The organism is Nocardia sp. NPDC005366 (genome assembly GCF_040606855.1).
Lineage (GTDB): Bacteria > Actinomycetota > Actinomycetes > Mycobacteriales > Mycobacteriaceae > Nocardia.
This window is the reverse complement of the sequence record NZ_JBEXFQ010000001.1, coordinates 228,888-286,558: the sequence shown is the minus strand read 5'-3', so window position 1 is coordinate 286,558 and position 57,671 is coordinate 228,888. Positions and strand designations below refer to the sequence as shown.

The window sequence follows — 57,671 nt, the reverse complement described above, 5'->3', positions numbered from 1 at the left end:
CCCGACCCACACCGGGCACCGCCTTCGGGTCCGCACCGGGGTCTGCGGCGGCGTGCGCGACGAATCGCGATATTTCGGGTGCGATCCGCATCAATCGGACACGGGAACACTGCTAGGCTCCGAACTAGAACAGGTTTCAATTCAGCAGGAGTTCCGATGGCACAGCAGGTCCGCGATGTGGTCGAGCAGTACGTGAAGCTGGTCGGCTCTGGTCCGACCGAGGATATCGTGGCGCTCTACGCGCCCGACGCCGTCATCGAGGACCCCATCGGCACCGAGCCCAAACAGGGGCACGCGGCCATTCGGGAGTTCTACGAGGTGATCGCGAACCTCGATCGCGAGACCGAACTGCACACCGATACCGTGCGCGTCGTCGGAAACCATGCCGCATTCATTTTCACGCTCGTCACCAGATTCGGCGATCAGCGTCTCACCCTGAACCCTATCGACGTCATGGAATTCGACGACGACGGGAAGATCACGCGGATGCGCGCCTACTGGGGCCAGGACGACATGATCAGCGATACCGTCTGACTGGAAGCACCTGGGCGAGTACGGAATTCGAGGCGGCTACGCGGGATCGAGTACCGCGGCCGCGAGATCGGGCACCCGTTCGAAAGCCGCCACGTCGCCCGCGGCCTCCAGGAGCCGGTCGACGCATCGCGGACCGGCCACCAGGCGCAGTCGACGTCCGGTGTGCCCCACCCAGGCACGCGCCTCGATGAGGATGTGCAGGCCCGCGATGCCGAAGAACGTCACCTTCGACAGATCGACGGCCACGATCGGCGCGGCGGTGTTCAACGCGCCGATCAGCGGTGTCCGCAATACGTCGGCGGTGTAGAAGTCGACCTCCCCGGCAGCCGCGCAGAGGGTCACCGCGTCACCGGGCGCGGTAATGGAAACCTGTAGCCGGTCGTCGGGACCGGATCGTCGCGATCTCGTCGCGGGAAATCGGGTCGAGGTGATTACGGTCGACATGAGCACCGGTCCTGTCGCGCGCGACAACAGAGAAATTGCCTGCGAAGAAGGTATGCCTCGGCCGTCATGACACCCGAGGACCGGGCTGGTTACTCAACCCCTCCTCTTCGAATACCCAGAACGACCGGGTCCCACACCTATCCGCGCGCACCGAATCTCGTCGGCTCGCCGAACGGAAAGTCCTCGATCGCCGACCCGAGGTAGGTCGAACGGCCACCCGGTCTCGAGCCCCGGCGCCCCATCGACGCGAACGGCCCGGGTGTCCACGAGGACACACCGGGCCGAACGAACCTGTTCGGGGGTTACGAAGAAATCAGGCCGACTTCTCGCGACGCTCCGTGCGCTGCGCCTTGCGCGGCACGATGGTGGGGAGCACGTTCTCGGTCACCGTATCGGCGTTGACGACCACCTTGGCGACATCGTCGCGGCTGGGGATGTCGTACATCACCGGCAGCAGGACTTCCTCCATGATGGCGCGCAGGCCACGGGCGCCGGTGCCGCGCAGGATCGCCTGATCCGCGATGGCCTCCAGGGCGTCCTGGGTGAACTCGAGTTCGACGCCGTCCATCTCGAAAAGCCTGATGTACTGCTTCACCAGGGCGTTCTTCGGCTCGGACAGGATCTTGACCAGCGATTCCTTGTCCAGGTTCGTCACCGAGGCGACGACAGGCAGGCGGCCGATGAACTCGGGAATCAGACCGAATTTGATCAGATCCTCCGGCATCACCTCGGCGAAGTGATCGGTGGTGTCGATCTCCGCCTTGGAGCGCACCTCCGCGCCGAAGCCGATCCCGCGGTGGCCGATGCGGTCGGAGATGATCTTCTCCAGGCCCGCGAACGCGCCCGCCACGATGAACAGCACGTTGGTGGTGTCGATCTGGATGAACTCCTGGTGCGGGTGCTTGCGCCCGCCCTGCGGCGGCACACTCGCCTGGGTGCCCTCGAGAATTTTCAGCAGCGCCTGCTGCACGCCCTCGCCGGAGACGTCACGGGTGATGGACGGGTTCTCGCTCTTGCGCGCGATCTTGTCGACCTCATCGATATAGATGATGCCGGTCTCGGCCCGCTTGACGTCGTAATCCGCGGCCTGGATCAGCTTGAGCAGGATGTTCTCGACATCCTCGCCGACGTACCCCGCCTCGGTCAGCGCGGTCGCGTCCGCGATGGCGAACGGCACGTTCAGCATTTTCGCCAGGGTCTGCGCCAGATACGTCTTACCGCAGCCGGTGGGGCCGAGCATCAGGATGTTCGACTTCGTCAGCTCGACGGTCTCGCCGCGGCTGTCGCGCCCCTTGTCACCCGCCTGGATGCGCTTGTAGTGGTTGTAGACGGCCACTGCGAGCGTGCGCTTGGCGGTGTCCTGCCCGATGACGTAGTTCTCCAGGAAATCCCGGATCTCGGCAGGTTTGGGCAACTCATCGAGTTTGACCTCGCTGGACTCGGCCAGCTCCTCCTCGATGATCTCGTTGCATAGATCGATGCACTCGTCGCAGATGTACACCCCTGGTCCCGCAATGAGCTTCTTGACCTGCTTCTGGCTCTTTCCACAGAACGAGCACTTGAGCAGATCGCCGCCATCTCCGATGCGCGCCATCTCCTGGGTCCCTACTTCCTTGTCCGCGTGCAACCGTCCGTCCAGGTTGCCAGCAATCCGCCGAACTCGGGTGTAATCACGAACACTTCGAGCGTGTAGGGCGGGTCGTGCGATGCCGTCAACCGGGAGCAAAGGTCCCTAGGTCGACCGTACCCGGTGTGGTGGAAGGAGGTCGACAACTCGAGCATGTTTCTCGCCGGTGTTGTGCGAGTAATCACGGCGTTGGAACGTGTTCCACCGTGAATACGCCGGTTCCGGCGGCCGGCCGACCGCTTCGCGACCTATCCCGGACCGGAGCCATCCCGATCGGTCGGTTTCCTCGAAGCGGACCGGCCGGACAGTCTGCCACCTGGCGTACTGCCCGGCCGGATTTCCCTGCAACATAGCAACTTACGAGCATTCTCCCGTCGCGGGGCGACGAAATCACCGCCCGCGAAGAAGATCGCGTTCTACTTTTGCGCGCTCAGCTTGCGGTAGCCGAACACCTGATCGACGATCCCGTATTCCTTGGCATCCTCGGCCGTCAGGATCTTGTCACGGTCGGTGTCCTTGCGGATGGTCTCCGGGTCCTTGCCGGTGTGATTGGCGAGCGTGGTCTCCATGAGCCTACGCATACGCTCGATCTCGGCCGCCTGGATCTCCAGATCCGACACCTGCCCCTGGATACCGCCCTCGAGCGCGGGCTGATGGATGAGCACGCGCGCGTTGGGCAGGCAGGCCCGCTTACCGGGCGCACCCGCCGCGAGCAGCACAGCGGCGGCGGAAGCCGCCTGGCCCAGGCAGACGGTGACGACGTCGGCGCGGACATACTGCATCGTGTCGTAGATCGCCATCAGCGCGGTGAACGAACCACCGGGCGAGTTGATGTACATGGTGATGTCGCGATCGGGATCCTGCGACTCCAGCACCAGCAGCTGCGCCATGATGTCGTTCGCCGAGACGTCGTCGACCTGCGCGCCGAGGAAGATGATGCGCTCCTCGAACAGTTTGTTGTACGGATCCGAGGTCTTCACACCGTAGGTGGTCTGCTCGGTGAACTGCGGCAGAATGTACCGCGAATGCGGACCCTGCGGAGCCATGCCGGAAACGCCGGCGCGCGGGTCGATCAGATTGGCCATCTTCGTCTCCAAAGTCTGTGTGAGTGAACGGGTCTGCGCGTCCGTAGTGACTACGAAGTCGGCTAGTTGTTCGCGCCGGTGCCGTTCGTCTGGTTCGCGTGACTGACCACGTGGTCGATGAAGCCGTACTCCAGGGCGTCCTTCGCGGTGAACCAGCGGTCACGATCGGCGTCGGCGGTGACCTGCTCCACAGATTTCCCGGTGTGCAGGGCCTGGAGTTCGTTCAACTCACGCTTGGTGTGCACGAATTGCTCGGCCATGATCGCGATATCGGCAGCCGAACCACCGATACCGGCCGAAGGCTGGTGCATCATGATCCGCGCGTGCGGCAGTGCGAAGCGCTTGCCCTTGGTACCCGCGGTGAGCAGGAACTGCCCCATCGACGCGGCCAGGCCCATGCCGACAGTACGGATATCGCACTCCGCGAACTGCATCGTGTCGTAGATCGCCATACCGGCGGTCACCGAACCACCCGGCGAGTTGATGTAGAGCGAAATGTCCTTGGTGGGGTCTTCGGCGGCAAGCAGGAGGATCTGCGCGCACAGCTTGTTGGCGATGTCGTCATCGACCTGGGTACCGAGGAAGATGATCCGCTCACGCAGCAGGCGCTCGTATACCGAATCACTGAGGTTGAGTCCAGCAGTGGGGGAACTCATGACGACCCCTGCCTTGTTCATTGTCACGGATACCTGCCTTCTCTTCTCACCGGCTTGTCATTGAAAGCTACACAGCGCTCATTGCCACACAGCCATCACTCTTCGCTGTCACAAACACTAACGAAGCAGGGCGGCGCCGAACTCCCGGCACCGCCCTACTTCGCTCACAGCGCAACTTCGCTGGCGCTCGGCCGCACTGTTCGCGAGGACGCGCTGTGTTCATCGTTCACTCGCAACGCTCCCTCACCCACAACCCCGCTGACGCTCGGTCGCGTTGTTTCGCGAGGCGCGCCGCGGTGATCGCTATCTGCCGATCGCTCGCGTCGCGCGCTCACATTCGATCGATCTACTCGGCGGTCACGGCTTCGGTCTCGGTTTCGTCCGAGGAGTCCACAGCCTCAAGCGCATCGACCTCGTCCACGGAATCATCCGGGGCGCCGAACATTTCGGCGGTGTCGACCGCGTTACCCGCGGAATCGGTGACCTTGACCTGACCGACGACACCGGCAAGCGCCTTGCCGCGGCGCACATCGGCGAAGATCGCGCCGAGCTGACCCGCCTGCTGCACCTGCTGGATGAACTGCTCGGGCGAGAGGCCGTAGCGCTGCGACTGGAACAGGATCCGCTCGGTGAGCTCCTCCTGGCCGACCTGGGTGTTCTCGGCCTCGGCGATGGCGTCGAGCAGAAGCTGGGTCTTGACCGACTTCTCGGCCGCTTCCTTGGTGTCCTTGTCGAACTCCTCGCGGCTGCTGCCCTGGGCCTCGAGCGCCTCGGCCAACTTGGCCTCGTCGTGGTCGAAGCCGTGCACGGCGTCGTGGGTCACGGCCTCGATCTCGGCCTGCACCACGGCCTCGGGCAGCGGCACCTCGACCTTGTCGAGCAGGGTCTCGAGCACCTTGTCCCGGATCTCGCCCGCCTGCTCGACCTTCTTGGTCCGCTCGACGCGGCTCTTCAGGTCTTCCTTCAGCTCGTCCAGGGTGTCGAATTCGGAAGCCAGCTGGGCGAATTCGTCATCGGCCTCGGGCAGCTCGCGTTCCTTGACGCTCTGCACGGTGACCGTGATGACCGATTCCTTGCCCGCGTGCTCACCCGCGACGAGCGTCGAGGTGAATTCGGCCGACTCGCCCGCGGACAGGCCGACGACGGCCTCGTCAAGGCCCTCGATGAGCTGACCGGAACCGACCTCGTGGGACAGGCCGGAGGTGGTGGCGTCGGCCACTTCCTCGCCGTCGACGGTGGCCGAGAGGTCGATGGAGATGAAGTCACCGTTCTGCACGGCGCGCTCGACGCCGGTCAGGGTGCCGAAACGCTGACGCAGCGACTGGAGCTGCTCGTCGATATCGGAATCCTCGACGGTGAACGCGTCGACGGTGACCTCGATATCGTCGTAGGACGGCAGCGCGATCTCCGGACGCACGTCGACCTCGGCGGTGAAGGCGAGCTCCTGGCCGTCCTCGATCTTGGTGATCTCGATTTCGGGCTGGCCGATGACCTTCACCTCGGAGGTGGTGACGGCCTCGCTGTAGCGGCCGGGCAGGACGTCGTTGACGACCTGCTCCAGGATGGCGCCACGGCCGAGACGGGCCTCGAGGAGCTTGGCCGGGGCCTTGCCCGGACGGAAGCCGGGAATGCGGACCTGCTTGGCGAGAGCCTTGTAGGCGCGATCGAAGTCCGGCTTCAGTTCCTCGAAGGGCACCTCGACATTGATCCGGACCCGGGTCGGGCTCAGCTGCTCGACGGTGCTCTTCACGGACATGCTCCTTGTTCGTTGTTCGGTTCGGTGTTCGTGCTGGTCGTCATGCTGATCGTCGTCGGGACGCGGGCCCCACCGTGCACCCCGAGATCCGGAATGAGAGGCGAAGCGACGCTACGCGCCGACCGGGCCACGGACGTTTCTCACCCGCGCGCCCTGATGTACGCATCCCGACCAGGGTAGTTGACCGGTCGGCGGGCCATGCAATCGGTCACGGCATGCCACGCGAGCGGCTACCACGCCGAGGACGCGGGGTCCGGATCAGTTCCCGACCTTGACGGCGTCGGTCACGAAGACCAGCGTCTCATTGGGCTTGATACCGTTGCCGCCTTTGCCGTAGCCCAGTTCCGGCGGAATGATCAGCAGTCGGCGTGCGCCCTGCTGCACACCTTCCAGGCCCTGCTCCCAGCCGGGGATGACCTGTCCGGAGCCGAGCGTCAACTGGAACGGCTTGCCGCGGTCGAAGGAACTGTCCAGCTTCTTCTTGTCCGACCACGTGATCAGGGTGTAGTTCATGGTGAGCGGCTGGCCCGCGGCCGCGCCGGGACCGCTGCCGGCGACGAGATCCTTCACCACGAGCTGCTTGGGCGGATCGCAATTGTCCGGGAGCGTGATCTTCGGGTTCTCGCCGTAGCCGCCGGCCACCTTGATGTCGTCGGCGGTGCACTCGCGACCGAGGGTCGCCGTGGCGGACGCCACCGCGGACGAGGCGGTTCTGGCGGAGGTCGTGGCCGTGGTCGAGGTCGCCGCTGAACTCGTATCGTCGTCCGATCCGCACGCGGTGAGCGCGACCGCGGCCGCGGCGACGACGCCGACTCCGATGATCCTGCCGAGTTTTCGCATGCGGCGGACCTTAGGCCACCCGGCCGCGCCACGCCCATCCACCCTTGCCGATTCGTCGCACTGCCCGCCCCCACCCCGGTCGGTACAGTTGCCGTGCATCTCCATCCGGTGTCGTCGCTCATGACCATCGACACTCGCGATCGACCCGGCGACCACGAGCGAACCGCGAATATCGTCCCCGATGTCCGCAATGAGGAGAGTCGGCAGAATGACCCAGAAGACCGTTGGCGGGAACGACACCTCGGCCGACAATATCGACAGTGGCGGCGGCGGGACCATCCCGCCGCGGCCCTACGCGCTGGCCGATGTCGCCGGTCCGCTGGACCGAGCCGAACTCGCGTCGATGGACGCGTGGTGGCGGGCGGCGAATTACCTCGCGGTCGGCCAGATCTATCTGATGACCAATCCCCTCCTGCGCGAACCGCTTCGGCCCGAGCACATCAAACCGCGACTGCTGGGGCATTTCGGCACCGTCCCCGGTTTGAATATGGTGTGGGTGCACGCCAACCGGGCGATCCGGCAGCGCGGGCTGAACGCGGTATTCGTCGCCGGGCCGGGACACGGCGGCCCCGGCCCCAACGCGTGCGCGTGGCTGGAGGGCACCTATTCCGAGCTGTACAGCCATATCTCACGCGACAGCGTCGGGATGGGAGCGCTGTTCGCGCAGTTCTCGTTCCCCGGCGGGGTGCCGAGCCACTGCGCGCCGGAGACTCCGGGTTCCTTCCACGAGGGTGGCGAATTGGGATACTCGCTGCTGCACGCCTTCGGCGCGGCACTGGACAATCCCGATCTGACCGTCTTCTGCGTGGTCGGCGACGGCGAGGCCGAAACCGGTCCGCTCGCGGGCAGCTGGCATGCCGCCAAATTCCTCAACCCGCGCCGCGACGGCACGGTGCTGCCGATTCTGGCGCTGAACCAGTACAAGATCGCCAACCCGACCCTGCTCGCCCGCATCCCGGAGTCCGAACTCCTCTCGCTGATGCGCGGATACGGCTACGACCCGATCATCGTGGCGGGCGAGGATCCCGCGCGCGTCCATCAGGCCATGGCGAGCGCGATCGATACCTGCCTGGAACGAATCGAGCGGATCAAGGCGACCGCGCGCGCGGGCGAGGACTACGAGCGACCGTACTGGCCGATGATCGTGCTGCGCACGCCGAAGGGCTGGACCTGTCCCCCGGTCGTCGACGGCGAACCGGTCGAGGGCACGTTCCGCGCCCATCAGGTGCCGCTGCCCGCCGCACGGACCGACGACACCCATCGCGAGGTGCTCGAACAGTGGCTGCGCGCCTACCGCCCCGAGGAACTCTTCGACGACGCGGGCCGACCGGTCGCCGAACTGCTCGATCTCGTACCGGTCGGCGCGCGCAGGATGAGCGCCAATCCGGTCGCCAACGGCGGAACCCTCGTCCGCGATCTGCGACTGCCGGATTGGCGCGAGTACGGCGTCGAGGTCGACGCGCCTGGCGCGACCGACCACGAGGCCACCCGGGTGCTCGGCGCATGGCTGCGCGATGTCACCAGCGCCAATCCTGACAACTTCCTGACCTTCGCGCCCGACGAACTGGCCAGCAATCGGCTCCAGGACATCCTCGAAGTCACCGGCCGCGACTGGCAGGCCGAGATCGACCCGCTCGACGTGAAGCTCGACCGCCAGGGCCGGGTCATCGAAGTGCTCTCCGAGCACATGTGCCAGGGACTGCTGGAGGGCTATCTGCTCACCGGCAGACACGGCGTCTTCACCTGTTACGAGGCATTCATCCACATCGTCGACGCGATGTTCAATCAGCACGCCAAATGGCTCGACGCCAGCGCCGCGGTGCCATGGCGACGTCCGGTTCCTAGCCTCAATTACCTGCTCTCGTCCCATGTCTGGCGGCAGGACCACAACGGTTTCACCCATCAGGATCCCGGCTTCCTCGATGTGGTGCTCAACAAGAAACCCGAGATCGTGCGCGTCTACCTGCCGCCGGACGCGAATACGCTGCTGTCGACCTACGACCACTGCCTGCGCTCGCGGCATTACGTCAACGTCGTGGTCGCGGGCAAACAGCCGCAACCGGATTGGCTCTCGGTGGCCGACGCCGCGGTGCACTGCGCGCGCGGAGCCGGGATCTGGGAATGGGCGGGTAACAACGACATCGGGGGCACCACCCCGGATGTCGTGCTTGCCTGCGCCGGTGACGTACCGACGCTGGAAACTCTCGCGGCCGCGACGATCCTGCGGGACCGACTGCCCGATCTCCGCGTTCGCGTGGTCAATGTGGTCGACCTGATGCGACTGCTGCCGTCCGAAGAACATCCGCACGGGCTGCCCGACAAGGAATTCGACACACTCTTCACCCGGGACCGGCCGGTGATCTTCGCCTTCCACGGCTATCCCTGGCTGATACACCGGCTCACCTACCGCCGCACCAACCACGGCGAGATGCACGTGCGCGGATACAAGGAAGAGGGAACGACCACAACACCTTTCGATATGGTGATGCTCAACGACCTAGACCGCTACCACCTGGTCATGGACGTCATCGATCGGGTTCCCACATTGCGGGAGAAGGCCGCGGGATTGCGTCAGGAAATGGTGGACGCGCGCTGGAACGCGCGGGCGTGGACCCGCGAATACGGCGAGGACATCCCCGTGGTGGCGCAGTGGCGCTGGCCCGAGCCCGCGCACTGACCCGACTGTCGCGGTCGGCGCCGCCGATCCCGCGGACGCACCGGCGTGACGCGCCGACCGAAGCCGCGCGGCCGGAAAACCTCCTTGCGACCGCGTGACCCAGCGGCGACGATCGCAGGATGCTCTTGACGATCACCTGCACCCGACCGGAGGACGCGGCATGGCCCGCGACCGATCTGGGCTTCTTGCTGCACAAGAATCCCGGCCGGGTGCAGGCGTTCGAGCAGTCCTACGGCACGGCGCACGTGCTCTACCCGGAGGCCACCGAGCGCCGCTGCACCGCGGCGCTGGTACTGGAGGTCGACCCGATCCGTTTGGTGCGCGGACGTGCCCGCAGCACACCGGATTTCAGTCTCGGCCAGTACGTGAACGACCGGCCGTACGCGGCGTCGTCCCTGCTGTCGGTCGCGCTGGGAGCGGTGTTCCGCACCGCCCTGCGCGGCCGCTGCGAACACCGCCCGGAACTGGCGCGCACCGCCGTGCCGTTGCGCCTCGAACTGCCGTCGGTGCCCTGCAAGGGCGGCGCGGAGATCGCGCGGCGGATCTTCACACCGCTTGGCTGGACCGTCACGGCGACCCCGCTGCCCCTCGATCCGGCATTTCCCGCGTGGGGCGACTCGCATTACCTGCGACTGGAACTGACGGGCACGGTCCGGCTCGCCGACGCGCTGTCCCACCTCTACGTCCTGTTGCCGGTGCTCGACGGCGCCAAACACTACTGGGTGGCCGCCGACGAGGTCGACAAACTGATCCGCGCCGGAGCGGGCTGGCTCGGCGATCATCCCGACCGCGCCTGGATCACCCGCCGGTACCTGGCCCGCCGCCAGTCGCTGGTGCGGACAGCGTTGGCCCGGCTCGCCGACATCGATGAGGTCGACCCGGAGCGACTCGACGCGGTCGAAGAGGTCGACGCGGTGGTGGAAGGCGAAGACGAGGCGGCCCCCGGCATCCCGGCACCGTCCGAACCCGCACCCTCGCTGGCCGTGGCCCGGCGAACCGCCGTGCTCGACGCCTTGCACGCGGCCGGCGCGCGCCGGGTCCTCGACCTCGGCTGTGGTGAAGGCGCGCTGCTGCGAGAACTGCTGGCGGACACATCATTCACCGATATCGTCGGCGTCGATGTCTCGGTGCGGGCACTGAATATCGCCGCCCGCCGACTACGGCTCGATCGGCTACCGGAACGGGTAGCACAGCGGATGACCCTGCTCCAGGGGTCGCTCACCTATACCGACGCCAGGTTGGCCGGCTACGACGCGGCGGTGCTCATGGAGGTGATCGAACATGTCGATCCGCCCCGGCTCGGCGCGCTCGAACGCGCGGTATTCGCCTCGGCGGCGCCGGCGACGATTCTGGTCACCACCCCGAACGCGGAGATCAACGTCCGGTTCGAGGATTTGGCGCCCGGCGATTTCCGGCATCACGATCACCGATTCGAGTGGACGCGAACGCAATTCGAGGACTGGGCGCGCGCGGTCGCGATCCGCAACGGCTACGCCGTGCGCTTCGTCGCGATCGGCGTTCCCGATCCGGAATTCGGATCCGCCACGCAGATGGCGGTATTCACCAGGACCGCGGCCGACGAGCGCTCCGCCGAAACCGACCACGTCGGCGCGGACAACACGGAAGGAGACGACCGGTGACCGACCTGCCCGTTCCGGAACTCTGCCTCGTCGTCCTCGTCGGCAGCACCGGCTCCGGTAAATCGACCTTCGCCCGCAAGCATTTCCGCACCACCGCCGTCGTTTCCTCCGATACCTGCCGCGGCGTCGTCAGCGACGACGAGAACGATCAGAGCGCCACCCCCGATGCCTTCGCGCTGCTGCATCACATCGTCGGCGTCCGGCTACGACGCGGTCTGCGCACCGTGGTCGACGCCACCAATGTGCAGCCGAAAGCGCGCCGGGAGTTGGTCGCGGTGGCTCGGGCGCACGATGTGCTCCCGGTCGCGATCGTGCTCGACGTCCCGGAATCGGTATGCCGGGAACGCAACGCGGCCCGCGCCGAACGCTCGGGGCTGAGCCCGCACGTGGTGGCGCGCCAGCAGCGCGAACTGCGCCGCGGTCTGCGCGGGCTGGAGCGCGAGGGCTTCCGGAAGGTCCACGTGCTGCGCGGGGTGGACGAGATCGAGGCCGCGAGGGTCGTCGACGAGAAATCGTGGAACGACAGGCGGGAACTCAGCGGCCCATTCGACGTCATCGGCGATGTGCACGGCTGTCGCGCCGAATTGGAGACCCTGCTCGGCGAACTCGGTTACGTCATCGATCGCGACACCGGAGGTCGCGCGATCGACGCCGGGCATCCGGACGGACGTACCGCGGTCTTCGTGGGCGATCTGGTCGACCGCGGCCCCGACACCCCGGGCGTGCTGCGATTGGTGATGGGCATGGTCGCGGCGGGAAACGCTCTGTGCGTCACCGGAAATCACGAGAACAAGCTGGTGCGGGCACTGGAGGGCAAGAAGGTCCGCCTCGCGCACGGGCTCGCCGAATCACTCGCGCAACTGGAGTACGAGGACGACGATTTCCGCAAGGCCGCCCTGGAATTCTGCCGGGGCCTGATCAGTCACTACGTGCTCGACGGCGGCAGGCTGGTGGTCGCGCACGCCGGGTTGAAGGAGCAATACCACGGCCGCGCCTCCGGCCGGGTCCGCGCCTTCGCCATGTACGGCGAATCCACCGGGGAGACCGACGAATACGGTCTGCCGGTGCGCTACCCGTGGGCCGAGGACTATCGCGGGCGCGCCACCGTCCTGTACGGGCACACACCGGTGACCGAACTGCGGTGGGTGAACAACACGCTGTGCCTGGACACCGGCGTCGTCTTCGGCGGCAGGCTCTCGGCGCTGCGTTACCCGGAACGGGAGCCGGTTTCGGTTCCCGCCGAACAGGTCTGGTACGAACCCGTGCGTCCGCTCGAGGCCACCACCATCGCGACCGCGGACGGTGTCGTCCGCCGCGATCCCGGCGTCCTCGATCTCGAGGACGTGCTCGGCAGACGGGTGGTGGAGACCCGCCACCACGGCCGCGTCGGCGTGCAGGAGGAGAACGCGGGTGCGGCCCTCGAGGTCATGAGCCGCTTCGCCATCGATCCGCGGTGGCTGATCTACCTGCCGCCGACCATGGCACCGTGTGCGACCTCCCGGCTCGACGGCTATCTGGAACATCCCGCGGAAGCCTTCTCCTACTTCCGCGCCGAGGGCGTCGATCGCGTGGTGTGCGAGGAGAAACATATGGGCTCGCGCGCGGTCGTCGTGGTGACGCGGTCGGCGCGGACCGCTCGCGATCGCTTCGGTATCGATGACGGCGGTACCGGTGCGATCTACACGCGGACCGGTCGCCCGTTCTTCGATGATCCCGCCGTCACCGCGGCGATCCTGACCCGGCTGCGCGCGGCCGCGGAGAAGGCGGGACTCTTCGAGGAAACGCATTCCGACTGGCTGTTACTGGACACCGAGCTCATGCCGTGGTCGGCCAAGGCCACGGGATTGCTGCGCACCCAGTACGCGGCGGTGGGCGCCGCCGCCCGCGCGGCGCTCGGATCGACCGCCGAAGTGTTGGCATCGGCCGCCGCGCGCGGTCTCGACGTCGCGGATCTGGCCGCGCGAACCGAGGCGCGCACGGCTGACGCGCACGCGTTCACCGCCGCATACGGCCGCTACTGCTGGCCGGTGGACAGTCTGTCCGGGTTGCGCGTCGCACCGTTCCAGATCCTGGCCGCTGACGGCGCGGTCTACGCGCGCCGCGATCACGAATGGCATCTCGCGCGGATCGATCGCCTCGTCGAGGCCGACCCGGAGCTGCTGGCCGGGACCGGGCGGGTATTCGTCGACCTGGCCTCGCCGGACAGCGAGGCCGCCGCCGTCGCCTGGTGGACGGCCCTCACCGCCGCTGGCGGCGAGGGCATGGTGGTGAAACCGTTCGACTCGATGGTCCATGGCGCGGCGAAGGCCGAGGAGGGACAGGACCCGACGGCGGCGTCGAGGTCCGGCCGCCTGGTGCAACCGGGGGTGAAATGCCGAGGTCAGGAGTACCTGCGCATCATCTACGGCCCGGAATACTCGCGCGAGCCGAATCTGGAGCGCCTGCGCAACCGTGGCCTCGGACGCAAACGATCCATGGCGCTGCGCGAGTACGCCCTGGGCCTGGAGGCACTGGATCGCTTCGTCGCGGGCGAACCGCTGTGGCGCGTGCACGAAGCCGTATTCGCGGTTCTCGCACTGGAATCCGAGCCCGTCGACCCGCGCCTGTAGTACGGAGCGGCCGGCGCGTGACCGCCGGACCCATCGTGTTCGACCACAATCGTCCGACCGGTATCTCGGAGCCCGCAACACGTGCGGCACATCCCGCTCCCGGACGATGTCCGCACTGATAAACTGCCGTGCTTCAAGGACTTTGGTGTCGACCGAGATCGAGGGGGCCGAACCCAGTGCGACCGGACGAGGCGCGCGGTGCGGGAGCCGGGGTATACGACGCCGCGGCGGCGGGTGAGTTCGGGATGCCGGAAGGCGCGGCACGACGACTCGAGGCCGCGTGCGACGTATTGATCGAAGGATTGCGGCAGGCCAGGGCCGCGGGGAGCGAACTGACCGAGGTTGCCGGCTTCTCGGAGCTGCCTTCGGGGAAGGCGCTGGCGCGCGGATTCGAGGAAAAGGGCGCGCAGTACCGCGAGGTACTTGCCGGATTGCAGGAGGCGGCATTGCGTTTGAAGGCGGGATACCTCGCGGCGGCGAATCTGTTCGAGGAGGCCGACGCGGCCAACCGAGCCGCGCTGCAGGTCGCGGCCGAGGAATTGGACGAGCGGCTATGACGCCGCCGGGCTGGCGGGAGGGCACCGACCCGCCGTACGTGCCGGATCGCGAAGCCTTCGACGCGTACACCCACGCGGAGATCTGGCACCTGGTGCGCGAGGCGTTGGACCCGGCCGCACTCGGGCGGACCGCCGACAGCTGGGCGAACGGCGCGACCGCACTCGAGTACCTGTTCGAGGCATTCGCCTCGGCGGTGCGGCAGGAGTTCGCGGACTGGAGCGGGCAGGCGGCGACGGCCGCTCGGGACTCCACCGAGGCCTTCGTCCGAGCCGGAGCCGCCGCGCAGGAGGTCTGCGCGGCGGTGCACCGGCTGATGGAGTTGAATTCCTCAGCGGCGCAGACAGTCCGGGATGCGATACCGGTGCCGGTCGCCCCGTACGCACCCGACCCGGACCCGGTACGCGAGGCCATCGATGGCGGACCGCGCAAGATGGCGCACGATATCGCCGCGGCGAGCGCGCTGGCCGACGCGCAGGACACGTTGACCTTCCTGTACAACTCGACACTGGTGGCTTCCGGTGATGCCGTGCCCGCGTTCGATGTGCCCGTTCGTGGAGAGATCGCGCGGTGAGGTGGGTTTTCACCCCGGACGAGTTCACCTATATCTGGTCTGTCGAGACCGGGCTCGATCGTCGCCCCTACCCGATCGACATGGCCCACCGCGGCACCGTCCGCAGCGAGAACGACTGGGAGAAGCTCAAACTCGCCGACCGTTTCCGGCGCAACGGCGATCCCGACCTGACCGGCGCACTCACGCTGTGCGCCCGCGGTGATGTCACGACGCTCACCCTCTCCGGTGACCGCTACGGCGCCGACGGCCGGGCCGAGGAGCCGATCCTCGCCTTCGGCGCCACCCATCTGACGTGGGGAACCGTGCTTGTCGCCGGTCCGTGCGACGTGACGGTCATCGCCTGTCATGCCCGCCGGGTGCCCCAGCACCTCGTCGCGGCGATGGGAGCGGCCCCGGCGGGCAGGCTCGCCCCCATGCGGGAACCGCGCGAGGCCGTGCTCTACGACGATCCCAACAACTGGGGGCAGTCCGAGGAGGCGGAACGCGCCGCCGCCTTCCGCCGGACCCTGCATCGGCCGATCGATGCCCGCGGCTTCATCACCGTGACGGTTGCGCCCGAGGAGCCGATGTCCCCGCCGACTCGGCACCGCACCTGGCTCGACTTCACCGACGACGGCCGGTATCTGCTCACCACGAGCGCCGATCTGAGCCTCACCCCCGTCACCGACAGCGCCCTGCACACGCAACTCACACGTCTTGCGGTCATCCGCTGACCCGCGAGCCAACACCACCGATACGTTGTTACCGGTCGGTTTCGGGTCACGAATAGGAGCGAATGATTCTCGGTCCGGATTTCCCGGCCGATCCCCCACATCGAACCCGATCTGCCACGAGCCATCCCGCGCCGCCCCGCGTTCACACCTCGGCCGGACAGGCACTGAGCTGGCCCGGAGTGCGTCGCACGAGTACGCGGGAGCATGGTCGGCATGAACGTCGGCATGAACATGGAATCACCGCGAATCGAATTTGCTCGGGGCGTGTCGCTCGCGGCACGCCGAGTTCTCCCCACATCACGGCTAATCCACAGTTTCGCTGGCGCCGGTACATCGACTATTAATGGCATGTGCCGTTCTCACGTGTGATCACTTGCCAGGCCTCGAATCTCCCCCGGCTGGAGTCGAGGTGACGATAGAGCATCCCATTGAGGACGAAGTCGGTCAGCTGGCGAGGCGGGTCGAAAAGGCCCGAGGCCGACTGGCATACCAGTTCGACCCGGCGCTGACCCAGGCGCTCTCCGAGGACGAACTGCACGAAGAACGTGATCTCGCCGAGAAGATTCGCGGCCAGGATCGTGCACAGCGCTGGAAACAGGCGCAGGCCGCCGCCGCTGCCGCCGACCGTGCCCGACAGACCACCGAAGAGATCGAGAAGGCCGACATCAGAGATCTACTGGTCGCCCGTAAGGCGATAGCCGCCCAACGGCGGGAATCGAGTCCACACGCCAAACTGGCGTCGCTGTACCGGCATCGGTCGTGGTCACTGCGCGCACTGGCAGGCGTGGTCGGCGCGGGCATGCTCTGGTCCGCGGTCAACGTTCAGCACAACATCGCCCCCGGCGGGCCTACCGATCCGCTCTACTGGTTCAGCTACCTCATCGAGGCGATGATCAGCGTCTGCTTGATCATCATCATGATCGGCACCAACAAGGTCTCCGAATGGGGCGTCGTCGACAACCGCGGCCAGGTCGTCACGGCCGAGGTCGCCCTGCTCACCCTGACCGTCGGCCTGAACACCTACCCCTATGTGCGCGGCGGACAGTGGTTCGACGCGGGAGTGCACGCGGTCGCGCCGGTGATGATCGGTGTCGCCCTGCTCATCCACGACGCCGCGAGCGCGCGGTACGGGCTCGCCATCGCGCGCGCTACCGACCAGGTGCGCGACCTGCCCGATCCGGCCGAAGTGATCCGAAACAGGCTGCCCGATCTCGCCACCTATCGTCCGATGGCGATGGAACTCGGTCCGCAGCCCGTCGTGATCGAGGCCGAGCCGGAACCCGATCCCGAGCCCGCCGTCGAATTGTCCGAGGCGGAAGAGGAACAGCCGACCGACGAGGTCGAAGAGGTCGCCGCCGAGCAGGACGACGCGCCGACCGAGCAACTGCGGGTGGAGTCCTCCCCGGCGCAGGCCAAACCCGCCGCCCCGGCACCGGCACTTGCCGCCAAGGAACCCGCAGCCGCCGAAGCACCCGTCGCGCAGCCCGAGAAGCGCCGCGCCCCCGCCGCTTCCGACAAGGCTCCGGCACGTGAGATCAACGGCGCGGTCCCCAAGATCCTCGAGGGCCGTCCGATCGCCACGACCAAGCCCGAGGTACCCCAGCCGCCGAAACGGCCTTCGACGTCGCCGACACCGGCCCAAAAGCCCGCCGTCGCATCGGTTGCCGAGACCGAGCCGGTCAAGGCCGTTCCGCCGCCCGTCGAAAAGCCCGCTGTCAAAGCGACCGCACCCGCGAGCCCTGCCAAGGGCATCCGCAAGGTGGCCCCGGCGAAATCGCGCGCAAACGGCACCGCGTCCAACGGCACCGCGTCCAACGGCACCGTGTCGAAAAGCGATTCCCGTCCCGCCGCCGCGACGGCCAAGAACGGCAAGGAAACCCCCGCCGTTCCCGCCAAGCCGGATCTGCAGGTCGTCCCCGCTCCCGACCCGATCCACGACACCGGCCAATTCCGCATCGCCGAACTCCTCGAACAGGAACTCGCCGAACTCCAGGCGGAGCGACGCCGCGCCCGCACCAGCAGGCAGCGCTGACGGTTCGGCACCAGCGCCGGTGAGCATCGAAGACCACCGGCGCGCGAAACCGCTGTCGAAGACCACGACCTCGTCGCGCCACGATACTCAGGTGGACGCCCTCGCGACCTCCGGTCGAACTGCCGAAATATGAGCAGGGCCACTGAGCAGGGCCACTGTGAGCACGGCCACTGAGCAGGGCCGGAAGAATCGAATCTGTGTCGGGGTGACAGGATTTGAACCTGCGACCCTCCGCTCCCAAAGCGGATGCGCTACCAAGCTGCGCTACACCCCGTGACCTCGTCGCGGATCGGCCGACGTCGAGGATGAATTCTTGCGTGGAGCGGGTGACGGGAATCGAACCCGCACCATCAGCTTGGAAGGCTGAGGTTCTACCATTGAACTACACCCGCAGGCATACGACATCGATGGGATCGCCACGATGTCGTGTGCGCACCGACTGTACCGAATCATCCCCGGAAAATGCCAATCGCCCCCGAGTCCGGGGCTGTGCCGCAGGTCATGGTGGGCCGTGCCGGCGGAACGGGTCACTCACTCCCGTGATCGGGTGCTGGTGTGTAACGTCGTTCCATGGTGAATTCACGGGGTAGCCGCCGGTCCGCGGGCGGGAACAGCGTCCGTCCCCGCGCACATCCGGCGTGTCCCCGCGCACATCCGGCGTGTCACAGCGCGACTCTCCAGCGAACCGAAATTCATGTGTAACAACCGGGCGGCCGAAACGATCACACATCCGATCGCCACTCGCCAAGGACCGAAAACTCGTTGTTAAACGCCGTTTTTCAGGCCCGAGTGGCTTGCTAGGATCCTTTTTGCCGGACGGGGGTATCTGGAAAGGGGGCGGTGAACGTGCACCGAGCTAGGTGGACCCAACCGCATAGCAGTAGTGATCGGGGTGAAGCCGGCACCTGTGCTCGCACAGTGCACCCGGGTACCGACGTCACCCGCGCCGGGTGAGTGCGATGGCAGCGGACATCGAACCACCCGTCGGCGCGATGGCGCGCGCCTGGGCACGTGCGGTCTGCGCGGAGCCCGGCTCACACACGTCACCACAGCATTTGGAACCCGTCCTGATCCAGATCGTGCAACGGCTGCTCGAGCTGGCCAGGTCCGAGCCGTTTCCGGTACCGGAGGCCAGGCAACTCGGCGCGCTGCTGGCCGAGCCGCCCTTCGAGCGGACCCGAATGCTTGCCCAGGCCAGCCGCTGGCTGCTCGGTTTCCCGTCGGGCAGGCCGGGGTCGCTTGTCGCCACCCGCTGGCCGTTCATCGCCAGCCAGGCCATCGACAGCTACGCCCAGGCCCTCCAGGAACGTGCTCTCGACCAGCAGAAACAGAATATCTCGGCGCAGGTGTCGCAGCGGGTCCAGGAGATCGCCGCGCTCCAACATCGGCTGCGACACGAAGCCACCCACGACGCGCTCACCGACCTCGCGAACCGCACCCTCCTGCAGGACAAGGTCCGGCGCATGGCCGCCGACCCGAACAGCAATGTCGGTCTGCTGCTGATCGACCTGGACCGGTTCAAGCAGATCAACGACGGTTACGGGCACGCGGTCGGCGACGAGGTACTCGTCGAGCTGGCGAATCGGCTGCGCGAGACCTGTCCGCCGGACACGGTGATCTGTCGCTACGGCGGCGACGAATTCGTGTTGGCGGTCAACCGGGATTACCACACGGTGGCCGAAATCGCGCACCGGATCGTCCTCGCACTGCGTGATCCGGTGTGGTCGACGGCAGGTCCGGTCCCGGTGTCGGCCAGTGTCGGCACGGCCCACAACCCGCCGGGCATGCCGTGCGATTTCACGGATCTGTTGCGCCGGGCCGATCGCGCGATGTACTCGGCCAAAACCGCGGGTGGCCGCCGCTTCGCTTTCTCGGATTCCGACGAACCGGAGATCGACGCCGCTGTCGCGGGCTGAGATCTCCGGTAACAAGTGTCCGGCGACGCGGAGGCGCACTGCGGCCTCCGGGCCTATTGGGGGAAACCAAGTACGGCAGGGGATGTTTCGTCCCGCAGCGGCCCGCTGAGGTCTATCTGCGGCCCCTTCGACGTCGACTACCCGCGTGCTCGCGTCGATCAACCAGGTTGACAGCCGGGGCACCAGAACAGATTCCGCCCCTCCAGCACGGCATGGGCCACCGTCGACCCGCATACCCGGCACGCCGCACCCGGACGCCGGTACACGTAGGTCCTCGGCCGGTCCGGCGCGTAGGACGGCTCGCCGTGATCGTGTTCGGGCCGCACCACGTGCATGAGCCCGGTCGCCACCCCCACCGGCATCAATTCGACCAGGTCCGACCAGATCGCTTCCCACTCTTGGGCACTCACATCGAGACCAGGCCGATACGGCGAGATACCTTGCCGGAACAGCACTTCGGCCCGATAGACATTGCCGACACCCGCGATCACCGCCTGGTCCATCAGGAGCGCGCCGATCGGCCTGCGCGAGCGGCGGATTCGCCGCAACGGCTGTTGCGGATCGGCGTCGGGCCGCAGCGGGTCGGCGCCGAGACGCTCGGTGAGCGCCTCCACCTCCGGCGGCAGCAGGATCTCGCAGGCGTTGGGCCCGCGCAGATCGGTCCCGAAACCGGATTCGCCGCCTTCGCCCGCCCCGATCATCCGCATCCGTACCTGACCGATGGGCGCTGCCATCGGAAGGTCGGAGTCGTAGAACTTTCCGTAGAGGCCCAGGTGGATGTGCACCGTCACCCCCGACTCATAGTGGTGCAGTAAATGTTTCCCGTGCGCCTCGGAGCGGGTCAGCACCTGTCCGTCGACCAGCGCGGCGCCCTCCGCGAACCGGCCCTGCGGACTGGACACCCGCACCACACCCCCGGCGAACCGCCGCTCATGCAGGAGTGCCAGCCGATGCAGAGTATGCCCTTCCGGCATGCGAGTCAGGCGATGGCGGGCGGGACGCCGGTCTTCTCGTACTCGGCCAGGATGTCGATGCGCCGCTGATGCCGCTCCTCGTCCGACCACGGGGTCGACAGGAACGCGTCGACGATGGCGAGGGCTTCCTCGGTGCTGTGCATCCGGCCGCCGATTCCGATCAGTTGAGCGTTGTTGTGCTGGCGCGCCAATTGCGCGGTCTCCACGCTCCAGGCAAGTGCGCAGCGAGCGCCCGGCACCTTGTTGGCAGCGATCTGCTCGCCGTTGCCGCTGCCGCCGAATACCAGGCCGAGACTGCCGGGATCGGCCACGGTGCGGCGGGCCGCTTCGATGCAGAAGGCGGGGTAGTCATCGAGCGCGTCGTACTCGAGGGCGCCGCAGTCGACGACTTCGTGGCCCGCCTGCTCCAAATGGGCCTTGACGTGATTCTTCAGTTCGAAACCGGCGTGGTCGGCACCCAGGTATACGCGCATGGTGCGATTCTCTCAGGCCCGTTAACGGCGACGACGTGGGGGGATGAATACAGTTCATGACCATGCAGTCCGATGACCGACCACCGTCGAAACCGACCCTGGAACCCGGTAGCGAGCAGAACGGTTCGAATCCGGTGACGGGTCTGGTTGGCTGGAATCCCGCGAGCGGACCGCCCGGATGGGTGCCGGGATACCAGTCACCCGCGCCGATGCCCCCTGCCGGGCCGATCCATCCCACGCGCGGTCTCTCACCGTTCGGCATACCCGCGCGACACATTCTCGAGATACCGCTGCTCGCCGTCATCGTCGTGCTGACCGGGCTGTTCTTCGTGCTCGGACCGCTGATGACGCTCGCGGGTTGGATCCCGGTCCAGATCACGGCGCCGCTGATCCTCGCGCCGCTCATCCTGTGGTTGCAGCGCGGGCTGCTGTTCGCGAGCCTGCGGACCAGCGGAGTGAAGATCACACCGACCCAGTTCCCCGACGCGCACCGGATGGTGACCGAGGCCGCCGCCCGATTCGGCATGGCGACGGTGCCCGACGCCTACGTGGTGCTCGGCAACGGCGCGATCAACGCCTTCGCCTCTGGACACGGTTTCCGGCGTTTCATCGCCGTCAACAGCGACCTCTTCGAAATCGGCGGAGCCGCACGCGATCCCGACGCCCTCGCCTTCATCATCGCTCACGAGGTCGGACATATCGCCGCGGGCCACGTCTCCTATTGGCGCTGGCTCGGCATGTACGTCCTGCCGTATCTGCCGATTCTCGGCGGATCACTGCAGCGAGCGCAGGAGTACACCGCCGACAATTACGGCTACTGCTATCGCCACCAGGGCGCTTCGGGCGCGATGCGCGCTCTCGCCGGGGGCAAGTACCTGAACACGCTGGTCGGCTTCGACGAGATGGCGGATCGCGCCCCCGCCGAACGCGGATTCTTCGTGTGGCTCTACAACGGATTGGTCAGTCACCCGGTACTGACCTGGCGCATGTGGGCCCTGCGCGATCGGAGTAAACACGGCAACCTCCTGTGGCGTCCGAATCCGAAGATCGCGCTTCCGCTGCACACGGGATTCGCGCCGCCCACCGGTGGTGGCGATCCCCGGCAGAGCGGATACCTATCGCAGGGCGGCCATACCCCTGCCTCCTACTGGTCGACCCCGCCGCCGTCCTGACCGATCGGGGTGCGGCGATCGCCGTCACCACACCCCTGCTGCTCGTCAGTCGAAGACCGGCCCCTCGGTCCTGGTCCGCTTCAGCTCGAAGAAGTGCGGGTACGACGCCAGCGCGACCACACCGTCCCAGACCTTGCCCGCGTCTTCACCGCGCGGAATGCGCGAGAGCACCGGGCCGAAGAAGGCGATCCCGTTGACGTGGATGGTCGGGGTGCCGACATCCTCGCCGACCTTGTCCATCCCCGCGTGGTGGCTCGCACGCAGCGCCTCGTCGAATTCGGTGCTCTCGGCGGCCTGCGCCAACTCGGCGGGCAGTCCCACCTCGGCGAGCGAATCCGCGATGACGGCGGCCAGCGATTCGGTGCGGGTCGGGCGCTCGTATTCGTCCTTGCGCTCGTGGATGCGGGTGCCCATCGCGGTGTAGAGCGGGGAGAGCACCTTGTCGCCGTGTTCCTTCGCGGCGGCGATCGCCACCCGCACCGGACCCCAGCCGCTCGACAGCAGTTCCCGGTACTGCTCCGGCAGGTCGTCGCGATTCTCGTTGAGGACCGACAGGCTCATGACGTGGAAACGCGCCTCGATATCGCGGACCTTCTCGACTTCGAGAATCCAGCGGGAGGTAATCCAGCACCACGGGCACAGTGGGTCGAACCAGAAGTCGGCAACATCTCTCTCAGCCGTGTCGGTCACGGGTTGGTCCTCTCGATTCGGATGCTCGGAGGCGGCGAAACCAACGCCGCTATCGGGAGCAACCACCTCGCTCGGCGATTCGTTCCCACGCCGCCGTTTTCTCGCCGATCTACCGTCATTGCCCCGGATACGCGATCGGGGCCGCCCGGTATCAGTACGCTCGAGGGGCAGGAATCCGGTTCCCTCAGACAAGGAGTCCGCAATGACCTCGCAGCGTCGTTTCCTCATCGTCGGCGGTGGCCTCGCAGCCGCCAAACTCGCCGAAGCCCTGCGGGAGAACGATTTCGACGGGGTGGTGACGGTGATCGCCGCCGAGGAACATCTGCCCTACGAACGACCGCCGTTGTCCAAGGAACATCTGCTCGGCAAGAAGGCCTTCGACGAATTCATCGTCGATCCGGCCCAGTGGTATCGCGACCACAATATCGATCTGCGGCTCGGCACCACGGTCACCGCGATCGACCGTGCGGCCAAGACCGTCACGCTGCCGGACGGTTCGACCCTGAACTACGACAAGCTGGCCCTGGCCACCGGTTCGACGCCGCGCAAGCCGCCGCTGACCGGTGTCGACGCGCCCAACGTGTACACGCTGCGCACGATCGATGATTCCGACACCCTCATCGAACTGTTCGGCCAGGACGGCAGCCTCGCCATCATCGGCGCGGGCTGGATCGGCCTGGAAGTGGCCGCCGCCGCGCGGGCCGCCGGACTCGCCGTCACCGTGGTCGAATCCGCCGAACAGCCGCTGCTCGGGGCGCTGGGACCGGAGATGGGCGCGGTATTCGCCGATCTGCACACCTCCCACGGCGTCGATCTGCGCCTCGGCGCGCAGGTCAGCGAGATCACCACCCGCGATAGCGGCGAGGCCGTACTCGCGAACGGCCTTCGCCTCGGCGATGGCAGCACCGTCACGGCGGACGCGGTACTCGTCGCGGTCGGCGCGCGGCCGAATATCGAACTCGCGGCCGACGCGGGACTCGCGGTCGACAAGGGCGTTCTGGTCGACGAGAGTCTGCTGACCAGCGATCCGGATATCGTCGCCGTCGGCGATATCGCCGAACAATCCCATCCCCTGCTCGATCGGCGCGTCCGGGTGGAACATTGGGCGAACGCGCTCAACCAGCCCGCCGTCGCCGCCGCGACCATGCTCGGCAAATCCGCGCGCTACGACCGGCTGCCCTACTTCTTCACCGACCAGTACGACCTCGGGATGGAGTACATCGGATATGCCGCGCCCGGCGAATACGACAGGGTCGTGGTACGCGGCGATACCGCGACGCGCGAATTCGTCGCCTTCTGGCTCGCTGCCGACAACCGCGTACTGGCCGGGATGAATGTCAACGTGTGGGACGTGACCGACCGGATCAAGGAACTCGTCACCGCGGGTGAGCCGGTCGATCCGGACACACTGGCCGACACCTCGATTCCACTATGAGCCGGATCACACGCTGCGATCCGCCGGTAGGTCGAAACCACGTCGCCGGTTCCGACCTACCGTCGAGAGCGTCGAAGGGGCGCGCCGACCGGCAAGGAGCCGAACCGTGAAGTACATGCTGCTGAAGACCTACAGCGATGCCGCCTACTGCGATGTCCCCATCAACGAATGGCCGCCGGAGGACATCGTGGCGCACATGGAATTCCAGAAGGCGCTCGGCGAGCAACTCGCCCGGTCCGGCGAATTGATCGACGCGCAGGGCCTGGCCGGGCCCGACGAGGCCCGCGTAGTGAATTCCGACGGCCGATCGGCGCCGGTGGTCACCGACGGCCCCTTTCCCGAAACCAAGGAATTCCTGGCCGGATATTGGATTGTCGATGTAGACAGCCCGGAACGGGCGCTGGAAATCGCCGCACAGGCCTCCGCCGCCCCCGGCCCCGGCGGCAAGCCGATCGGCGAACGCATCGAGGTGCGGGCGGTCATGAGCGCGCCCGCGTCCCAGCAGTAGCCGATCCCCGCCGGTGACCGACATCCTGTCGCGGGAATCCGAGGATCTGCTGCGTGAGCTGGCGCCGCAGGTCCTCGGCACCCTGGTCCGGCGTTTCGGGGATTTCGACTCCGCCGAGGACGCGGTGCAGGAGGCCATGCTGGCGGCGGCCACCCAATGGCCCGCGGACGGGCTGCCGGAGAATCCGCGCGGATGGCTGATCCAGGTGGCGCAGCGGCGGATGGCCGACGCGGTGCGCGCGGAGGCGGCGCGCAGACGTCGCGAGAACACTGTTGTCGACCGCGAGGTGCCCGATCAGGAGACGATCGACCGTGACGACACCCTCGCCACATATTTCCTGTGTTGCCACCCCGCCCTGACCTCGGCCAGTTCGATCGCCCTCACGCTACGGGCGGTCGGCGGTCTGACCACCGCGGAGATCGCGCACGCCTTCCTCCTGCCCGAAGCCACCATGGCGCAGCGGATCTCGCGCGCGAAGAAGCGGCTTTCGGCGCTGGACCGGCCCTTTGCCCGGCCCGGCGACGCCGCGTGGCGGGAGCGGCTCGGCCCGGTCCTGCACGTGCTGTATCTGATCTTCACCGAGGGCCACACCAGCAGTGCCGGTCCCGATCTGCATCGCGCCGACCTGTCCGGTGAGGCGATCCGGCTGACCCGCGCCATCCACCGACTGCTGCCCGGTGATACCGAGGTCACCGGGCTGCTGGCGTTGATGCTGCTCACCGACGCCAGACGCACGGCGCGCACCGGCCGCTACGGCGAACTGATCCCGCTCGCCGAACAGAACAGGGCGCTGTGGAATCGGCCGCACATCAGCGAGGGGATCCGGCTCACCACGGGCACGCTCGCACAGGGACTGTCGGGTCCTTACCAGGTGCAGGCCGCGATCGCCGTGTTGCACGCCAAGGCATTACGCGCCGAGGACACCGATTGGCCGCGCATCCTCGAGCTGTACAACCTGTTCGAGCACATCTCCCCCAACCCGATGGTGACGCTCAACCGCGCCGTCGCCGTGGCCATGGTCGCCGGTCCGGCCGCTGGACTCGCGGTCGCCGAAACGCTCGACAAGCCGCTGGCGGACAACCACCGGCTCGACGCCGTCCGCGGTCACCTCTACGAGATGGCGGGTGACTACCCCGCCGCGATCGCCGCCTATATCGCGGCCGCCGGTCGCACCACGAGCACCCCGGAACGCGACTACCTGACTCTGCGCGCCGCCCGCCTGCGCGAAGAACACACCGATTGACGATCGAGGACGGATGCGCGGTGTGCGATCCGGGGGCAGACTGCTCGCGTGGCAGACAAAACCAGCGCGGGAGTCCTGCTGTTCCGTCGCGGCACCGGCGACACCGAAGTCCTCATCGGGCATATGGGTGGTCCGTACTTCGCCCGCAAGGACGACGGCGCGTGGTCGATCCCCAAGGGCGAATACATCGCGGAGGACGAGGACGCACGGGCGGCGGCGAGTCGCGAATTCATCGAGGAGCTCGGCCTTCCCGTCCCCGAGGGCGAATGGATCCCCCTCGGGGACGTGCGCTACGGCAAGAAGATCCTCACCGTGTGGGCGGTCGAGGCCGATCTCGATCCCGGTCTGGTGGTGCCCGGCACCTTCGAGATGGAGTGGCCGCCGCGTTCGGGGCGGATGGCCGAATTCCCGGAGATCGATCGGACCGACTGGTTCGACCTGGCCACCGCCCACGACAAAATGACCAAAGGCCAGCGCCCCTATCTGGATCGCCTCGCGCGGCTGCTAGGCGCGGAATAACTCGTTCAGCGCCAGGTCAGGCCGGTGATGAGTTCGTATGCCTCGATGTACTTGCGCCGCGTGGCGTCGACGATATCGGCGGGAATCTCGGGACCGGGGGGCTCCTTGTCCCATCCGGTCGAGGTCGACCAGTCCCGGACGAACTGCTTGTCGAACGAGGGCTGGGCCCGGCCCGGCTCCCACTGATCGGCGGGCCAGAAACGTGACGAGTCCGAGGTCAGCACCTCATCGCCGAGGGTGAACACGTCGCCATCCCAGCCGAATTCGACTTTGGTGTCGGCGATGATCACACCTGCGCCCGCGGCATGTTCCGCGCCGCGCAGGTAGATGTCGAGGGTGGTGTCGCGCAACAGTTCGGCGACCTCGCGCCCCTCCTGGTTCACCACGTCGGCGAAGGTGATCGGCTCGTCGTGACCGACCGATGCCTTACTCGTCGGAGTGAAGATCGGTTCGGGCAGTCTGTCGCCGTCACGCAGGCCCGGCGGCAGCGCGATACCGGAGACGGTGCCGGTGACCAGGTATTCGTTCAACCCGCCGCCCGTCAGGTAGCCGCGGGCGATGCATTCGACCTGGATCATCTTCAGCGGTTTCACCCGGATGCCGCGACCCGCGAATTCCGCCGGCACATCGGTCACCGAGAGGACATGGTTGGGCACATCGGAGAAGTAGTCGAACCACCAGTTCGACAGTTGGGTGAGCAGCGCGCCCTTGTCCGGAATCGGCGTCGGCAGGACCACGTCGTACACCGAAACCCGATCGGAAGCGACGAGGAGCAGGGTGTCGCCGTCCTCGTACAGGTCGCGCACCTTTCCGGCGTGCACATGCTTCAACGTCGAGCCTCCGAATCCGTTGCTGATGAACCTGCGCTGACACCGAACAATACCGCCGTGGCGGCACCCGCTACGCGGCGCGGCCCCGGTCCGGACGGCTAGGGTTGGCCGGGAAAGTCCCGCGCGAGCGGCCACGCAGTGGTGGCATTGTGGGTGCTGCCCGTGCCGTTCTTCGACCACGAAGGAGACTCATGTCCGCACCCAACCTGACTCGCGAGCAGGCGATCGAACGCGCCGCGACAGTGCAGGTCGAGAACTACCGCATCGAACTCGACCTGACCGACGGGTCGGGCAAGCCGGGCGAACAGACCTTCTCCTCGCGCACCACGGTCACCTTCACCGCGACGCCGGGCGCGAGCACCTTCATCGATATCGTCGCGCGCGGAGTGCGCGCCGCGGTGCTCAACGGCACACCGATCGACGTGTCGGATTACGACGAGTCGACCGGCATCACACTCGCCGATCTCGCCGAGCGCAACGAACTCGTCGTCGAAGCCGACTGCGAGTACTCCCACACCGGCGAGGGCCTGCACCGCTTCGTCGATCCGACCGACGACGCGGTCTACCTCTACTCGCAGTTCGAGACCGCCGACGCCAAGCGCATGTTCGCCTGCTTCGACCAGCCCGACCTGAAGGCCACCTTCGATATCGCCGTCACCGCCGCGCCGGATTGGAAGGTCATCTCCAACAGCGCCGCCGTCGACACCCTGCGCGCCGATCCCGGTCATTATCTGTTCCGCACCACACCGCGGATGAGCACCTACCTGGTCGCCCTGATCGCGGGTCCGTACGCGGAATGGACCGACGCCTACACCGACGAGCACGGCAACATCCCGCTCGGCATCTACTGCCGCGCGTCGCTGGCCGCCCATATGGACGCCGAGCGACTGTTCACCGAAACCAAACAGGGATTCGGCTTCTACCACGCGAATTTCGGCGTGCCCTACGCCTTCGGGAAATACGACCAGCTGTTCGTCCCCGAATTCAACGCGGGCGCGATGGAGAACGCGGGCGCGGTGACCTTCCTGGAGGATTACGTCTTTCGGTCCAAGGTGACCAGGGCCTCCTACGAGCGGCGCGCCGAGACGGTGCTGCACGAGATGGCGCATATGTGGTTCGGCGATCTGGTCACCATGAAGTGGTGGGACGACCTGTGGCTCAACGAATCCTTCGCCACCTTCGCCTCCGTGCTCTGCCAATCCGAGGCCACCGAATACACCAACGCCTGGACCACTTTCGCCAATGTGGAGAAGTCTTGGGCGTATCGCCAGGATCAGCTGCCCTCCACCCACCCGATCGCCGCTGATATCCCGGATCTGGCGGCGGTCGAGGTCAATTTCGACGGAATCACCTACGCCAAGGGCGCGTCGGTACTCAAACAGCTGGTCGCCTACGTCGGGCTGGAGCCGTTCCTGGCGGGCCTGCGCGCGTACTTCGCCGATCACGCCTACGGCAACGCCACCTTCGACGATCTGCTGGCGGCGCTGGAGAAATCCTCCGGGCGCGACCTGTCCACCTGGGGTGCGCAGTGGCTCAAGACCACGGGCCTGAATATTCTCCGCCCCGACTTCGAGGTCGATCCCGGCGGTCGGTTCACCCGGTTCTCCGTCATCCAGGAGGGCGCGCAGCCCGGCGCGGGTGAGCAGCGCGTGCATCGGCTGGCCATCGGCGTCTACGGCGAGCGGGACGGACGGCTGGTGCGCACCAACCGTGTCGAACTCGATCTGGAGGCGGCCGAGCGCACCGAGGTTCCCGAACTGGTCGGCGTGGAGCGCGGACAGTTCGTCCTCATCAACGACGACGACCTCACCTACTGCTCGGTGCGGCTCGACCCGGACTCACTCGACGTCGTCCTGCATCGCATCCACGACATCGTCGAACCGCTGCCCCGCACGCTGGCATGGTCGGCCGCCTGGGAGATGACGCGGCAGGCCGAGATGCGCGCCCGCGATTTCGTCGCCCTGGTGGAACGCGGCGTCGGCGCGGAATCGGAAATCGGTGTGGTGCAACGCCTGTTGATGCAGGCGCATACCGCCATCGGCAGTTACGCCGATCCCGGCTGGGCCAGCGAACACGGCTGGCCCGGATTCGCCGACACCCTGCTGGCGGCGGCCCGCGCGGCCGAACCGGGTTCGGACCATCAGCTCGCGTTCGTCAACTCCCTCACCGCCGCGAAACTCGACCCACGGCACACGGAGGTACTGCGCGCGCTGCTCGACACCAATCCGGCCGCGGCGGGTCTGAGCGGTCTCGAGATCGATACCGACCTGCGCTGGCGCATCGTGACCGCGCTGGCGGCGGCGGGCGATATCGATAGCGACGGCACGGACACTCCCGTCATCGACCAGGAACTCGCCAACGATCCCACCGCGGCCGGTAAGCGGCAGGCCGCCGCGGCGGCGACCGCGCGCCCGATCGCGGAGGTCAAGGAACAAGCGTGGGCAACCGTGATGGGCGACGACGCCGTCCCCAACATCACCGCCCGTTCCATCGTCGGCGGTTTCGCTCCCGCGGGCCAGGGTGATCTGCTCGGGTCCTACGTCGAGCGGTACTTCGCCGAGGTCCCCGGGGTCTGGGAACGTCGCTCCAGCGAGGTGGCGCAAACCGTCGTCGTCGGGCTGTACCCGTCGTGGGCCATCAGCGACGAGGCCGTGGCCATCGCCGACAAATTCCTGTCCGGTGACCATCCCCCGGCCCTGCGACGCCTGGTCAGCGAGGGTAAGGCCGGTATCGAGCGGGCGCTGCGCGCCAGGGCGTTCGACGCCGGATAGACGCCGAACGGGCCCGGATTCCAGGGCATCCGGGCCCGTATGAGCACACGAATACGTATCGGTGCTGCGGAACTCAGCGACCGATCGCGGCGGCCATCACGCGGATCGCCGAGACCAGTCCGTCGATCATCTCGCCCTGCCGGAACGAACTCAGCGCGGCGGTGACACCGAGCTGGCAGACGCGGTCGTTGGCACGATCGGCCACATCGGCACCCGAGCGGACCTCGATGGCCTTGTCATTGGGGGACACGGCGATGAGCACCGACCGCGCCGCTTCGGGGGTGGTGGGGAAGATCGCGTCCACACCTGCCGCCGGGTCGGCACCCAGGTCGCCGATGTAGATGTTGAAACGCACCTTGGTCGCCCTGGTCGCCTCGGTGAGGACGTTATCGATGGCGAGCCGTTCGTTATCGCTGAACGGCACCTCCTTGAATACGTCCCCGGCCTCGTGCACACCCGAGACACGGCCGCTGCTGGTGAGGGCGTATCCGTGCGGCAGGTCGGATTCGACCACCGCGGGCCACTTAGAATTTGCCACTTGCCCGGCCTCCGATCAGGTCCGCCTCGGCGGCTTCGATGGCGGCATGACCGCCATGCGACGCCTCGGTGTGGTGACCGTGTCCGGTCACCTCGTCGGTGGCACTCCACAGCACCGGCGGCTGGGTCCACTTCTGACCGAGGTCGAAGTGGGCCGGCTTGTCACCAGCGAGTGGCTTACCGAGATACGACAATCCGGCGATCGCGCCGTATATCACCAGCGGGATGCCGACGAAGATCAGCACTGTCTCGAGAATGCTCACGGATCAACGGTATCCGATCGGCTGTAGTAGATCATCCAGTGGTCGGGCAGCGGCACCTCCGTGTCGGCTCAGACCAGCCACGCCGCGGCGTTCGGCGGCAGCTGAGCGTTCTGTAGCGCCGCGCTGGCCAGCAGCAATTCGCCGGGCGGCAGCGGAATCGGAGCCGTCGTGGCGTTGAGTACGCACACCAGTCCGCCCGGCCTGCGAAATGCGAGGCATCCCTTCGGGCTGCCGTACCATTCGACGCCGTCACCCGCGAATTCCGGGCGAGCCCCGCGCAGCTCGATCGCCATCCGGTACAGCGATACCGTCGAGCCGAGCTCCTCCAGCTGCGCCTCCACGGTCAGTTGTGCCCACTCCGCGGGTTCTGGCAACCACGACTGTTCGGCGGCGGTGAAACCGAACGGCGGGGTGTCGCCCTCCCACGGCAGCGGAACCCGGCAGCCATCGCGCCCACGATCGGTACGTCCCGACCGTTCCCACACCGGATCCTGGAGGAGGTCCTCGGGCAGGTCGTCCACGTTGGGCAGACCCAGTTCCGAGCCGTTGTAGAGGAAGACCGATCCGGGCAGCGCGAGCTCGATCATCATCATCGCCTTGGCCCGCTCGACGCCGACGACGCCGCCGCCGTAGCGGGTGACCTCACGTTCGATGTCGTGATTGGACAGGGTCCAGGTCGGCGTCGCACCCACCGGGACCACCGCCGCGAGTGAGTTATCGATGGCCGCGCGCACCGATTCCGCGTTGAACTCGGTCTCGGCGAGACGGAAGTTGAAGGCCAGATGGAGCTCGTCGGAGCGCACGTACTCGCCGAAGCGGGCGTTGTCGTCGACCCACACCTCGCCGATGGATACCGCGTGCGGATATTCGTCGAGCACCTTGCGGAAACGGCGATGGATATCGTGCACGCCCGGGTTGTTGAAACGCGGATCGTCGTCGTCGTGCACCAGCATCTTGGTGGAGACGTTCGCCATATCGGGCAGGCCGGGAGGTTTGGCCATGCCGTGGGCCACGTCGATCCGGAACCCATCGATCCCGCGATCGAGCCAGAATCGCAGGGTCTGCTCGAAATCGGCGATGACCTCGGGATTCTCCCAGTTCAGATCCGGCTGCTCGGGCGCGAAGATATGTAGGTACCACTGGCCGGGGGTGCCGTCGGGTTCGGTGATCCGCGTCCAGGCGGGGCCGCCGAAGATACTCGGCCAGTTGTTCGGCGGCTCGGAGCCGTCGGGCCCGCGACCGTCACGGAAGATGTAGCGCGCGCGTTCCCCGCCGCCGGGGGCGCCCGCGCGCGCCGCGGCGAACCAGGGGTGCTGATCGCTGGTGTGATTGGGCACCAGATCCATGGTGATCTTGATGCGCCGGGCGTGTGCCTCGGCGATCAGGGCGTCCATCGCGGCCATACCGCCGAACAGCGGGTCGATATCGCGCGGATCGGCGACGTCGTAGCCCCCGTCTGCCATCGGCGATCGCATGACCGGGCAGATCCACAGCGCGTCCACGCCGAGCAGTTCCAGGTAGCCGAGCTTTTCCCTGATCCCGCCGAGATCCCCCACTCCATCGCCGTCGGAATCGGCGAACGATCGGGGATAGACCTGGTAGAACACGGCGGAGCGCCACCACGGTTGCGCGTCTCCATCGGCCGCTGCGGTGCGATCCACCGTCGCCGGCTCGGCTGGTGTCTGTGTCACATCCGTAATAGTGCCAAAGAATTTCGATGAATTCCTTCAGGCAACGCCAAGTTCACGATATCCGGCAAACCATCAGCGTGTGCGTCGGGCATCCGAAAAACCTGCCACGGTCCAGCAATCGAACCGAGCGGTCGAATCAGTACTGGTGGACCAGCGAATTCGCCGCCATCACCGAAACGCGATCTGCATCACCTTCGCCGACGAATGTCGGGTACGCCACATCGCGGCGCGCGGCTCAGATGGGTGAGTTGATCAGAGAATTCGCGGCCATCTCCATATAGTCGAGCAGCGCCTTGCGATGTTGGTCATCGAGCACGTCCGGCTCGATCTCGGCCACGCCGATACGCATACAGCGCAACCACGCGTCCCGCTCGATCGGACCGACCTTGAACGGCATATGCCGCATCCGCAGCCGAGGGTGCCCGCGTTCTTCGGAATAGGTTCGCGGCCCACCCCAGTACTGCTCGAGGAACATGCGCAGCCGCCGTTCCGCCGGTCCCAGATCCTCCTCCGGGTAGAGCGGACGCAGCACCTCGTCGGCGGCCACCTCGCGGTAGAATGCCGAGACGATGCGCCGGAAAGTCTCCGCGCCGCCGACCGCCTCGTAGAACGACGTCGCCGTCTGCTCGCCCGTGCTCATCTGATCCTCTCGATCGCCGAATGCACCGCCGTCCATTGTGCCCGCACGGCTCCCTTTGCCGCGCGGACCACCTCACATAGCGGCGCGGGGGCACTTCAACAGCCGTTAACCCAACATTGTGCGAAATCACCGTGCAATCAGCCGGTTTCCATGGTCAACTGGGGTGAAGTACCAGCTGAATATCACATGATCTTGTCGAATACGAAATCGGGGTTCCCATGAAGCAGCGGCACGGCCGATCACAGGAGGCCAGGGCGCACCGACAACTCCAGCCCGCCGACGTCCACAACCGTGGGTCGGGGGCTACTCCGCTGCACGTCTTGTCCGACCACCATCCGGGCTCACATCGCCACGGTGAGACCGTCCATCACGGTCCACATCTGACTTCGATCCCCACCGAGACCATCCATTGGTTGAAGCGCCGGGTGCTGCTTCTCAACGCCACCTACGAGCCGCTCACCGCCCTGTCCGCGCGTCGCGCGGTCGTCCTGCTCATCTGCGACAAAGCCGACGCCGTCCACCACAACGACGAGGGCCCGGTCGTGCATTCGGCCGAGGCCGCCGTGCCCGTACCGTCGGTGATCCGGCTGCGCAATTACGTGCACGTCCCCTACCGGGCGCGCGTTCCGATGACACGGGCCGCTCTCATGCATCGCGACCGCTACCGCTGCGGGTATTGCGGCGGCAAGGCCGAAACCATCGACCACGTCATCCCGCGCAGCCGGGGCGGCGAGCATTCCTGGGAGAATTGCGTCGCCAGCTGCGCGCCCTGTAACCACCGCAAAGCCGACAAACTGCTCAGCGAGCTGGGCTGGACGCTGCGTTCGCCGCTCGTCTCCCCGAAAGGGCCGCATTGGCGGCTGCTGTCCACCACCACCGATCTCGACCCGGTGTGGTTGCAGTATCTCGGCGAGGGCGCGGCCTGAGACTCACGCGTATTCGATGACCAGCTTCGCCCAGGTCCCCGCCTCGATGGCCTCGAAGATATGCGGGGCGTCACCGGGGTAGGAAGAGCGGCGCGCGCCGCTGCTCGTGGTCATCGTGGCCGCGGCAGGGAGTACCGCGATACTGCGCCTGCTCGACATCACCTGAATCCTCGGAATTCCACCGATCGCGGTCAGTTCGGCGGCGGGTCAGTTCGGCAGCAGTGGAATGGCGCCGCCGCGGCGGCGGGCGACCGAACCGTAGCGCGCATCGATGCGTAACCAGGTGTTGGTGGCCCGGACGCGGACGATTTCTGCGGGCGGAATACTCTCGGCCTCGGCTTTGTCACCGGAATGCGGGATGAAATCCATTGCGGTGAGGGCGAAGACGACGCGCATCGGAACCTCGACCGAGATCGGGTCGGCCGACACCGTGAGCACCGTTTGGTCGAGCAGCGACGCGGGCGGACCGTGTGCGCTGCCGTGTTCCTTGGCGAGTTGGGCGCCGCGTTCGGCGAGTTCGACCAGGGTGCGCGCGGGGACGTCATCGATATGGGCGAATCCGTCGGTCGGGGGCAGCGCGCCGCGCCAGGCCGAGTCCATCGCATAACCGAGGTCGATCGGGATGCCCGTGGCGAGCCCGGCCAGCACCAGATCAGCGCCGACGGTGACATCGTCCACCCCGATTTCGGCGAGTACCGTCCGCACCGCCAGCGCCTCGAAACCGGTTGCCACCCAGGCCGAGACATGATGCTCACCGCGCCTGCGCAACCGGACCACCGCCGCGACGTCCAGTCGGATCGCCCGGGTGAGAAAGGTAGCCAGATTCTCGCGTTCGGCCGGATCGGTGACACGCAGCACCCGCTGTTCGGCCATCACGGCGACTCCGGCATCACGGCAACCGCCTTCACGACAACACCGTCGTCAGGAATCCGACTCAGCTCACTTGTCCATCCACTCCGCGAGGTATGCCCGCTCGACGTCGCTGAGCCGGCGCAACCGCTGGGTCTGGATGTCGAACGCGGCGATCTGGGTCGAGGCGATCACGGCGGGCGCGGAATCCGGCGCGGCGCCGTTGGCCCGAACCTCGTAGCCGACGGTGAAATCGACGGCCCGCACCTGCTCGATCCACATGGCGATATCGAGCGGGGTGTCCTCGTGCCGCAACTGCCCCCGATAACGCACCCGCAGGTCGGCCAGCACACAGCCCTCACGCAGCGATGCGGTGGGACGCCCGTCCTCGAACAGCCACGGAATCCTGGCCTCCTCCAACAGCGTCACCATCCGGGCATGGTTGACATGCTGGAACACGTCCATATCCGACCACCTGACTTCCACCTTGGCGTGGAAGCGCTGGGGTAGCAGCAGAGCGCTACCGTTGGCCTTTCCTGCACCGTTCACCGAACTCGTCACCGTGGTACCTCCGATCGGGTGCCCCGTCTCACGCTGTTCCATACCTGCGACGCTGCAAGACTGGCATCACGGCGAAACCGTCGGGCACCGAATGTCGATCAATTCCGGTCGCTGAGACCTGGCATTCGCCCGGATCCAGACCGATTCGCGGCACCAGTATCGCAATCTCCGCCACCGGTGATCGTCGCGGGGGCGCGGGGCGCTGCGGGCATTCCGTCAGCGCGGCGTCGCGCTACCCGCATTTCTGCTGCACCGTAGCATGATTCGGCCGGGAGCGCCCTCCGGCGCACCCGGCCGAATACGTTCAGCGTTCGGACTGCACGCCCACGCCGCTGACCATGCTGCGCACCTGTCGTGCCGCGACCGACAACGTCGCGAGATCATGTGTTCCGGATTCGAACAATTCCGACAGTGCCGCCCGAGCGCGGCCCAAGCGGGACTGATTCTTCGACTCCCAGTAGGCGATCTTCTCGTCCGCGGTCTCCTCCGGATCACCCGCGGACAGCACATCGAGGGTGAGCGAACGCAGCGAACCGTACATGTCGTCGCGCAGCGCCAGCCTGGCCAGCGAATGCCAACGGTCGCCGCGTTCGAGGTGACTCACCGCTTCCAGCAGCCAATCGATCTTGAGGTGATCGTTGAGGGCGTAGTACAGCGAGCCGACCTCGTCACAGTCACGGTCGGTGATATCGGCGATATCGAGCACGTCGAGCAGCGGGAAGAGATTGAGCAGGCCGAAGACCTCGGTGGCCAGGTCGGTCGATGCCCCCTCGGCGATCAGTTCCGCCGAGTGACCGGTGAGCGTCGCGACATGGTGTCCACGCAGCCAGCCGGGCACCTTGGGCGTGAGTTCCCGCACGCCGCGGCTGTAGCGGTGGATTTCCGCGCCGACCGCGATCGGCTGAGGACGGTTGCTCAGCAACCACCGCGATGCCCGGTCCAGGGTGCGCTTGGTCTCCACTTCGAGGGCGTCGCGTACCGAGGTCGAGGTATCCGCGTCACGGATTCGTGACCACATCGAGTGCAGATCGAAGATCTCGATGGCCGCGGCGAAAGCACGCACCGCGTCGGTCGCGGTCGCGCCGGTCTCCTCGTTCAGCCGATGCGCGTATCCGATCCCGCCGTAATCGACCATCTCGTTGGCGATCATGGTGGTGACGATCTCCCGGCGCAGCCGATGCTTCTTGATCGCCGCACCGAATCTGTCCCGCAGCGCCGTCGGGAAGTAATCGGGCAGTCTGCTGGCGAAATAGTTGTTATCCGGCAGATCCGATTCGAGCAGGTCGGCCTTCAGCGAAAGTTTGACGTGCGCCATGAGATTCGCCAGTTCCGGGGACGCGAGTCCGGAACCCTCTTCCCGCCTGCGCTTCAACTCCACGGTGGAGGGCAATGCCTCCAATTCGCGATCGAGTCCCCGGCGATGCTCGAGATCTTCGATGAGCCGCTCGTGGACATTCAGCATCCGCGGCGCCTCGAAACGCGAGATCCCCATCAGGAAGTTCTGGGACACATTATCCCGCAGCACCATCCGCGCGACATCGTCGGTCATGGAGGCGAGCAGGGGGTTGCGCTCCGGTTCCGGCAGCAGGCCGCTGCTGACCACGCCGTCGAGCAGCACCTTGATATTGACCTCGTGGTCGGAGCAGTCCACGCCCGCCGAATTGTCGAGCGCGTCGGTATTCATCTTGCCGCCGGCGCGGCAGAACTCGATGCGCCCGAGCGCGGTCGCGCCCAGATTTCCGCCCTCGCCGATCACCTTGACCCGCAATTGGTTTCCGTTGACGCGAACCGGATCGTTGGACTTGTCGCCGACATCGCCGTTCGATTCGGTCGACGCCTTGATGTAGGTGCCGATGCCACCGTTCCAGAGCAGACCGACCGGGGCGAGCAGGATCGCGCGCACCAGTTCGGGGGGCGACAGGGATTCGACGTCATCGGCCAGTCCGAGCGCGATACGGGCCTGCGGGCTGATGGGAACCGATTTCACCGTGCGGTCCCATACGCCGCCGCCTTCGGAGATCAAGGAGGTGTCGTAGTCCGCCCACGAGGAGCGGGGCAGCGCGAACATCCGCTGCCGTTCGGCGTAGGACGTGGCGGCGTCCGGATTCGGGTCGAGGAAGATGTGCCGGTGGTCGAAGGCCGCGACCAGCCGGATGTGCCGGGACAGCAACATGCCGTTGCCGAAGACGTCACCGCTCATATCGCCGATGCCGACGACGGTGAAATCCTGGCTCTGGGTATCGATATCCATCTCGGCGAAATGCCGCTTCACGCTCTCCCACGCGCCCTTGGCGGTGATACCCATCGCCTTGTGGTCGTAGCCCGCCGAACCACCCGAGGCGAACGCGTCACCGAGCCAGAACCCGTAGCGCTGAGCGATATCGTTCGCGGTATCGGAGAAGGTCGCGGTGCCCTTGTCCGCCGCGACAACGAGATAGGTGTCGTCACCGTCGCGGCGGACCACCCGCGCGGGAGGCAGGACTGCCCCGGTCACCCGATCGACGTTATCGGTGATGTCGAGCAGCCCCGAGATGAAGGTGCGGTAGCACGCCACCCCTTCCGCGCCGAGCGCCTGGCGATCCGCCCCGGGATCCCCCGTCGCGAGCGGTGGCTGTTTCACCACGAAACCGCCCTTCGCGCCGACCGGCACGATGACGGCGTTCTTCACCGCCTGCGCCTTGACCAGTCCCAGGATCTCGGTGCGGAAATCTTCCAGGCGGTCCGACCACCGCAATCCGCCGCGCGCGACCGAACCGAATCGCAGGTGCACGCCCTCTACCCGCGGTGAATAGACGAAGATCTCGTATTGCGGTCGCGGCTTGGGCAGTTCGGCGATTTCGCGCGGCTCGACCTTCACCGAGATGTAGTCACGCGACATTCCCTCGGCATCGGTCACGTAGTAGTTGGTGCGCAGGGTGGCCCTGATCAAGCTGAGGATGGCGCGCAGGATGCGGTCGGCGTCCAGGCTGACCACCTCGTCGATGCGACCGCGCAGCTGGACCTCGAGCTCGGCCGCGTGTTCGGCCGTCACGGTATCCGGATCGAACCGCGCGGCGAACAGGTCGACGAACAACCGCGCCGCGTCCGGATAGGTCAGCAGGACCCGGGCGATATTGGCCTGACTGTACGGAAAATCCGCCTGTTGAAGATATTTCGCGTAGGTGCGCAGGATGGATACCGCCCGCCACGGGAGCCGAGCCCGCAGCACGAGTTCGTTCAGCCCGTCCGCCTCGGCGCGGCCGTACCAGACCGCCTCGAAGGCATCGGTGAACCGCTCGCGCAGCCCGCGTACTTCCGCTTCCAGCGCCTCCGCGCGGGCCGAGGATTCCAGCAGTTCGGCGTCCAGATCCCGGTCGAGCGAACTGCGCAGGAGCTCGGGACGCGCCAGCAATCCGAAATCGTAGATCCAGCGCTCCAGGACACGCCCGCCCGGCGTGCTCTCGAGCATGATCTGGTACGGGCGTTCGTCGACGACTTCGACGCCGAGGCTCTGCAGCACCGGCAGTACCTGGCTCAGCGAGATTCCGGTACCGCCGATATACAGGCTGAAACGCCACGAACCCGGCTCCGACCCCGCCCTTCGATACAGGTTCTGGACGATCGAACCGTCCGAGAGGCGCTCGAGCCGCATGATGTCGCCGAGTGCGCGAGCCGGAGCGAAATCCTGTTTGTAGCCCTCGGGGAAGGCGTCGGCATACCGCTGGACGACCGAGGGATCGAGTACCGGCGCGGTATTCAACTGATCGTTGAGGTGGTCGTCCCAGGTGTTGCTCGCTTCGGCGAGCAGACGCTGGATCCGCACCCGGTTCGGCTCCGAGGTGTCGGCGGGCGCGGGCGCCTCATGTGGCGTGCCGTGCTCGGCGTCGGGCAGCCGAACGGTGAAATAGACGCTGGCGAGCTCACTTTCACTCACCCGCACCGAATAGTCGATCGATGCGCCGCCCAATTCGCGGACCAGGATGTCCTGCATCTCCAACCGCACGTGGGTGGTGTAGCGATCGCGCGGCAGATACACCAGGCAGGCCACGAATCGGCCGTAGCCGTCGGCGCGCATGAACAGCTTGACCTGTCTGCGCAGACCGACATTGAGTACCGCGGTCGCGGTGCGGCGCATGGTCTCGGTATCCGAGGAGAACAGCTCGGTGCGGGGGAAGGACTGGATGACCTCGAGCATGGCCTGCCCGGAGAACGAATCCAGATCGAATCCGCTCTCCTCGATCACCGAGCGCACCCGACGCTCGATCACCGGGATGTCGAGGACGTTCTCGTGTACGGCGGTGACCGTGAAAACCCCGATGAAGAGGTGATCGCCGACGACCCTGCCCGATTCATCGAAATCCGCGACACCGATGAAGTAGGGGTACACCGAACGATGCACGGTGGCGGGCACCAGGCCCTGTGTGAGCATCAGCAGCGGCCGATCGCCGCTGTTGATCGGAACCCGGAAATCGGTGCCGACATCGGGACGCAGCACGCCGAGGCAGGTGCCCGGCAGGGCGTTGGCAGACATTTCCTCCCGGTCGGCGCTCAGCCGATGACGGGCGTAGCCGAGGACGGTGAAGTTACCGCTGGCCAACCAGCGCAGCAGATCGGCGGTATCGGTCAGATCGGTGGCGGAGAAGGGCGCGTAACCCGATTCGGCGGCCTTGGTGAGGGTGTCGGCGAGGGTGCCCTGCACCTGCTTCATGGCGTCGGTATCGCTGTTGACCTGGCGCACGTCCGTGACGACGACGGGCAACGCCTGCTCTATCCGATCCAGCACGGCCCGGGTGGTCGACGGGTGCAACTGCAGGTGCATCCACGATTCGCGCAGTCCGGTCCCGCCGTTGCCGTCCACCTCGTGCGGCGCCGCGTGCACGAGCCGCGCCTCGGCGTCACGCTCGACCTCGAAGATGGGGTGGATGACTTCGCTGACGCTGACGCCCATGCGACTCAACGAGGAGGTGATGGACTCGACCAGTAGCGCCATATCGTCGGTCACCAATTGGATGGCGGCCCCCAGGCCCGACCCGTCGTCCGGGTGATACACCCGAACCAGCGCCCGGCCGGATGGGCGTGATATCGCCAACTCCAGGTGCCGCCGGAAGATCTGGGTGATCCCGGTGATCGCGCAGTCCACATCGCCCGCGTCGACGTGGCGGAAATACGCCTCCTCGAGGGTCGCGAGATCGCCACGCAGTGACTGCGGCAGACCCGCGGACCACGCCGCACTGGACAATTCGGACGAGACCGTCATTTTTTCGCCAACTCCTCGGATCGGTTCCGTAACAAAGTGACGCCGGTCCGAGAGTAGCTGCGCGCCCGAGACAAGAGGGTGAAATCCGTTTGAATCCCAGGGTGTTCACCATTGTTGTGAGGTTCGCCGCTGCATTGCCGAGATCATCCGCTCGGCTCAGCACTTGATCGGCCCCGGCGACCGTCATGACGGTGCGTCGGACATGGGAACTACCCAGTGTTCGGACAGCACCGGCGCATGCACATAACCCACCCTATCGAGATTCGGCGGGTCAGGCCGGTTGTCCGTATTTCCTTCGACAGCGAGGCCGATCGACGGCTGTTCCCCGCATATCCTTCGAAAAAGTCGCCGATCGACGGGGCGATGCGCGCGGCGCTCGCCCCGTCGGATCCCACAGTCAGTCGCGGGTCAGTTTGCGGTGCGTAACCCGGTGCGGGCGAGCCGCTTCCGCTCCGAGCCGTTCCACCTTGTTCGTCTCGTATGCCTCGAAGTTGCCCTCGAACCAGAACCACTTGGCCTCGTTATCCGAATCGCCCTCCCACGCGAGGATGTGGGTGCAGGTGCGGTCGAGGAACCAGCGATCGTGGGAGATGACGACGGCGCAGCCGGGGAATTGCTCGAGCGCGTTCTCGAGCGAACCGAGGGTTTCCACGTCGAGGTCGTTGGTCGGCTCGTCCAGCAGGATCAGGTTGCCGCCCTGTTTGAGGGTCAGCGCCAGGTTCAGCCGGTTGCGCTCACCACCGGAGAGCACGCCTGCGGGCTTCTGCTGATCCGGACCCTTGAACCCGAATGCGCTCACATAGGCGCGCGAGGGCATCTCCTGATTGCCGACCTGGATGAAGTCGAGCCCCTCCGAGACCACCTGCCAGACATTCTTCTTCGGATCGATACCCGCGCGGTTCTGGTCGACGTAGCTCAGCTTGACCGTCTCGCCGACCTTCACCTCACCGCTGTCGGGCGCTTCGAGTCCGACGATCGTCTTGAACAGCGTGGTCTTACCGACGCCGTTCGGGCCGATGACACCGACGATGCCGTTGCGCGGCAAGGTGAACGACAGATCCTTGATCAGCTGGCGATCGCCGAAACCCTTGTCCAGATGCGAGACCTCGACGACCACGGTGCCGAGGCGCGGGCCCGCAGGAATCTGGATCTCCTCGAAATCCAACTTCCTGTGCTTGTCGGCCTCGGCCGCCATCTCCTCGTACCTGCCGAGGCGGGCCTTGTTCTTGGCCTGGCGGGCCTTGGCGCCCGAGCGCACCCAGGCGAGTTCTTCCTTGAGCCGCTTCTGCAGCTTCTGGTCCTTCTTGCCCTGCACTTCGAGGCGTTCGGCCTTCTTCTCCAGGTAGGTGGAGTAGTTGCCCTCATACGGGAAGGCGCGGCCGCGGTCGAGTTCGAGAATCCACTGCGCGACGTTGTCCAGGAAGTAGCGATCGTGGGTGACCGCGAGAACCGCGCCCTGGTACTGGGCGAGATGCTGTTCGAGCCAGTTCACCGACTCGGCGTCGAGGTGGTTGGTCGGTTCGTCGAGCAGGAGCAGATCGGGCTTGCTCAGTAGCAGCTTGCACAGGGCGACACGACGACGCTCACCACCGGAGAGCTTGGTGACCGGCTCGTCCGGCGGCGGGCAGCGCAGGGCATCCATCGCCTGCTCGAGCTGGGAATCGATATCCCACGCGTCGGCATGGTCGAGATCCTCCTGGAGCTTGCCCATCTCATCCATGAGCTCGTCGGAGTAGTCGGTGGCCATCAATTCGGCGATTTCGTTGAAGCGGTCCAGCTTCACCTTGATCTCGCCGAGGCCCTCCTCGACATTGCCGCGAACCGTCTTCTCCTCGTTCAACGGCGGCTCCTGCTGCAGGATGCCGACGGTGGCGCCCGGCGCGAGGAACGCCTCACCGTTATTCGGCTGATCCAGTCCGGCCATGATCTTCAGCACGCTGGATTTACCGGCGCCGTTCGGGCCGACGACACCGATCTTGGCGCCGGGAAGGAAGTTCAAGGTGACATCGTCGAGCACGACTTTGTCGCCGTGCGCCTTACGAACCTTCTTCATCTGGTAAATGAACTCAGCCATATACACAAGCCTATCGGTCTGGGGAACGGTGGAATCAAGCAGCGCCACCCACCGCGCCGTGGTCGATTCGGTCCGGGCGCCGGAGTGCCTCCGGATCGGATCAGCCCTGCTCACACGCGGTTGTGCCACGCGAAAGGTCAGGCGTCGACCGGCTCCGGTTCAGCGCTCTGGGTAGATGCGGAAGGCACGGTCGCTGCGGTCTCCCCCAGTCCCTGGCCAACGCGTGCATCCTGTTCAGCGCTCGATCCGTGACAAGTATTCCGTATCACGCCCTCGGCTACCGACCCGGTCCCGGAGTCGGATCGAGGAGCGATACGCGCGGTGCACCGGTTCAGATCGGGGCCGACCGCGCTGGCCCGCATCTCGAGATCGCGGCGCTCCACGCCGTCGCGCGTCCGGTACTCGTGTGAGCGCAGTTGCCCGTAGACGACGACCGGGTCGCCGCGCCGGATCGATGCCTCCACACCTGGCACCAACCGCCGCCAGCAGCTGACCGTGAGAAAAAGGGTTCCGTTGTCGACCCAGGACCCGGTGGCCTGGTCGAAACGGCGCGAATTACTCGCCAGCCGGAAGGTCAGTACCTGCTCCCCCGTGTTCAGATCACGTTTGGCCGGGTGGGTGACCACGGTACCGATCACGGTAGCCATCGCTTCGTACATGATTACGCCCTTCGTCTCCGGACCGGGACCCAACTGCCCCCGGTACTTCCTCCCCCTTTCCGGGGGCGTCCTCAGCGTGGTCGACCGTCGGCTCTCGCGGCGGCGCGATCCGGGGAATGTGGACAACTTTCCAGATTGTGGACAAGCTCCGCTTCGACTCAGACGGCCGCGAGCGCCGACGTATCCGCCGTCAACGGAAGATCCGTCACGCTGGTGCCCACGTGCACGGTGAAGACACCCGGTTCGATATGCCACACCCCATCCCAGTGCGCGAAGGCGCGGGGCGACAGGGGGATCCGGATCCGGATCGATCGACCGGCTTCGGCCTCGACGGGGGTGAAACCCGCCAGCCAGCGCACCGGGCGGTCGACGGCCGAATCCTCGCGCGACAGGTAGACCTGAACGACTTGCTTACCCGCCCTGGCACCGGTGTTGTGCACGGTGACCTCGATATCGACCGACCCGTTCACGCTCGGGGGCGCGACGGTGAGGTCGGTCAGCGCCCAGGTCGTGTACCCGAGTCCGTGCCCGAACGGGTAGGCGGGCCGCACATCCCCCTTCAACCAGGCGCGATAGCCGATATGAATACCTTCGTCATAGCGCAGCACGCCGTTCACCGGGGCGGTGGACAGCACCGGCACGTCCGATTCGGCCGCGGGCCAGGTCGTCGGCAGTCTGCCGCCCGGCTCCCGGTGGCCGAGCAGGACGTCGGCGAGCGCGTGACCGAGTTGCTGCCCGCCGAACCAGGCGAGTAGCACGGCGGCGACCTCGTCACGCCACGGCAGCAGGACCGGACCGCCGGAATTCACCACAACGATCGTGCGCGGATTCGCGGCGGCCACCGCGCGCACCAGATCGTCCTGTGCGCCGGGCAGTGCGAGGGTGGTGCGGACGAAACCCTCGCTCTCGGCCTGCGCGCCGGTACCGACCACGACCACCGCGACATCACTGTCGCGTGCCAGCCGCACCGCCGCATCGATCGCGGTCGCCGGATCACTCGCACCGCTCTCGCACTGACCGGCGCGGCGATGTTCGCTCAGCAATTCGCTGTCGTCGGCGGCGAGGAATCGGGCGCGTAGCCCCGGTTCGCCGGTCTCCGGATCGATCCTCGCGGACAACGGCGACGGATGGAGTCCGGTCTGCATCGGCACCCCCGGATGCGCGGTGATCGTCACGCCCGGCAGCGCGGCCCGCAACCCGTCGACGGGGCTGATCACATCCTCCGGCATCACGGTCGCGCTACCACCGCCCTGCGTGCGCGGCCACAACGCGGGCTCGCCGATCACCGCGATGGAACCGGGACCGGCACTCGGCCACGGCAATTCACCGTCGTTGCGGACCAGGACCATCCCCGCCGCCGCCACCTCCCGCGCCACCCGCAACCCCGTATCCGGCGTGTGGGAGACGCGGCTGCGGACCGCGCCGTCGCGCGCGATCGGCGTGCCGCGGTCCGCGACATCCAGCGCGCCGACACGCGCCGCCAGGCGGAGTAGTCGCAGTACCTTCGCATCGACGGCTGCCTCCGGCACGGTTCCCGCGCGCACCGCCTCGACGAGTTTCGCGCCCCAGGGCCCCTCCGGACCCGGCATCACCAGGTCCTGATCGGCATTCGCCGCGGCCTCGGTGCTGCGAACGGCGGTCCAGTCCGACACCACCACGCCGTCGAAACCCCATTCGGTGCGCAACGGCGCTGTCAGCAGCCGATTCTCTGTCATCGTCACGCCGTTGACCGCGTTGTAGGCCGACATCACCAGCCACGCCCCGGCTCTGACGGCCGCTTCGAACGGCGCGAGGTACAGCTCGCGCAGGGTGCGGTCGTCAACCTCGACGTCGGCGGTGTAGCGGTCGGCCTCGACATCGTTGGCCACGTAATGTTTCGGCGTCGCCCCGATCCCGTGTTCCTGCACCGCGCGCACATAGGCGGCCGCCAGCCTGCCGGTCAGCAGCGGGTCCTCCGAGAATGCCTCGAAATGTCTGTCGCCGAGCGGACTGCGCTGCACATTGATGGTCGGCCCGAGCACCACGTCGACACCTTTGCGTCGCGCCTCGGCCGCCGACGTCGCACCGTAGGCGCGGGCAAGATCGAGATCCCACGTCGCCGCGAGCGCGGTCGCCGACGGCAGATGCAACGCGGGATCACGCTCGTCCCACGCGGGCCCCCGCACCCCCGAAGGTCGGTCCGACAGCGTCATGGACCGCAGTCCGAGAGCGGGTTCGTTGACAGTCGACCAGATATCGGCACCTGTCAGCAACCGCACCTTCCGTGCCAGATCCAGCGTGCCGACCAGCGCGTGCAGGGTGTCATCCGTTATCTCGGACATCAGCGCATCTCCCTCGGATCATGGGCCTCACCGCTCGTCCGCGCGATTCGACGGCACCCGCCCCGGCCCGCCGAACACACGGCTCGCGTTATGTCACCGAGCGACAATGTACGCGCCAGCAATCAACCAGCGATCATTCTGCGATCTCACGCGCAACGAGATATAGACCTGTTATGCGGCACGGACTCATGGGCCGGAATACCCAGGGTCAGCGCCTGGGGAGCTCGGTATCGGCGCTGCAGAGGACCACAACGGGACGTTCGCCGGGCACCGGCACATACACACCGCTGTGCACCGCGGCGAGCGCGGTCGCGCCGGTCGACTCGACGACAATGCGGAATTCGCGCCACAGGTATTCCCTGGCCGCGGCGACGGCGTCGTCGGTGACAAGCAGCGAGCGGATGTCATAGTGCCGGGCGATCCCGAGGGCGACCGCGCCGATGCGGTGCGCCGGCGAGGCATCGGGCGCACACGGCCCGATCGCGTTGTCGGCTTCGAGCGCGGTGTGCAAGACCGGATAGCCGACCGGTTCGACGCCGATCACCTGTTGTCTGCGCCCCAGTACCGACGCCACACCGGCGACGAGTCCGCCGCCGCCGACCGAGATCAGCACCGGCGGACGCCCGCGCACCTGGTCTTCGAGTTCCAATCCGACAACCCCGGCGCCCGCGACGACCGCCGCCAGGTCGTCGACGCGCAACAGCAGGGCCCCGCGCTCGGTCGCGAGATCATCGGCGTGACAGCAGGCCTCGGCATAGGTTGTGCCGTGCCACACCACTTCCGCGCCGTGCGACCACATCGCCGCCACCTTGGTATGCGGCGCGGATTCCGGCACGACTACCGTGCACGCCTTGCCGAGCTGCGCCGTCGCGACGGCCGCCGCGATTCCGGCATCGCCGTCGGAGGCGATCACCACTTCCTCGGCCGCGGCCGGCGATTCCAGGAGCGCGTTGAGACTGCCGCGCACCTTGAAAGTTCCGCCGTGCTGGAGGTATTCGAGTTTCAGTGTCACCGGCACCGGCCCGTTCGGTCCGGCGACGGAGGTGTGGAATACCGGCGTCTTGCGGATCCGCCCCGCCAGTCTCTTGCGCGCCGCGCGCACGTCCGACCGATCCACCCGGTGTGCCCTACCCGATTCGTCCACGCCGGACCCGGCCACGCCGCGTTCGTTCACCCTGTGCACCCGCCCGCTCACGAAAGCTTCTCGCGGCGAATACCGCATCCGCTCCGGCGAATCGGGCGTCCGGGCGCAGGGACACCCGAATCGCGGCGGCCCGCGCCGATGCCTGGTTCACTCACTGCCACATTGTGCTCACTCACGATCGACCGGCGCACCCGAGCGTCCAGGTCCATCGTGCACGACTGTGACGCGTTCCGCTCGCCTCACTCGCACCGGGTTTCTTCCACGACCGGGTATCCGCAATTCACTTGCGCACCTCGCGATCCCGTTTCGCCAGCTCCGCGTACATGGCGTTGTAGGCGGCCAGTTCGGCGTCGTGGTCGCGATCCGCGGCGCGATCTATGCGCTTGGCCAGTTTGGCGTCACCGCGCGACCACTGGATGAGCAGCGCGAGCATCACCACGACCAGTGGCACCTCGCCGCTGGCCCAAGCGAAACTGCCGCCGGTGCGCTGATCGTCGAGCAGATCGACATTCCAGCCGAGCCCGAGACTTCCGAAGAACCAGCCGCCCATCACCGTGGTCATGCTCATCAGCGCGATACCGAAGAACGCGTGGAAGGGCAGCGAGCCGAAAACCATCGCGAGTTTGGTGAGCGGTTCCACCTCGCGCGGTTTCGGATCAATCCCGATCACCACCCAGTAGAACAGGTACCCGCTGAGCAGGAAATGCAGATTCATCAGCAGATGCGCGGCGTGCGAATCCACGAACGAATCGTAGATGCCGCCCATGTACAGGGCGTAGAACCCGGCGACGAAGATCACCGCGGCCACGATCGGAATGGTCAGGAATCGCGAGTACGGATTGTGCACCGCGGCGAGGACCCACTCGCGCGGACCGGGCGCCCCGCCGCGCCCGGCGGGTGGCAGAGCGCGCAGCGCCAACGTCACCGCGCCGCCGAGGGCGAACAGAATCGGCGCGAGCATCGACAGCGCCATGTGCTGGCCCATGTGGATGCTGAAGACCGCGGGTGAATACCGGCCGACACCGGAGGAAGTCGCGAACAACAGCACGACGCAACCCGACAGCCACGCGATCGTACGACCGAGCGGCCACGCGTCACCGCGCGCCCACAGCCGCCGCACCCCGAGCAGATACACCACCGCGAGCACGACCGCCAACGTGCCGAAGATCAGGTCGAAGCGCCAGTCGAACAGCAGTCGGGTCGCCGTCGGCGGTCCGGCCAGGCTATAGCCCAGTTCCACCTCGGCCGGGGTCGGCACGGTCGTCGGCGGTGGCGGTGGAGTTCGGCCGAGTCCGACGGCCAGGCCCATGGTCGCGGCGAAGATCACTACCTCGACCCCGCCGAAACGGATCAGCGCGGCGCGATCACGCGGGTCGGCGACGAGCGCGGGCAAGGACGCGCGGCGTTGCAGATAGCCGAACACGCCCAGCACGATCAGCGCCGCGGCCTTCGCGAGCACCAGCCTGCCGTAGGTGGTGGTGAACAGTTCGTCCAGCGGCACCCTGACCCAGGAATTGATCACACCGCTGATCCCGATCACGACGAAGGCGATGGTCGCCGTCAGCGAGAACCGGCGCGCCGCGATATCGGTATGCGCACCGCCACGCATCGCGTGAGCGAGGACCGCGAACAGTCCGCCGACCCACACGGAAGCGGAGACCAGGTGCAGGATCAGGCTGTTGGTCGCCAGATCGTGCGCACCGCCAGAAGACGAATGCCCGGTCAGCGCCAGCGGCATCATCGTCACGATGGCGCCGCCGAACAGCACCGGCGTCCACCCCCAGCGCAAGGCCAGCCGACAGCCGACAGCAACGATCAGCGCGAATACCACCGTCGTGCGCCACGCCTCGGCCATCGCCACCTGTTCGATGGCTCGCCACAACTGTTCGGGCCGCCACACCTGGCCGACCGGCTGTCCGGTCGTGTCCGACACCGTCAACGGCACGAGCAGCGCCGCGCAGCAGGCCCACAGCAGGGCGAAACGCGACGCGCGACGCACCGCCCGGTAGCCACCGACATCGAGCAGGCCATCCGCCTGCGGAGGTGTCAGGAATGCCGCGAACAGCAGCGAACCGACTGTCAGCGCCGCACACAGATCCGCGAGCGCCCGAACCGCTGGCAACCCGTAGGTGGTCAACGGCCCCGGATCCGGAATACCGAGCAGCGTCAACGCCCGCGCCGCCGACAGTCCGACCACCAGCGCCGCGACCACGGCGGCGACAGCACCGGCGAAGACCATCAGTACCGCGAAATTGCCCGCCGCACTCGACCGGCCGACATCCGAGACATCGGTTTCGACGGGCGGATCCTGCGGCAACGACATACGACTGAGCGTAGTTGGAAGAATATGGCGTGGCCCGTTCGGGCTCGGCCGGATAATCTGATCTCGGAGTCGACCGGCGCGGTCGGCTCGTCCTTCCGTGCGACCGAGGTGGCTGAAACGTTGCTGACACCGAGAACTTAGTCAGCTGGACGGTCGCTATACTTTCCGTGCTGGACAGCACGGTCGATGTCGACCACAGTTGACCCACTGCCTCCGTAGCTCAGTTGGATAGAGCAAGGGCCTTCTAATCCCTAGGTCGCAGGTTCGATTCCTGCCGGGGGCGCACTACACCCCGTGATTCGCCAGACGCGGGTCACGGGGTGGTTACCCACTTATCGCAACACTCAAACGTCGACTCGGACGTCAAGATCGCCCACCCGACCGTCACACCATGACGTTCTCCCAGCTCGACGCACAGCCTTATGAAATGACTGGTCCAACCAGTTGACCAATCGACCTGAGGGTCGCACACTGATCGGGTGGAATTCACCGCGGTCTCCCGCACCGCCGTATCGGATGTCGTCTTCGGCCAGCTGGTCGACGCGATCCTGGCCGGGCGCATCGCACCCGAGGACGCGCTGCCAGGCGAACGCGAGCTGGCCGAGAGTTTCCACGTGAACCGGCACGCGGTCCGCGAGGCGGTCAAACGGCTGCAGCAGAGCGGGTTGGTCCGGGTCGCACAGGGCGGCAAGACGCGAGTGATGGACTGGCGCACCAACGCCGGGCTGGACATCCTGTCCTCGCTCGCCCGTTCGGGGGCGGTCCCCGCTCAGCGGATTCTGCGCGATATCGCGGTGATGCGCCGATCGATCGCCGCGGACGCGGCCCGGTTGTGCGCGCAACGCGCCGATGACGTCCAACTCGCGGCGGTGCGGGCGGCGGCCGACGCGTACCCCGACTCGACCGAGGAATTCGACGCGGTGGTCGCGGGAGATATCGCGTTCTGGGTCGCGATCCTCGACGGATCGGGCAACCTGGCCTATCGGCTCGGGCTGAACACACTGGTCGCGGGGTATTTCGGCATCGGTATGGAGCGGATCGCCGACCTCGGTCTCAACAAGGAATACGTCGATCCCGAAGCCCACCGGCGACTGGCCGAACATATCGCCGCGCGCGAGGGCGATACGGCCTACGAGCTCGCGTACACGCTGCTGAGCGGTCTGGTCGACGCCCAGGAAGAACCGAGTGCCTAACCATGTTCGACCTGATCGCCCACGCCATACCGGTCTTCGTGCTGTGCCTCGCACTCGAGGCGATATCGTTCCGGCTCCGGCCCGACGACGAGCAACTCGGTTACCAGTTCCGCGACGCGCGCACCAGCGTGTTGATGGGGTTGGGGAGTGTGGTGATCAACCTCGGCTGGAAACTCGTGGTGATCGCGGCGTACGCCGCGGTGTATCTGGCGTCGCCGCTGCACCTGCCGACGAATAACCCGCTGACCTGGGTCGCGCTCTTCTTCGCCGAAGATTTCGTCTACTACTGGTATCACCGCACCCACCACACGGTCCGGATGCTCTGGGCCAGCCACGTCGTGCATCACAGCAGCGAGTTCTACAACCTCTCGACCGCATTGCGTCAATCGTGGACGCCGTTCAGCGCCCTGCCCTATTGGCTCCCGCTGGCCCTGCTCGGATTTCCCCCGTGGATGATTGTGCTGCAACAGTCCATCAGCCTGCTGTATCAATTCTTCATTCACACCGAACGCGTCGGAACCCTGTGGCGTCCTGTCGAATTCGTTTTCGACACGCCTTCGCACCATCGCGTTCATCACGCGTCCAACGAGCACTACCTCGACAGGAACTACGGCGGCATACTCATCATCTGGGACCGGATCTTCGGCACCTTCCGGCCCGAAGCCGAGGCCGTCCGCTACGGCCTCACGAAAAATATCGACACCTTCAATCCGTTGCGCGTGGCCACCCACGAATTCACGGCCATCTGGCGTGACCTGCGCGCCGCGCGCACGTGGCGGCACCGGGCGGGCCACCTGTTGCGCGGTCCCGGCTGGATGCCCGCCGAGGCGAGAGCCGGCGGCGTCGACACCTCGGTGTGAGCGCGGTTACGCGGAACGGCGGCGGTAACTCAGTCGTCCGACTCCCCAGCCGATGACGAACATCACCAGCAGGATCAGCCACATCGGGGCGGTGATGTCGATGAGCAGGAATTCGATCGACACCTGGTTGCGGTTCTCCACGACGAAGAAGACAGCCAGCACGGTCAATACCAGGGCCAGCCATTGGGTCGGCGAGATTCGAGACAGTATCGAACGTTTCGTCGTGTCGGCCATATCCGCTCCCGTCGTCACCGGTTCCGCCTCCATGTTCGATCCGGAAACGGTGGGGTACATCACCCGGAGAGGGTGACCCATCGACTGTCGGCAACCTCGCGTACGCTCGCGATACATCTCTGGTTTGCCTGATGTGTGCTCGATGCGGCATCGTTTTCGTGGTTCTTCGGAAAGTCGGCAAACCCGGCTCGAAACGCGGGTCGGGCGGTCACGGCGGGGAGTCTTGGGTGTTCGCACTGATATCGGGTTCGACGGTGACGCGGCAGTCCGACGCGACCCACCGGCACGATCTGGACGGGCTTCGCGGCCTCGCGATCGCCCTGGTGGTTGGGTTCCACATCTGGATGGGCCGGGTCTCCGGCGGCGTCGACATCTTCCTCGTGCTGTCCGGCTTCTTCTTCACCGGCATGGTGCTGCGCCGGGTCGAGACCACCGACCGGGTCGAGGTGTGGCAGACGCTGCGCCGGACGGCACGCAGGCTACTGCCCGCGCTGGTTGTCGTCCTCGCGACCGTCATCGTCGGCACCGTATTCGCGCGGCCCTACACCCAGTGGGGTGATATCTCCGCGCAAACCCTTGCTTCGGCGCTCTACTACCAGAATTGGTACCTGGCGCAGGCCGAACTGAGTTACGCGGCGGCCGACCCGTCGGTGAGCCCGCTACAGCACCTGTGGTCCATGGCGATTCAGGGCCAGTTCTACCTCGCCATGCTGCTGCTGGTCGGGGTGTGGGCGTGGCTGAGCCGAGGAATGCGGCCGAACCCGCGCAGGGCGAATCTGCTGATCCTGATCACGGCGCTCGGCGCGCTGTCGTTCTGGTACGCGGCCCAGGGGTCGGGACGTCACCAGGCCTGGAACTACTACGATTCCGGCGCCCGCGCCTGGGAATTGCTCGCCGGGGCCGCGGTGGCGGTGGCCGTGCCGTGGATTCGGCTCTCCGCCCCGATTCGCGTCATGTCGGCGGCGATCGGTATGGCCGCGGTGCTGTCCTGCGGACTGCTGATCGACGGCGCCGATCTGTTCCCCGGTCCCGCGGCACTGTTCCCGGTGTCGGCGGCGATCGCGCTGATCCTGGCTGGGGCCGGTCTGCCCCCCGGCGAACAGCCATGGCCCAACCGGCTGCTCGCGAGCCGCGCCTGTGTCGAACTCGGCGCCATCGCCTACTCGCTGTATCTGTGGCACTGGCCGTTGCTCATCTTCTATCTCGTCGAGAACAACAGGGCGACACCGGGACCGGGCGGTGGACTGTTGATACTCGCCTGCTCGCTGATCCTTGCCGTGCTCACCCAGCGACTGGTGGAATCGCCGCTGCGGTCGCGCACACCCGCCGTGGCGGACATGGAGAACTCGCCGGGGGCGCGGCGTGCGGTAGCCGCTGCCGTCGTCGTGACGGGCGCCGCCGTCTTCGTGGGGGCCATCGGCTGGCAGTTGCTGTTGCGGGCCAATCCCGCCCATCCGCCGCAGGCGCTCGACGCCGTCGAGTATCCCGGCGCGGCCACCCTGCTCAGCGATACCGTGCAGCAGAAGGCTGCGACCATGCGCCCCACCGTCTTCGAAGCCGCGGCCGACGCGCCTGCCCCGACCTACGACGGCTGTATCACCCCGAATCGCGAAGTCCGGATGTGCACGTACGGCGATCCCGACGCCGCGCGCGCCATCGCGGTGGTCGGCGGCTCACATTCCGAACATTGGCTGCCCGCCATCGAAATGCTCGGCCACGAACATGGTTTCCGGGTGGTGACGTACTTGAAGGAGGGCTGTCCGCTCACGCTGTCGGATCAACCGTCCTACGCCGAATTCCCGTTCCCGGAATGCCGTGCGTGGACCGAGGAAGTACTGGACCGCCTCGCCGAGACCCGCCCGGAGTGGGTTTTCACCACCGGCACCCGCTACCGCATGCACGCCGACGGTGACGAGGTTCCCCCCGAATTCCTCGACGTGTGGTCGGCGCTGTCGGATCGCGGGCTGCGGGTGCTTGCCATTCGGGACACCCCTCGGCTGCGCCGCGACGGCATCATGTACCGCGCGGTCGACTGTCTTGCCCATCGCGGGACGGCGTTCAGTTGCGGTATCGAGCGCACCGCCGCGCTCGATCCGCGGAATCCGGCCGACCAATCGGCGTCGGCCTATCCCAATGTCTTCCCCTTCGATCTGTCCGACGCGATATGCCGACCGGACCGTTGCCAGGTGGTCGAGGGCAATATCCTCATCTACCGCGACGAACATCACCTCACCGCCAGCTACTCCCGCTCTCTGGCCCCCGAACTCGGCAGACAACTCGGTGCGCTCACCCAATGGTGGTGAGCGCGCGACGTCGCCGCACCGTGACTCCGGTCGCCGGGCGAATACCGATGGGCGCGCTGGGTAATGTCGATCGAGTGAGCGTATGGCTTGGCCGGAAATTCCACAGGGTAGGTCGTTTCGACAGGGCTGTGAGCCGGGCCGTGGCCGAGATCCCGGTCTCCGCCGTGGACCGCGGCCTGCTGCGCTTGACCCGGTCGGCGAATCACAGCCTGCTGTGGACGGGCGTCGCGGCGGCGCTCGCCACCAGGCAGGGGGCGACGCGCAGGGCCGCGCTGCGCGGCATGGTCTCCATCGGCGGCGCGAGCTTCGTCGTCAACGTCGTGCTGAAATCGCTCGTCGCCCGCCGCAGGCCCGCGGCCGAACTGCTGCCGCACCCACGGCGGCTGATCGATGCTCCCACCTCGTCGTCGTTCCCTTCCGGGCACAGTGCCGCCGCCGCTGCCTTCGCGACCGCGGTGGCGCTGGAGAGCCCGCGCACCGCACTCGCGATCGCCCCCCTGGCCGCCACCGTCGCGTATTCGCGGATCCACACGGGGGTGCACTGGAGCTCCGATGTCGCCGTCGGCGCCGCTGTCGGCAGCGCGGTGGCTCTGGCGACACGGCGCTGGTGGCCGGTGCGTGAATCCGATGAGGCGCAGGCCCGTATCGTGCGCGAGGCACCGGTACTTGCCGACGGCAAAGGTCTTGTGCTGCTGGTCAATCCGATATCCGGTGCGCCCGGCTACGATCCGACCGACGATGTCGCCGCCGCCTTGCCCGCGGCGACCGTGCTGCGCACCGAGCCGGGCCGCGATTGCGTCGAACAATTGGAGGAGGCGCTGACCGCGCAATCCGACGGGGCGCTCGCGGTCGGCGCGGCGGGTGGTGACGGCACCATCTCCGCCGCGGCCACCGTCGCGCTCCGCAACGGATTGCCGCTCGTGGTCGTCCCGACCGGCACGCTGAACCATTTCGCCCGCGACCTCGGCGTCTACGACCTGCTCGAAGTCATCGACGCGACGGGTGCCGGCGAGGCTGTCGCCGTCGACGTCGCGGGTGTGGAACTCGAGACCGAGGACGGACCTCGCACGTATCACTGGATCAATACCGCCAGCCTCGGCGCGTATCCGGATCTGGTGCGGCGGCGCGAACAGTGGCAGCACCGATGGGGCAAATGGCCTGCTTTCACCGCCGCGCTGGTGGTGACGCTGCACCGGTCCGAGCCCATCCGGGTGCGGCTGAACGACCAGTGGCACGACGTCTGGTTCGTCTTCTTCGGTAACGGCGCGTATCACCCGCACGGCGCGATTCCCGCCTTTCGTTCCCAGCTCGACGACGGACTACTCGACGTGCGCTGGCTGCGCGCCGATCTGAGATTTTCACGGACAAGGGCGGTGCTCGCGCTCATGCTCGCGGCGATCGGCCGCAGCAAGGTCTACAGCGAGAAACAGGTGCGCGAGTTGATCGTGCACCTGGACTCACCGGAGTCCGTGGCCGCCGACGGCGAGGTGCTCGGCGAGGCGAGTCGGTTGCGGTTCACCGTGGCGGGGCAGGTCGCGGCGTACCGGCGTGACGAGGAGAACCCCCGCTGGGCGACCCGCGCGCGTCCGCATCACCGCAGGCCGCTGGCGCGACTGTGGGATGCCGGGCGGCGAAAGGCCTCCGGCGATACCGCGTAGCGCGCTCCTTCACCTCGACTCCGCGGTCGGCGCGGTGCGGATCGCCGAGGGGACCGACCTCCCCGCACCGACCACCCGCGTGTGTTCAGCTATCACCTGGCCATCGGCATATCCACCCGACGCGGGGAGTTGCCAGTTGTCGAAATTCACACTGCTGACCATCGCGGCCGTCGCCGTGACCACGGTGGGCGCTCGGGACAGCGCGCCGACCGGTCTGCCACTGCCGTATTTCGGCGGGGCGGGCCAGGTCATCACCGTAGTCTCCGACAATCCCGGCGCGACGACGGCGACCCTCACCGCGTGGCAACGAGGCCAGGCCGGATGGCAGGCGATGATCGGCCCGATCCGGGCATTCGTCGGCAGCAAGGGTATCGGCCTGACCGCCGATAATGTCCCGCGCACGCCCGTCGGCATCTGGGCGCTCACCGAAGCCTTCGGTATCGCACCCGATCCCGGTACCGCACTGCCCTACCGGCACGTCGACGGATCGGATTGGTGGGTTTCCGACGCGCGCTCGCCGGAATACAACAGGCACGCCCGCTGCCCGGTCGGCACCTGCCCTTTCGACGAAGACATCGGCGAGAATCTCGGTGCGATGGGACCCGTCTACGACTACGCCGTGGTGCTGGACTACAACAGGAACCCGGTGATCCCCGGTCTCGGCTCGGCGTTCTTTCTGCACGTCACCGATGGAACCCCGACACAGGGATGCGTGGCGATCGGAGCCGCCGAACTCCGCGACATCATGCGGTGGCTGGATCCGGCCGAGAAGCCGGTGATCGAAATCGGATTCGCGCGACGCCTGTGGTGATCGGACCGGCGGCAGGTCACCCGTCCCGCTCCGCCACGGTCATTTCCCGATGAATAACCGCGATCTACACTGGTCCACGTGCGTTTTCGACGGCTGCTCGCCTTCTCCCTGTTCGCCCTGCTCACCGTGTCCGGAGTCGGTGCGTGCACCGTCGAGGGGCCGGGGAGCAGCGCCGACTGCCACGTCAGCGGATGTACAGTCATCTTCACCCGGGGCGTGGACGCCAGGGCCAGCGTGCTCGGTGTCGACGCGGAACTCGTTGCCGTGAACGGCAATACGGTCACCCTGAAGATCGCCGGACAGCAGGTTCTCATTCCCGTCGGGGAGACGCAGCCCGCCCAGGGACTCGATGTCACGGTGCAGGAGGTCACCGACGACAAGGTCGTCATCAAGATTTCGACCGGTATCACCACCACCGGCTGATTCCCACGCGATCTCGATCGGCATCAATCCTGCACGGCGAGCGCCTGTCTGATCGTCAGCCGCCCCTGGGTCTGCATGAGCGCGCGGCGATAGATCTTCTCCGCCACGACAACGATGCCGTACGCCGCCACCGCCATCAGCGCCAACGCGAGCACGGGCTCCCACCAGGCTGCGGTGCCCTCGGCCAGCCGACTCGGCATGGCGACGATGGAGACGACGGGGACGTAGGAAGCCGCGACCCGCCCTGCGCCGGTGAGGAATAGGCCCGCGAACAGCACGATCATGATCAGAATCGACATCGGGGTAGCGGTGGACTGCAAGTCCTCGCTGCGCGTCGCCAGCGATCCGGCCACGGCCCACATGCCTGCCAGCGCCAGGAATCCGACGACGAAGAAGATGATGAACCAGCCTGCCGCGCCGCCGATCTGACCGACCTGGTCACCTCTGCCGGTGACAGCCAATCCGATGAGTCCCGCGCCGACGAACAGCGTGAGCTGCCCGAACGCCATCACGGCATTTCCGGCGACCTTGCCGATCAGCAACTGCCGCAAGGGAATCGCACTGGCGAGGATCTCCACGATGCGATTCTGCTTCTCCTCGATGACGCTCTGCGCGATGGACATGCCGAACAAGAACGACGCCATATAGAACAGGAACGCGAACACGAACGCCACGATCCGCGCCAGGGCTGG

General features: G+C 66.7%; 47 protein-coding genes and 3 tRNA genes (1 of these 50 only partly in view). 23 read left to right on the top strand and 27 right to left on the bottom strand.

Annotated elements, in window-relative coordinates; genetic code table 11:
• Positions 1–156 precede the first annotated feature (156 nt).
• A complete protein-coding gene (locus tag ABZS43_RS01245; protein WP_355033781.1) occupies positions 157–534 on the top strand; it encodes a nuclear transport factor 2 family protein in 378 nt (125 codons plus the stop codon).
• Between the two features lie 36 nt (positions 535–570).
• Here the strand turns inward: ABZS43_RS01245 and ABZS43_RS01240 are convergent, their stop codons facing one another.
• The 6 genes from ABZS43_RS01240 to ABZS43_RS01215 form a co-directional block, all read right to left on the bottom strand.
• The gene (locus tag ABZS43_RS01240) at positions 571–978 is read right to left on the bottom strand and encodes an STAS domain-containing protein (protein WP_355033780.1); all 408 of its coding nucleotides are present in this window, start codon (positions 976–978) and stop codon (positions 571–573) included.
• A 313-nt stretch (positions 979–1,291) separates the two neighbouring features.
• Entirely contained in the window at positions 1,292–2,572 is a 1,281-nt protein-coding gene (gene clpX, locus ABZS43_RS01235; RefSeq protein WP_355033779.1) for an ATP-dependent Clp protease ATP-binding subunit ClpX, read from the bottom strand.
• Between the two features lie 449 nt (positions 2,573–3,021).
• Entirely contained in the window at positions 3,022–3,690 is a 669-nt protein-coding gene (locus tag ABZS43_RS01230; RefSeq protein WP_355033778.1) for an ATP-dependent Clp protease proteolytic subunit, read from the bottom strand.
• 62 nt (positions 3,691–3,752) lie between these two features.
• Positions 3,753–4,346 (bottom strand): ATP-dependent Clp protease proteolytic subunit, encoded by a 594-nt coding sequence (locus tag ABZS43_RS01225; RefSeq protein ID WP_355033968.1) that lies wholly within the window; start codon positions 4,344–4,346, stop codon positions 3,753–3,755.
• Positions 4,347–4,692: 346 nt separating this feature from the next.
• Positions 4,693–6,096: a trigger factor gene (tig, locus tag ABZS43_RS01220; RefSeq protein ID WP_355033777.1), complete on the bottom strand. Its 1,404-nt coding sequence runs from the start codon at positions 6,094–6,096 to the stop codon at positions 4,693–4,695.
• Positions 6,097–6,360: 264 nt separating this feature from the next.
• On the bottom strand, positions 6,361–6,942 hold the full coding sequence (locus ABZS43_RS01215) for an FKBP-type peptidyl-prolyl cis-trans isomerase (RefSeq protein WP_355033776.1): 582 nt from the start codon (positions 6,940–6,942) through the stop codon (positions 6,361–6,363).
• A 208-nt stretch (positions 6,943–7,150) separates the two neighbouring features.
• Between ABZS43_RS01215 and ABZS43_RS01210 the strand changes: the two genes are divergently transcribed.
• The 7 genes from ABZS43_RS01210 to ABZS43_RS01180 all read left to right on the top strand — a co-directional run bounded on the left by ABZS43_RS01210 (position 7,151) and on the right by ABZS43_RS01180 (position 17,742).
• Positions 7,151–9,619, top strand: a complete 2,469-nt coding sequence (locus ABZS43_RS01210) for a phosphoketolase family protein (RefSeq protein ID WP_355033775.1) — start codon at positions 7,151–7,153, stop codon at positions 9,617–9,619.
• A gap of 119 nt (positions 9,620–9,738) precedes the next feature.
• Entirely contained in the window at positions 9,739–11,259 is a 1,521-nt protein-coding gene (locus ABZS43_RS01205; RefSeq protein ID WP_355033774.1) for a 3' terminal RNA ribose 2'-O-methyltransferase Hen1, read from the top strand.
• Complete coding sequence (locus ABZS43_RS01200) at positions 11,256–13,868, top strand: polynucleotide kinase-phosphatase (RefSeq protein ID WP_355033773.1); 2,613 nt, start codon at positions 11,256–11,258, stop codon at positions 13,866–13,868. The genes ABZS43_RS01205 and ABZS43_RS01200 overlap by 4 nt, the downstream gene beginning before the upstream one ends.
• Before the next feature lie 176 nt (positions 13,869–14,044).
• Complete coding sequence (locus ABZS43_RS01195) at positions 14,045–14,425, top strand: hypothetical protein (protein ID WP_355033772.1); 381 nt, start codon at positions 14,045–14,047, stop codon at positions 14,423–14,425.
• On the top strand, positions 14,422–14,997 hold the full coding sequence (locus tag ABZS43_RS01190; protein WP_355033771.1) for a WXG100 family type VII secretion target: 576 nt from the start codon (positions 14,422–14,424) through the stop codon (positions 14,995–14,997). The genes ABZS43_RS01195 and ABZS43_RS01190 overlap by 4 nt, the downstream gene beginning before the upstream one ends.
• Positions 14,994–15,710 (top strand): ESX secretion-associated protein EspG, encoded by a 717-nt coding sequence (locus ABZS43_RS01185; RefSeq protein WP_355033770.1) that lies wholly within the window; start codon positions 14,994–14,996, stop codon positions 15,708–15,710. Before ABZS43_RS01190 ends, ABZS43_RS01185 begins: the two co-directional genes overlap by 4 nt.
• A gap of 409 nt (positions 15,711–16,119) precedes the next feature.
• A complete protein-coding gene (locus ABZS43_RS01180; RefSeq protein ID WP_355033769.1) occupies positions 16,120–17,742 on the top strand; it encodes a hypothetical protein in 1,623 nt (540 codons plus the stop codon).
• A gap of 200 nt (positions 17,743–17,942) precedes the next feature.
• Here the strand turns inward: ABZS43_RS01180 and ABZS43_RS01175 are convergent.
• A tRNA-Pro gene (locus ABZS43_RS01175) sits at positions 17,943–18,016 on the bottom strand.
• 44 nt (positions 18,017–18,060) lie between these two features.
• A tRNA-Gly gene (locus tag ABZS43_RS01170) sits at positions 18,061–18,134 on the bottom strand.
• A 567-nt stretch (positions 18,135–18,701) separates the two neighbouring features.
• Between ABZS43_RS01170 and ABZS43_RS01165 the strand changes: the two genes are divergently transcribed.
• Positions 18,702–19,658: a GGDEF domain-containing protein gene (locus tag ABZS43_RS01165; RefSeq protein ID WP_355033768.1), complete on the top strand. Its 957-nt coding sequence runs from the start codon at positions 18,702–18,704 to the stop codon at positions 19,656–19,658.
• A 158-nt stretch (positions 19,659–19,816) separates the two neighbouring features.
• On the opposite strand, the gene ABZS43_RS01160 is transcribed toward ABZS43_RS01165, so the two are convergent.
• Positions 19,817–20,632, bottom strand: coding sequence for a DNA-formamidopyrimidine glycosylase family protein (locus tag ABZS43_RS01160; protein WP_355033767.1), 816 nt, complete (start codon positions 20,630–20,632; stop codon positions 19,817–19,819).
• Positions 20,633–20,637: 5 nt separating this feature from the next.
• A complete protein-coding gene (locus ABZS43_RS01155; RefSeq protein WP_355033766.1) occupies positions 20,638–21,105 on the bottom strand; it encodes a ribose-5-phosphate isomerase in 468 nt (155 codons plus the stop codon).
• Positions 21,106–21,167: 62 nt separating this feature from the next.
• Between ABZS43_RS01155 and ABZS43_RS01150 the strand changes: the two genes are divergently transcribed.
• Complete coding sequence (locus tag ABZS43_RS01150; protein WP_355033967.1) at positions 21,168–22,277, top strand: M48 family metallopeptidase; 1,110 nt, start codon at positions 21,168–21,170, stop codon at positions 22,275–22,277.
• Positions 22,278–22,322: 45 nt separating this feature from the next.
• Here the strand turns inward: ABZS43_RS01150 and ABZS43_RS01145 are convergent, their stop codons facing one another.
• Positions 22,323–22,967 carry a DsbA family protein gene (locus tag ABZS43_RS01145; protein WP_355033765.1) on the bottom strand — a complete coding sequence of 215 codons (645 nt, stop codon included), beginning with the start codon at positions 22,965–22,967 and terminating at the stop codon, positions 22,323–22,325.
• A gap of 202 nt (positions 22,968–23,169) precedes the next feature.
• Between ABZS43_RS01145 and ABZS43_RS01140 the strand changes: the two genes are divergently transcribed.
• The 4 genes from ABZS43_RS01140 to ABZS43_RS01125 all read left to right on the top strand — a co-directional run bounded on the left by ABZS43_RS01140 (position 23,170) and on the right by ABZS43_RS01125 (position 26,672).
• Positions 23,170–24,402: an FAD-dependent oxidoreductase gene (locus ABZS43_RS01140; protein ID WP_355033764.1), complete on the top strand. Its 1,233-nt coding sequence runs from the start codon at positions 23,170–23,172 to the stop codon at positions 24,400–24,402.
• A gap of 106 nt (positions 24,403–24,508) precedes the next feature.
• Positions 24,509–24,910, top strand: a complete 402-nt coding sequence (locus tag ABZS43_RS01135; RefSeq protein ID WP_355033763.1) for a YciI family protein — start codon at positions 24,509–24,511, stop codon at positions 24,908–24,910.
• A gap of 22 nt (positions 24,911–24,932) precedes the next feature.
• Positions 24,933–26,153, top strand: a complete 1,221-nt coding sequence (locus tag ABZS43_RS01130; protein ID WP_355033966.1) for a DUF6596 domain-containing protein — start codon at positions 24,933–24,935, stop codon at positions 26,151–26,153.
• 48 nt (positions 26,154–26,201) lie between these two features.
• Positions 26,202–26,672 (top strand): NUDIX domain-containing protein, encoded by a 471-nt coding sequence (locus tag ABZS43_RS01125; protein WP_355033762.1) that lies wholly within the window; start codon positions 26,202–26,204, stop codon positions 26,670–26,672.
• Positions 26,673–26,677: 5 nt separating this feature from the next.
• Here the strand turns inward: ABZS43_RS01125 and ABZS43_RS01120 are convergent, their stop codons facing one another.
• Positions 26,678–27,502 carry a phosphoribosylaminoimidazolesuccinocarboxamide synthase gene (locus ABZS43_RS01120; RefSeq protein WP_355033761.1) on the bottom strand — a complete coding sequence of 275 codons (825 nt, stop codon included), beginning with the start codon at positions 27,500–27,502 and terminating at the stop codon, positions 26,678–26,680.
• A 191-nt stretch (positions 27,503–27,693) separates the two neighbouring features.
• Between ABZS43_RS01120 and pepN the strand changes: the two genes are divergently transcribed.
• Positions 27,694–30,273 carry an aminopeptidase N gene (gene pepN / locus ABZS43_RS01115; protein WP_355033760.1) on the top strand — a complete coding sequence of 860 codons (2,580 nt, stop codon included), beginning with the start codon at positions 27,694–27,696 and terminating at the stop codon, positions 30,271–30,273.
• A 73-nt stretch (positions 30,274–30,346) separates the two neighbouring features.
• Here pepN and ABZS43_RS01110 read toward each other — a convergent pair whose 3' ends face one another.
• The 4 genes from ABZS43_RS01110 to ABZS43_RS01095 form a co-directional block, all read right to left on the bottom strand.
• Positions 30,347–30,811 carry a DUF5130 domain-containing protein gene (locus ABZS43_RS01110; RefSeq protein ID WP_355033759.1) on the bottom strand — a complete coding sequence of 155 codons (465 nt, stop codon included), beginning with the start codon at positions 30,809–30,811 and terminating at the stop codon, positions 30,347–30,349.
• The gene (locus tag ABZS43_RS01105; RefSeq protein ID WP_355033758.1) at positions 30,798–31,073 is read right to left on the bottom strand and encodes a hypothetical protein; all 276 of its coding nucleotides are present in this window, start codon (positions 31,071–31,073) and stop codon (positions 30,798–30,800) included. Before ABZS43_RS01105 ends, ABZS43_RS01110 begins: the two co-directional genes overlap by 14 nt.
• Before the next feature lie 68 nt (positions 31,074–31,141).
• Positions 31,142–32,734 (bottom strand): alpha-amylase family glycosyl hydrolase, encoded by a 1,593-nt coding sequence (locus tag ABZS43_RS01100; protein ID WP_355033965.1) that lies wholly within the window; start codon positions 32,732–32,734, stop codon positions 31,142–31,144.
• Between the two features lie 265 nt (positions 32,735–32,999).
• On the bottom strand, positions 33,000–33,404 hold the full coding sequence (locus ABZS43_RS01095; RefSeq protein ID WP_355033757.1) for a globin: 405 nt from the start codon (positions 33,402–33,404) through the stop codon (positions 33,000–33,002).
• Between the two features lie 218 nt (positions 33,405–33,622).
• Here ABZS43_RS01095 and ABZS43_RS01090 point away from each other — a divergent pair, with 218 nt between their 5' ends.
• Positions 33,623–34,330, top strand: coding sequence for an HNH endonuclease (locus ABZS43_RS01090; protein ID WP_355033756.1), 708 nt, complete (start codon positions 33,623–33,625; stop codon positions 34,328–34,330).
• 3 nt (positions 34,331–34,333) lie between these two features.
• Here the strand turns inward: ABZS43_RS01090 and ABZS43_RS01085 are convergent, their stop codons facing one another.
• The 9 genes from ABZS43_RS01085 to ABZS43_RS01045 all read right to left on the bottom strand — a co-directional run bounded on the left by ABZS43_RS01085 (position 34,334) and on the right by ABZS43_RS01045 (position 49,497).
• Positions 34,334–34,489: a hypothetical protein gene (locus ABZS43_RS01085; protein WP_355033755.1), complete on the bottom strand. Its 156-nt coding sequence runs from the start codon at positions 34,487–34,489 to the stop codon at positions 34,334–34,336.
• A 48-nt stretch (positions 34,490–34,537) separates the two neighbouring features.
• Positions 34,538–35,203, bottom strand: coding sequence for a hypothetical protein (locus ABZS43_RS01080; protein WP_355033754.1), 666 nt, complete (start codon positions 35,201–35,203; stop codon positions 34,538–34,540).
• A 66-nt stretch (positions 35,204–35,269) separates the two neighbouring features.
• Positions 35,270–35,695 carry a thioesterase family protein gene (locus ABZS43_RS01075; RefSeq protein WP_355033964.1) on the bottom strand — a complete coding sequence of 142 codons (426 nt, stop codon included), beginning with the start codon at positions 35,693–35,695 and terminating at the stop codon, positions 35,270–35,272.
• A 349-nt stretch (positions 35,696–36,044) separates the two neighbouring features.
• A complete protein-coding gene (locus ABZS43_RS01070; protein ID WP_355033753.1) occupies positions 36,045–40,976 on the bottom strand; it encodes an NAD-glutamate dehydrogenase in 4,932 nt (1,643 codons plus the stop codon).
• A 397-nt stretch (positions 40,977–41,373) separates the two neighbouring features.
• Positions 41,374–43,050: an energy-dependent translational throttle protein EttA gene (ettA, locus tag ABZS43_RS01065; RefSeq protein WP_355033752.1), complete on the bottom strand. Its 1,677-nt coding sequence runs from the start codon at positions 43,048–43,050 to the stop codon at positions 41,374–41,376.
• 137 nt (positions 43,051–43,187) lie between these two features.
• Positions 43,188–43,709: a single-stranded DNA-binding protein gene (locus ABZS43_RS01060; RefSeq protein WP_355033751.1), complete on the bottom strand. Its 522-nt coding sequence runs from the start codon at positions 43,707–43,709 to the stop codon at positions 43,188–43,190.
• Positions 43,710–43,867: 158 nt separating this feature from the next.
• On the bottom strand, positions 43,868–46,030 hold the full coding sequence (locus tag ABZS43_RS01055; protein ID WP_355033750.1) for a glycoside hydrolase family 3 C-terminal domain-containing protein: 2,163 nt from the start codon (positions 46,028–46,030) through the stop codon (positions 43,868–43,870).
• A 208-nt stretch (positions 46,031–46,238) separates the two neighbouring features.
• Positions 46,239–47,225, bottom strand: a complete 987-nt coding sequence (locus tag ABZS43_RS01050; RefSeq protein WP_355033749.1) for a pyridoxal-phosphate dependent enzyme — start codon at positions 47,223–47,225, stop codon at positions 46,239–46,241.
• Positions 47,226–47,454: 229 nt separating this feature from the next.
• Positions 47,455–49,497 carry a cytochrome c oxidase assembly protein gene (locus ABZS43_RS01045; RefSeq protein ID WP_355033748.1) on the bottom strand — a complete coding sequence of 681 codons (2,043 nt, stop codon included), beginning with the start codon at positions 49,495–49,497 and terminating at the stop codon, positions 47,455–47,457.
• A gap of 209 nt (positions 49,498–49,706) precedes the next feature.
• On the opposite strand from ABZS43_RS01045, the gene ABZS43_RS01040 reads away from it, so the two are divergent.
• The 3 genes from ABZS43_RS01040 (at position 49,707) to ABZS43_RS01030 (ending at position 51,550) form a co-directional block, all read left to right on the top strand.
• Positions 49,707–49,780 (top strand) — tRNA-Arg (locus ABZS43_RS01040).
• Positions 49,781–49,976: 196 nt separating this feature from the next.
• Positions 49,977–50,690 carry a GntR family transcriptional regulator gene (locus ABZS43_RS01035; protein ID WP_355033747.1) on the top strand — a complete coding sequence of 238 codons (714 nt, stop codon included), beginning with the start codon at positions 49,977–49,979 and terminating at the stop codon, positions 50,688–50,690.
• Between the two features lie 2 nt (positions 50,691–50,692).
• The gene (locus ABZS43_RS01030) at positions 50,693–51,550 is read left to right on the top strand and encodes a sterol desaturase family protein (RefSeq protein ID WP_355033746.1); all 858 of its coding nucleotides are present in this window, start codon (positions 50,693–50,695) and stop codon (positions 51,548–51,550) included.
• A 6-nt stretch (positions 51,551–51,556) separates the two neighbouring features.
• Here ABZS43_RS01030 and ABZS43_RS01025 read toward each other — a convergent pair whose 3' ends face one another.
• Complete coding sequence (locus ABZS43_RS01025; RefSeq protein ID WP_355033745.1) at positions 51,557–51,802, bottom strand: hypothetical protein; 246 nt, start codon at positions 51,800–51,802, stop codon at positions 51,557–51,559.
• Positions 51,803–52,011: 209 nt separating this feature from the next.
• On the opposite strand from ABZS43_RS01025, the gene ABZS43_RS01020 reads away from it, so the two are divergent.
• From ABZS43_RS01020 to ABZS43_RS01005, 4 genes are all read left to right on the top strand, one after another.
• The gene (locus tag ABZS43_RS01020) at positions 52,012–54,087 is read left to right on the top strand and encodes an acyltransferase family protein (protein WP_355033744.1); all 2,076 of its coding nucleotides are present in this window, start codon (positions 52,012–52,014) and stop codon (positions 54,085–54,087) included.
• A gap of 140 nt (positions 54,088–54,227) precedes the next feature.
• Positions 54,228–55,745: a phosphatase PAP2 family protein gene (locus ABZS43_RS01015; RefSeq protein ID WP_355033743.1), complete on the top strand. Its 1,518-nt coding sequence runs from the start codon at positions 54,228–54,230 to the stop codon at positions 55,743–55,745.
• A gap of 136 nt (positions 55,746–55,881) precedes the next feature.
• Positions 55,882–56,556 carry a L,D-transpeptidase family protein gene (locus ABZS43_RS01010; RefSeq protein ID WP_355033742.1) on the top strand — a complete coding sequence of 225 codons (675 nt, stop codon included), beginning with the start codon at positions 55,882–55,884 and terminating at the stop codon, positions 56,554–56,556.
• A gap of 78 nt (positions 56,557–56,634) precedes the next feature.
• Positions 56,635–56,979, top strand: coding sequence for a hypothetical protein (locus ABZS43_RS01005; RefSeq protein WP_355033741.1), 345 nt, complete (start codon positions 56,635–56,637; stop codon positions 56,977–56,979).
• A 23-nt stretch (positions 56,980–57,002) separates the two neighbouring features.
• On the opposite strand, the gene ABZS43_RS01000 is transcribed toward ABZS43_RS01005, so the two are convergent.
• Positions 57,003–57,671: the 3' portion of an ABC transporter permease gene (locus ABZS43_RS01000; protein ID WP_355033740.1), read on the bottom strand. The gene runs 519 nt beyond the window's last position; 669 of the gene's 1,188 nt are visible here — the last part of the coding sequence; its start codon lies beyond the right edge, outside the window; its stop codon occupies positions 57,003–57,005.

Coding starts and splice junctions, on each gene's coding strand:
- ABZS43_RS01230 (WP_355033778.1), bottom strand. CDS start 3,690: ATGGCCAATCTGATCGACCCGCGCGCCGGCGTTTCCGGCATGGCTCCG.
- ABZS43_RS01080 (WP_355033754.1), bottom strand. CDS start 35,203: ATGGCCGAACAGCGGGTGCTGCGTGTCACCGATCCGGCCGAACGCGAG.
- ABZS43_RS01085 (WP_355033755.1), bottom strand. CDS start 34,489: ATGTCGAGCAGGCGCAGTATCGCGGTACTCCCTGCCGCGGCCACGATG.
- ABZS43_RS01240 (WP_355033780.1), bottom strand. CDS start 978: ATGTCGACCGTAATCACCTCGACCCGATTTCCCGCGACGAGATCGCGA.
- ABZS43_RS01030 (WP_355033746.1), top strand. CDS start 50,693: ATGTTCGACCTGATCGCCCACGCCATACCGGTCTTCGTGCTGTGCCTC.
- ABZS43_RS01060 (WP_355033751.1), bottom strand. CDS start 43,709: ATGTACGAAGCGATGGCTACCGTGATCGGTACCGTGGTCACCCACCCG.
- ABZS43_RS01140 (WP_355033764.1), top strand. CDS start 23,170: ATGACCTCGCAGCGTCGTTTCCTCATCGTCGGCGGTGGCCTCGCAGCC.
- ABZS43_RS01225 (WP_355033968.1), bottom strand. CDS start 4,346: ATGAGTTCCCCCACTGCTGGACTCAACCTCAGTGATTCGGTATACGAG.
- ABZS43_RS01160 (WP_355033767.1), bottom strand. CDS start 20,632: ATGCCGGAAGGGCATACTCTGCATCGGCTGGCACTCCTGCATGAGCGG.
- ABZS43_RS01165 (WP_355033768.1), top strand. CDS start 18,702: ATGGCAGCGGACATCGAACCACCCGTCGGCGCGATGGCGCGCGCCTGG.
- ABZS43_RS01150 (WP_355033967.1), top strand. CDS start 21,168: ATGCAGTCCGATGACCGACCACCGTCGAAACCGACCCTGGAACCCGGT.
- ABZS43_RS01245 (WP_355033781.1), top strand. CDS start 157: ATGGCACAGCAGGTCCGCGATGTGGTCGAGCAGTACGTGAAGCTGGTC.
- ABZS43_RS01090 (WP_355033756.1), top strand. CDS start 33,623: ATGAAGCAGCGGCACGGCCGATCACAGGAGGCCAGGGCGCACCGACAA.
- ABZS43_RS01205 (WP_355033774.1), top strand. CDS start 9,739: ATGCTCTTGACGATCACCTGCACCCGACCGGAGGACGCGGCATGGCCC.
- ABZS43_RS01095 (WP_355033757.1), bottom strand. CDS start 33,404: ATGAGCACGGGCGAGCAGACGGCGACGTCGTTCTACGAGGCGGTCGGC.
- ABZS43_RS01045 (WP_355033748.1), bottom strand. CDS start 49,497: ATGTCGTTGCCGCAGGATCCGCCCGTCGAAACCGATGTCTCGGATGTC.
- ABZS43_RS01215 (WP_355033776.1), bottom strand. CDS start 6,942: ATGCGAAAACTCGGCAGGATCATCGGAGTCGGCGTCGTCGCCGCGGCC.
- ABZS43_RS01055 (WP_355033750.1), bottom strand. CDS start 46,030: ATGTCCGAGATAACGGATGACACCCTGCACGCGCTGGTCGGCACGCTG.
- ettA (WP_355033752.1), bottom strand. CDS start 43,050: ATGGCTGAGTTCATTTACCAGATGAAGAAGGTTCGTAAGGCGCACGGC.
- pepN (WP_355033760.1), top strand. CDS start 27,694: ATGTCCGCACCCAACCTGACTCGCGAGCAGGCGATCGAACGCGCCGCG.
- ABZS43_RS01155 (WP_355033766.1), bottom strand. CDS start 21,105: ATGCGCGTATACCTGGGTGCCGACCACGCCGGTTTCGAACTGAAGAAT.
- ABZS43_RS01070 (WP_355033753.1), bottom strand. CDS start 40,976: ATGACGGTCTCGTCCGAATTGTCCAGTGCGGCGTGGTCCGCGGGTCTG.
- clpX (WP_355033779.1), bottom strand. CDS start 2,572: ATGGCGCGCATCGGAGATGGCGGCGATCTGCTCAAGTGCTCGTTCTGT.
- ABZS43_RS01190 (WP_355033771.1), top strand. CDS start 14,422: ATGACGCCGCCGGGCTGGCGGGAGGGCACCGACCCGCCGTACGTGCCG.
- ABZS43_RS01210 (WP_355033775.1), top strand. CDS start 7,151: ATGACCCAGAAGACCGTTGGCGGGAACGACACCTCGGCCGACAATATC.